Raw genomic sequence first — 57,671 nt, 5'->3', positions numbered from 1 at the left:
GCGGCCCCGGTCAGGGTGGAGATGATGCTTGCCGGGGAGGTCTCGTACGCCTCGTTCCACAAGCCGACGATCAGCGCACGCACCTCGGTCGGGTCCACCGCGTCGAGGAAGCGCGCGAAGGCCTGCTCCCACTCCTCCCCCTCGTACTCGGCGGCGATTCGCCACGCCACCGACGACACGGGCGGCAGTTCGGTCTTCGCCTGGGCCTCGGCCCGGGGGAAGTCGAACGCGGGCAGTCCGTGCAGCTCTTGCAGATGGCTGTTGATGGTCATGACGAGCTCCAGACGAGGGTGGCGTTGATCGGCCAGTTGCGAGCAGTTCTACCAAGTCCCACTGACAACGCACCGGGCAGGGCGGTGCCTGAGCGCCGGGGCGGGGCGTTGAAGCTCCTATTGGTGTCAAGCGGTTTGGATCCATGCGCGGTAGGCGTGAGCGAGGTCGTCGTCTCGACTGAGGCCTCGTTCAAGTCTGGAGATGGTGGTGGGCCAGACTCCGAAGTGTTGGGCGACGGCGGTGAGGGTGATGTTTCTGGCTTGCCGTGGAGGCCGCGGGTCGGTGATGCCGGGGACGGTGACGGTAGTGGTGAGGTAGCGGAAGATCTCCCGGGCGATGGCTCGTTTCAGGAGCCGGATGATCTCTTTCTTCGTTCGGCCGGCTGCGGTCTGCCGTGCGGTGTATGTGCGGGTTCTGGCGTCGCTGGACATGCGGACCAAAGCGATGCGGTAGAGGGCGGCGTTGGCGTCCCGGTCGCCGCCTCGTGAGAGGCGGTGCCGGTTGGTTTTGCCGCTGGAGGCGGGGACGGGGGCGGCTCCGCGGAGGGCGGCGAAGGATGCCTCGGTCCGTAGCCGGTCGGGGTTGCCTCCCGCCGTGACCAGCAGTTGGGCCGCGGTGTCGGGGCCGACTCCGTAGGCGGCTCGCAGGCCGGGGTTGTGGGCGGTGGCCTGGCTGTCGAGGGCCTTGGTGAGTGCGTCGTGCTCGGCGGTGAGTTCTTTGACACGTCGGGCGGGGCTCTTGAGTGCGGTGAGGACCGCGGTGTGGACGGCGTCCCCAGCCGGTCGCAGGCGGGCCAGGGCCTCGGTGCGGTCCGTCCCCTTGAGCCGGCCGAACCTGGCGCGGACGGCCTCGGGTGCGGTGACGAGGAGGTTGGTGATCTGGTTGAGGGCGGCTGTGCGGGCCTTGACGGCGGAGCGGGCGGCGTTGTGCAGGGCGCGTATGCCGGCGACGGTGTCGTCCTTGGGAGCGCTGGAGGCTCGTCCGGACAGGGCGGCGCGGGCGGCGGCGTAGGCGTCGATGGGGTCGGACTTGCCGATGCGGCGGCGTTCGGCCCGGTCGGGCCGGTTGACGTCGACGACATCGAGGCCTGCGGCGCGGGCGGCGCGGGTGAAGCCGGCGCCGTAGGAGGAGGTGCCTTCCACGCCGATCGTGCTCACACGGCCGTGGGCGTTCAGAAAGGCCAGGGCCGCGGCGTATCCGGCAGGGGTGGTGGCGAACTCGGCGTCGGCGAGGTGCCCGCCGTTGTCGCTGATGACCGCGATGTGGACGGTGTCGGCGTGAGAGTCGACCCCGCCGAACACGTCCTGGTCCGCGGTGTCTTCCACGACCTCTGATGTCATGCTGATGGTGCCTTTCCTTTCCGGAGGTAGGCACCGGCCGGGTGGCGCGGACAGGACATTGAAGGGGCTTCTGGCCAAGCTCCTATCAGGTCATGTTCCGCCCGGTCGGAGCCATGAGAACGGGCTCCGGCGGCCGGACAGTACAACACAAGGACAGCCCAGCAGGGCGTCAGTCAGACCCCGAGCCACGGCCGCCGGAACCTGAGTACCAGCATCAATGTCAGACCCTGCGGTTAGCGTCGTTTCCAGCTTGAGCGCACTCGGCGCTGGGAGTTGAGGGGAGAGCCATGTACCGGCAGGGCGATGTGCTGATCGTGCCCGTGGCGGCGGAGACCGTGCCGTCGCACATCGAGGAGACGCGGTCCGAGCCGCGCGATGGGCTGGGACGCTTGGTCCTCGCCCTCGGCGAGGTCACGGGTCATGCGCACGCGGTGATGGGACCGGGACGTCTGGTCATGGAGCCGGGCCCGTTCGGCCCGATGGTGCTCCACCTACCGGCGGGCGGCCGAGTGGTCCACGAGGAGCACGCCGAGATCGCCCTCCCGAAGGGCTGGTATCGCGTGGTGCGTCAGCGTGAGTATCTGCCCGGCGCGGTGCGCGTCGTCGCCGACTGACCTCCTTCTCGCTCCACCTCACACCAGAACGGCACCGCGACACCGAGCGGGACAGCACCAGAGAACACCACCGGGCACCGACCGGTCGATTGGGGACGGGGATTCCTATGCAGTACGTGGACAAGTGGCGGGCCGTTGCGGCGGCGACCGGTTCGGCAGACCGGGCGGCTGCCGAAGACGGGGTGCGGCTGGCCTACCGCACCGCGGGGCTCGCCGAGCCCGAGCGGATCATCTGGGCGGAATCGCCCCGCGCGGGCGCACAGACGGTGGGGGCTCTGAAGGGGGCCGGACCGTCGGTGCGGGAACAGGTCCGCACTCGCCCCTGGGCGCAGGAGCGGCGTCGGCTGCATGACGACCTCGGGCCCGCCGGCTGGACCGAACTATGGAATTCCACCGGCGCCCGGCTCTGGGACAACACCCGGGCGCTCGCCGAGCGGATTCGGGCCGGTGTCATCGAGGAACTGACGGGCCGACCCGCCTCCGAGCCCTCCGGCGCTCCAGCGGATGGCCCCGACCAGCAGCGCGTCACAGCCGACTCTCCCGACCGGGAGCGACCCTCCAGGACCGAAGTCCGCCTCATCCTGCTCGACGCGGTGCTCGGCCAGCATGATGCCGCCTGGCTCGCCGCCTTCGACGGCCGCAGCGAGCGACTGGAGGGACTGGCGCGGGTTGCCAGCAACGCGGGCTGGTGGTGGCCCTTCGAGAAGGCGGTGGTGATCTGCGAGCGCCCCGTTGCGCTGCACCGTGATGAAGCAGGCCGGCTCGACCGTGGCGATGGCCCGGCGCTCGCGTTCCCCGATGGTTTCGGGATGTACGCCTGGCGAGGCATGCCCGTGCCCGCCGCGTTCCTGGACGAACTCACCTCGATTGACGCCCAACGCATACGCACCGAGGAGAACGCGGAGTTGCGGCGCGTGATGCTGGAGCACTACGGGTACGACCGGTACCTGGCGGAGTCGGGCGCCAAACCACTGCACCAGGACGAGAGCGGCACCCTCTGGGGCATCTCGTTGAACGACGACGAGGACGTGGTGATGGTGGAGGTGCTCAACTCCACGGCAGAGCCGGACGGCACCTTCCGCACCTATTGGCTACGAGTGCCGCCCACCACCAAAACCGCGAAGGAGGGCGTCGCTTGGACCTTCGGCCTGGACGAAAAGGCGTATGAACCGCTGCGCCAGACCTGAGCCGCTGCTGTGCGTCCCAGCGCTGCCGAGGCGACGTGGGCGGCTTCCCCGATCAGGTGCTCCACTGCGCCCACCGAAGATGCCTGACGCAGGGCGGCGGAGCCATCGTCGCCCACTCCTCGACCACCACGGAGCTTGAGGGGCGTGGTGGTCGCGGCCGTGGAGGTGGGGGCGTTGCGTATCGAGGGTGCGCGGGTGGGGATTCCTAGATCCGTGCCGCCAGGAGTTGATCCCGGCCGATCAGCGCGCTGCTGCCCTCACCGGTACAGGCATGGGCCCCGGCCAGTGCCCCCAACCGGGCGCTCTCCTCCAGATCCTGGCCGCAGAGCCTGCCGTAGAGGAATCCGCAGACATAGGCGTCCCCCGCCCCGCTGGAGTCCACCACCGGCGCGGGCGGAATCGAGGCGGGGATGGGGCGCGGGGTGCTGCTCCCATCGCGGGTGAGGAGATAGGAACCACCCGCGCCCGCCGTGGCGATCACCGCTTGCGCCCGCCCACCGCGCAGGATCTCTCGCATCACCGAGGCTATGCGTTCGCCTGCGCCCGCGGAGCTGAGGAACACCAGATCCGAGCGGAGCGCGAACTCGCGTTGGCGCTCGTCCACGCCGTCCCAGTCCTGTAGATCGGTGGAGACGGGAACGCCCAACTCGGCGATGTCGTCGAAGAGGTACCGGGCGAAGTTCACCGCGGAGAGATGGATATGGCGGGCACGTTGGAGATAGGGGAGGTAGAAGGCGCGGGGCATCCGCAGTTCATCTGGGTCGCGACCGTCGTGGAACGACATCCTGCGACCCGAGGGGTCGACCAAGCTGACGGCCCTGCGTGTCCCGGTGGGGGAGAGAAGGGGGTCAAAGGCGACGCCGCCGTTGATGAGCCTCTCATGGACCTGTCGGCCGGCCCAGTCATCGCCGACGAAGTCGAGGAAGGCGACGTTCATCCCGAGGGCGCGACACCCCAGGGCCACGTTCCCGCCGCTGTGCCCGGGCCATTCGTGGATCGGATTGACGCCGTGGACGTCCGCGAGCGGAACCGGCAGTGAGCCGACCCGGACGACAGTGGCCACGCCGCTGCCTCCGATGACCAGCACATCGTGAGGAGGGGACGGGTAGGCAGGTTGGCTTTGCTGCTCAAACAGGTGCGACACAGTCGCACAGTAGCCGTTGTGATGCCGCTGGGGGCGCGTGTCCAAAATGGTGCGATCCGATGGTTCCGCGCATCAACGCGCCCGCGCTTGTCCCGGCGAGCAGGCCTGATGACCAGCCACTAGGGCTTACGCGTCGGGCGGATGAGGAGGGCCGTCCGCTGGTTCTCCGCGCGGCGGAGCGAGCCGGGGCCTGCCGGGGCGGCCGGCCAACCGCTTCCCCGCACGGCCAGGACCGGGCCCGCCATGGGTGTACCCGACGGGTTCGACCGAACCGCGGGCTGAGCGGAGGAGGAATCCACGGTCCCGGCTGAGCGGCCTACCACAGGCCAGCTCTCAGGCCACCGCACGCCCTTGGGCCACTTGACGGCAGGGCTGGTGCTGGGTGGTCCTGTCCAACGGTTCATCGGTCGCCGACCGCTCCTGGCTAGCGGACGGCTGCCGTGAGTTCCTTGCGGTCCAGACCGAGTTCACGTGCCAGCGCGTCGTCGGTCCACTCAAGCATCGCGGCGCGGGAGAGCGATCCTGAGTAGGAAGTCATCTGTACGGCGAGTCCGTCCAGGAACGCCGTGAGCCGCCAGGCCGCGGCGGCGGGGTCCACACACGGAAACTCACCAGCCGCCGCACCTTCCGCGATGACCTCGGTCAAAGCGGCCTTCCACTGCTGATCGAGATCGCAGGCCACCTCCCGTAGCGCCGGCTCCCGCAGGGAGACCGCCCAGCCCTCGATCCATAGCCGCCACCCCTTGGCGGAGCCCGTGGGGGCGTACCAGCGGACGGCCGTACGGAGCCTGCGAACCGCGGAGGTGCGTCGGCTCAACAGCTTGCGCAGATGGGCGAGATCGCCGTCCGCGGCATGGTTGAACGCCGCGGCCACCAATTGCTCCTTGCTGGAGAAGTGGTACAGGACGAGGGCGTTGCTCACTCCGAGCGCCGCAGCGACATCGGCGATCCGTAGGGCTGCTACCCCGCGCAGCTGGATCTGCTCGACAGCGGCACCGAGGAGTTCCTCACGTCGCTCTGTCACGCTCAACCGGACTCTGGCCACAGCATCACCCTACACAGCCGATCTTGGGCAGTGATATGGCATGCCCACATCAGTCAACTCGGTGCTGGAGCGGCCCGCGGGACCCGTTGCCCCGCGCCAGGAGTCCAGGCGATCAGGGGTAGCGCTCGGCGATGATCGGGAGCTGATCCGCCGCCCACGCGTGTGCCGCGGCACGTGGGGTCGTCCCATCCTGCTCCGCACGTTCGAGGATCCCGCTCACCAGCGCGCGCATCGACCGCCGGGTGTGCGCGAACGCCTGATCCGCGCTGGCCTCGATATCCCCGAAGAGAGTCCACCACCACCAGGCGTTGGTGGCTGAGTTGACGACCACATCCGGCAGCACGGTCACCCCGCGACGCGTGAGCAACTCCTCCGCGGCGGGGAGCACCGGCAGGTTCGCCGCCTCCACGATCCAGCGCGCCGTGATCTGGTCCTGATTTCCCGGATCGATGGCGTAGGAGATGGCGGCCGGGACCAGCACATCGGTCTCGACCGACAACCAGGCGTCCCCCGGTAGCTCCAGATCACCCGCGCCCAGCATGGAACGGTCGACCGTCCCATGAGCGTCCCGCGCCGCCAGTAGCGACTCAACGGACAGGCCGTCAGGGTTGGCGATGGTTCCCTTCACATCGGCCACGGCGACGACCTTCAGTCCGGCGCGGTCGAGGAATCGAGCGGTCCCACCGCCCATGGTGCCAAGTCCCTGGAGGCAGACCCGGGTCCCCTCGTAGGCGACTCCGGCGCGATCCAGCGCGGTGAGTATGGACTCCGCGACCCCGCAGCCGCCGACCAGCTCATCGAGGCCGATCCCATCGACATCGATGGCGAAGGCGTCCCGAAGCCGTGCCCTGGCCGCGACCTCGTCGTCGAGCAGCCGGTAGACCGCCTGGACGGTGGAGACGAGTCCCGCGTCGGTGGCGGCCCGGTCCACCGTGTCCTGAGTGAGGCCGAGATCCTCTCCCGTCGTCCAGAAGGACTCGATGTAAGGGCGCATCGCTTCCAGATAGCGCACGAGGACCCCATAGGCCTCCGGATCCCGCGGGTCGCAGTCGATGCCGCCCTTGGCGCCACCCAGCGGTACGTACTTCCCCTCCGGGTTGTAGTGCAACGCCTCCTTCAGGGTCATCCCGTGAGCCAGCTGAGCGACCTCGTCGACCGTGCAACCCGCACGCATCCGAAGGCCCCCGCTGGAGACCCCGCGCACCAGTCGATCGATGACCAGAAAGCCCCGTCGGCCGGTGATCGGATCGGACCAGGTGAGGGAGAGCAGCGGAGCGGGCATGGGGCACCTCTCGGAACGGTGATCGCGGTGAGGCAGCCGCACGACCAGGATCAACTAACTGAATGGCCAGTCAGTATCGAGAGCTCTTCACACGCTTGTCAACGCGATGGTCAGCGGTTTTGCCGCCACCCCCACCGATAGCGGGCCTCGCCCATCGCTGGGAGAGGAGTAGGCCGGTCACCGCCATGGGTAGAGGGCACACACTGCCGACCGGTCCCGTGACCCTTGCCGCGCTCAAGCCCAAGCGGTGCCGCCCAGCAGAACAGAGGGAACCCCACGGGCGCCGGGGGAACACGAGCCCCGGAGCGTACGTTCCCTGATCGTGACCTTGATGAGAGCCAGCAAGCGGTGGGAAGGCGCACCCGGTGTCAGGTTCGCCCCGCCCCAGGACGGACCCAGGACTCCGCCCGCGGGGGCGCTCCTCTCCCATGCGGCCGATCTCCACTCCCCACTGTCGTACCCCGCGCACATAATGAGAAGACCCCGACACCTGGAGGTGCCGTGACCGGAGCCGGTTCCCCTCACTCGCTGAGATCACGGCTGCGCGCACTGCGACCCGCCGCATTCGGAGCCGACCCGGCTGGAGCGAGGCTGGAGCGCATTCAGCGCTCGCCGCACTTCGCTGATGGTGTGTTCCAAAACCCCGTGGGCGCCAGGACCAGGCCGTCTGGTGCCTCCATGGCAGAGTTCGCCAAGATCTACTTTCAGAAAGAGGCGCGGGCCCGTAGAGCCCCCACCGCCCGCATCCCGCTCCACCCCACCACCCTCAGTGATCTGGCCCGCCCCCCCGCCTCAGGGCTTCGAGTCACCTGGATGGGCCATTCCACCGCCCTTGTGGAGATCGATGGTCGGCGGGTCCTCTTCGACCCGGTCTGGGGTGAGCGGTGCTCTCCGTTCTCCTTCGCCGGGCCCAAGCGACTGCACCCCGTTCCCGCGCCCCTGGCCGCCCTCGGGCCCGTGGACGTCGTCGTCATTTCGCATGACCACTACGACCATCTGGACATGCCCACGATCAAGGCGCTGGTGGCCACCGACACGGTCTTCGCCGTACCACTGGGCGTCGGTGCGCATCTGGAGCGCTGGGGAGTGCCGGCGAATCGCCTGCGTGAGCTGGACTGGAACGAGAGCGCGGAGGTGGTCGGCCTTCGGTTCACCGCCACCCCCGCCCGTCACTTCTGCGGTCGCGGCCTACGCAATCAGCAGCAGACCCTCTGGGCGTCCTGGGTCGTCACCGGCTCCGAGCATCGGATCTACCACAGCGGAGATACCGGCTACTTCCCCGGCTTCAAGGACATCGGTACCGCTCATGGCCCCTTTGACATCACCATGATCCAAATTGGCGCCTACTCCGAGTACTGGCCCGATATCCATATGACCCCGGCCGAGGGCATGCGCGCCCATCTCGATCTCCAGGGTGGCGCGCCCGAGGGAGTGATGCTGCCGATTCACTGGGGCACGTTCAATCTCGCGCCCCACGCCTGGGCCGATCCCGGTGAAGGCACGGTGGCGGCGGCGGCCGCATCCCACGCATCCATCGCGTTGCCCCGCCCCGGTGAGCCCTTTGAGCCGAGAGCCGGATCGATTCCGGGCTCGGCCTGGTGGCGCGCTGTGGCCGAGGTGCCCGCCGACGGTTGGGCTCCTGAGCCGACCGCCCCTCTTGGGGCCGGCCCCAAGAGGGGCGTATCGCCCGAAGCGGGGGCGGCCAGTGCTGCCATCGGCGGTGATCAGCAAGGCGGAGGGACGGGTGCCGGCAATCCTGAGGTCGCCCCGACCAGTTGACCTCCGGATCCCACGGATCATGAGCTGACGTATCGGGTGAAGGATCCGCCCCCGGCATCCTTCGACCGACTTGTTGTCCTCGCTCGTTGTTCGTGGGGGTGGGGCGGAGCAGTCGGGCGACGGGTGAGCGGTCGGTAGGCGACGATCGCCCGGATCCAGTGGGTCCCGCACCCGAGAGGCTGCCGCCAGACCGCTTCGATCTCACTGCCCGACTGAGGGCCGACGGCTGGATGGACCGGGGCAGGCGCTCCCCGGTCCATCCAGCACCCCGTTTCATGGCGGTGCGACCGCCCGTGGCGGGATCTGGGGACAGGCCTGAGCACGAATGCCCGGTATCCGCCGGCTCTGCCATGCCTCCAGAAGGCGCACCCACCCGGCTACCCCTGTAACTGACCACGTCATGGCCGTATCGGTACGGCCCGCTTTCCCCTGCCGAACCCACCAGGCCGGATGCCGCACTTCGCACGCTCCCATCACGACGCAATGCATCGCTCGGGCGCTGCGGCCAAACCGGCGCACACCCCCGAAGAGTCAGCCGATCGGCCATGCCCATGAGCCCAGCGGAAACACTTCCGTCACCAACCGACTCTCACACCACATGATTGCGATCACTCCCCAATACCCTCTTCTCGCCACAGTGGTCACCTAGCTCAGTACAGGTGCGCAGTGGTTTCGCCTCTTGACTCCCAACTGCCCCGCTGGTCACGGGAGGCATGTCATAGGCGCTGCCCCTCATGGCGCCGAGCGCCGTTGATGGCCGCGCAGGCACGGGCGTACCGCGTCTGTCGCATTCTGGTCCGAGCACCCCTGGCAGCTCTTCAGCCGCCGAGCTTCCGACCTGGTGTTTCGCACCCAAGTGCGATCCCTCATACCAGAGCGGTACGAATGGCGGGCAACTTTGCCAACTGCCCGTCACATGTGCGCAGACGGCGACTACCGTGTGTGGCCAGTGATCAACGCCGGGCTAACGCCCGTTCAGCCGCGAACCAGTTGAAAACCGTCCGACCTACCCATGGCCGAATCCCTAACGCAGCACACCGAACCCTGGGACCCCCACGTACCAAGGACGCCGATGTCTCCCCTACGCGAACCCACCACGCGGTCGGACCGCCGTGAGAGCGGGCGTCACGGTCGGTCGGGCACTCGCTCCGCCTCGGCGGCGCGCAGACCACGACCCATGCCGCCGTCGCCGGAAGCCCGCATCCGCCCGCGATTGCTCCGTACAGCGGTACTGCCCGCACTCGTTGCGGCACTGAGCGGCGCGACCGCCGTGACCTACACCGTGCACAGCGCCACGCCCGAGCCCACCCCCGCCCTCTGGATCGTGCTGACCGGCACCGCCGCGCTCGCCATAGCGGCCGTCGCCGTGGCGGCACTCGGAGCGGACCGCATGGCCGCGTCGATACTCGACCGATGTGCCCACCTCCGCCGCTCCATCGAGCGTGGTCAGGACGACCTACGCCAGGTCGTTGAGCGGCTGCGGCGTGGCGAAGGTCCGCCCAACCCCCGCAAGCCGCTGCCGAGGAACCCGCGCGGGGATGAGTTCGACCTGGTCACCCGGGAGTTGAATCGCTCCCACGAGGTCGCGGTGGCGGCCGTAGTCCAGGCGTCACAGCTTTCCAGCAGCGTCGGCAACGAACAGAAGGTCGAGGTCTTCGTCAATCTGGCGCGGCGGCTCCAGTCGTTGGTCCACCGTGAGATCCAACTCCTCGATGAGCTGGAGAACGAGGTCGAGGATCCCGAGCTGCTCAAGGGCCTCTTCCACGTCGACCACCTCGCCACCCGCATCCGCCGCCACGCGGAGAACCTCGCCGTCCTGGGGGGCGCGATCTCCCGACGCCAGTGGTCCCACCCGGTCACCATGACCGAGGTGCTCCGCTCGGCCATCGCCGAGGTCGAGCACTACCCCCGGGTCAAACTCGTCCCGCCGATCGATGGCACCATGCGGGGCCACGCGGTCGCCGATGTCATCCACCTCCTGGCCGAACTGGTGGAGAACGCCACGGTGTTCTCGGCCCCGCACACCCAGGTGCTGCTGCGCGCCCAGCACGTCACGGCGGGGCTCGCCGTCGAGGTCGAGGACCGCGGCCTCGGTATGCCCGCCGGCGAGCAAGACAAGATGAACGCGCTGCTCGCCGACCCCGATCAGGTGAATGTCGCCCACCTCCTCCAGGACGGACGCATCGGCCTCTTCGTCGTCTCGGCACTCGCTCGTCGGCACGGCATCGCCGTCCGTCTCCAGTCCAATATCTACGGTGGTATCCAGGCCACCCTGGTGCTTCCGCAGGGGCTGCTCGGCACCGAGCCGGGCGGTCTCCACCAGGCCGACCCGGTCTCGGGCAGGACACGCCGGCGCCGGAAACCGCCCACCATCACGACCCAGGCCACCTCACCGCCGTCGATTCCGCAGCGAACCCAACAGCAGATCCCGTCCAGGCCGCCGCTGCTGTCGTCCGCCCAGCTCAGACCGCCGACGCAACAAATCCCATCACAACAGCCGCCGCCTGCCGGGGCCGCACCTCCGCAGCCTCCGCAGCAGCCCACCCACACCAGGCAACCCGAGCCACGGAGCCAACCCCCCGCACACACCACACCCGAAGTCCTCGCCCCACTGCCGGTACGGGCGGAGCACATCGACCGGCCAAACCCCGCTGCCGCCCGACCTGGCGCCAACTACACCGCCAGAAACGGCAGCGCGCCGATCATCGACCGCTCGGCGGATCTCACCCCCGCCCCCACCGGAGTGGTACGCGGCACCATGGGCCGTCCCCAACTTCCCCGTCGACGGAGCCAGGAGCACATAGCGCCACAGCTCAAGATGGGTCCACCGGCTCGCAAAGACGATGAAGGCGCGATGCACGACCCCGGGCTGATGGCGGCCTTCCAACGGGGCATCGGACTCGCCGAGGCCCAGGCCCGCACCGTGGACCCCGACGCCGGAACCACCGCACCACCCACCACAACGCAACGCCACGACAACACCTCCAAGGAGTAGATGCACCATGGCGAGCGATGCGCCGAACGGTCATACCTCGGACCTCGACTGGCTGCTCAGCGGTCTGGTCCAGCGTGTGCCGTACACCCGCAATGCAGTTCTGCTCTCCTCCGACGGCCTGGTGAAGTCCGTACACGGTCTAGAACCCGACAGCGCCGACCACATGGCCGCACTTGCCTCGGGCCTCTACTCCCTCGGTCGCAGCGCCGGTGCGCGCTTCGGTGACGGCGGCGAGGTCCGACAGGTGGTGGTGGAACTCGATTCGACCCTGCTCTTCGTCTCCACCGCCGGCTCCGGCACCTGCCTCGCGGTCCTCGCCGGCCGAGAGGCCGACGCCGCCGTACTCGGCTACGAGATGGCGATGCTGGTGAAGAGCGTACGGCCCTATCTCACCACCCCGGCCAGACAATCGACCGGGGCGCCGAGCATCGCGGGGCAGTGACTGTGCCGGTACCCAAAGACGGACCCCTACTCGACGATGCCGCCGGCCGGCTCATCCGTCCGTACACGGTCAGCGGTGGCCGTACCCGTCCCACGGCAGCGCTGGACCTGCTCTCCTTGGTGATGGCCACCGGGACCGTGCCGAAGGGGAGGAACCTCGGGCCGGAGCACGTACTCGCGCTCGGCCTGTGCGACGGTCCCACGTCCGTCGCTGAAATCGCGGCGCATCTGAGACTTCCCGCAGTCGTCACCAAGGTCCTGCTCTCCGACCTTGTGGACTGCGGCGCGGTCACCACACGAGCGCCCCGCTGCCTTGACACACCGACCGACCGTTCTTTGCTGGAGGCAGTGCTCGATGGCCTACGACGACGGCTCTGAAGTCGACAGCTCGGAAACCCACGGCTCTCGGACCAAAGGTCCTTCCGCCGTGGGTTCCCGGAGCCGTGGACCGCTCATCCACGGCTCCCCGGTCGGGCAGCGCGCGAGCAATGACACAGAGCCACTGGATCGCACCGCGTCCGATGCCCTCTTTCCCACCGCGCTCAAGATCCTGGTGGCAGGTGGCTTCGGAGTCGGCAAAACGACCTTTGTGGGGGCGGTCAGCGAGATCGATCCCCTGAGCACCGAGGAACTGCTGACCCAGGTCAGCGAGGCCACGGACCCACTGGAAGGGGTCGAATCGAAGACCACCACCACCGTTGCCATGGACTTCGGCCGCATCACCCTCGACGACCGCCATGTGCTCTACCTCTTCGGAACACCCGGCCAGGAACGCTTCTGGTTCATGTGGGACGAGCTGTCCGAAGGGGCCCTCGGCGCGGTCATCCTCGCCGACACCCGTCGGCTGCAGGACTCCTTCTCCGCGGTGGACTTCTTCGAGGGGCGCGGTATCGGCTTCGTGGTCGCCGTCAACGAGTTCGACGGGGCCTATCGATATGACGCAGAGGAAGTCAGGTCCGCCATCGATCTCAAACCGCAGGTGCCGGTCGTGATGTGCGACGCGCGCATCGCCAGCTCGGGGATCGGCACCCTGGTCACCCTTGTCCAACATCTCCTCACCACCACCGCAGTTCCCGCCCCGGCGCCGAGCTATGGAGCACCTACATGACATACGACCCAACCGGTCATCTGTTGCTGACCCCCATCGACAGGGAAGCGCCCGCACGCGTCAAGCGGCTGCGCCAGCTCGGCTTCGGGGATCGCCCGGATCCCGCCTTCGATGAGTTTGCACACCATCTGGCCAAGGTGACCGGTGCTCCGTACTCGATGGTCAACTTCATCGACGAGAACCGGCAGTTCTTCGCCGGTCTCCACACCCCGACGGGCGACCACGACAACAACGACCTGATGGCGGCCGTGACCGCGGTGGGCGGTGAGGTCAGCCGTTTCATGGACCGCGATCACGGCTACTGCCCCCATGTGGTCGTCCGACGCAAGGCGTTGGTGCTGGAGGACGTCTGCGACTACCCCCGATTCGCCGGAAATCCGGTCGTTGACGAGATCGGCATCCGCTCCTACCTCGGTGCGCCGCTGATCGACCGCACGGGCATGGCGTTGGGCACGATCTGCGTGGTCGACACCGAGCCGCGGCCCTGGGGGAGGGCCGGACTGGAAACCATCAAGTCGCTGGCCGCGGAGCTGATCGAACAGATCCACCGCCGTGAGGACGGTGGTATCTGACTGCCGCTGCCCCCGTTGGCAGGCGACAGGCGACAGGCGACAGGCGACAGGCGACAGGCGACAGGGGACGGATACGACTTTGGAGGCGGGGCGCTCGCCGAGTGACAGGGGAGCGCGAAGCCGTACTCCCGCACTCCCGTGACAGCTGGGCCCTGCACCCATGGGAACGCTGCCGTATCCGTGTGTCCCCCCAACGGGCAGTCCCTCCTGACCGCCCACACCGCAGGATCGATGGTCTGTTGGGTGGGCGCCCCCCTCCGAGGCCCCACCGTGACCCGATCCCTGATTCCCCCATTGCTCGTTCATCGACAGGGGTGAATCCACCACCACATGTCGACATTCCCAACCCAGGGCCCCATCCCCGGGCTGGCGGCCTTTGCTCTGATCAGACCGCCGGTTCCAGCTTCACTGCCTCGGAGAGACGCTGCGACCACTGCCCCTTCACCGTCCCGAGCGCCACCTCAGCCAACCGCAGCAGTTGGATGTCAGAGGTGCCAGCGGGCGCGAACATATGGAGCGCGTCGCGCAGATACCGCTCGATCGGACGGTCGGTGAAGAGTCCGGCCGCGGCGTGGATCTCCATGGCGTTGCGTGCCGAGTCGATGGTCGACTCCACATTGATCAGCTTGGCGTTCATCAGCTCCGCGTCACAGGGCAGACCCTGATCCAGCAGATGGACGGCGTGATACGCGGCGAGCCGCGCGGTCATCAGCCGTGACTGGAGCTTACCCAGCTTCATTTTGATGGATGGAAGATCGTGGAGGGGGTTTCCATAGCGGTACCGCTCTGCGCAGAACCGGGTCGTCTCGTCGAGGATTGCCTGATGGATGCCGAGGGAGACGGCGGTGAGGTTCGCGCGTCCGTAGAGGACGCTGGAGGAGTACGCGACGGAGAGCCCGTCGCCCTCCGCTCCCAGCCGGTTGCGGGCGGGTACCCGGCAGTCCCGGAAGAAGAGTTCGCCGAAGCTGAAGCCGTGCAGCCCCAGCGTGGGCCGTTGCTCTCCGATGATGCACCCGGCGCGGTCAGACTCCACCAGGAACGCGGTCAGCCCGCGTGACCCCGGTCCGGTCCTGACCACCACACCGTGGAGATCGCCGATATGGCTGTTGCCTACGTACACCTTTCGGCCATTGAGGATGTATTCATCGCCATCTCGTACGGCGGTGGCAGTCATTCCGAGGACATGGCCGCCTGAGTCGGGTTCGGTGACGGCTATGGTCGGCAGGCAGTGGCCGGAGGCGATCCCGGGTAGCCAGTCCCGCTTCTGTTCGGCGCTGCCGAAGTGCACGATCTTGGCCACGCCCAGCTGCGACGCCTGAACCATCGCGCCCATGGCCCCGCTCACCCGGGACAGCTCCTCGATGATGATCGTCTTGGCTAGATGGCCCGCTCCCATGCCGCCGTAGTCACGGCTGATCGTGGCGCCCAGCCAGCCCTGCCTGGCTATCAGCCGCGACAGCTCACCGTGAGCGGTCCGTGCTGCCTCCAGCACGGGAATGCGGGGCCGGACCTCCTTCTCTGCGAAGTACCTGACATCGTTGCGAAGTCGATGGTGCAGCTGACTGGCGAAGTACTCGTCCATCGCGAGCCTTCCTTTGCGATACGCCTACTCGGGCGATTGTTCGAGTAGGTGGTGCCTGGATGCCGGTCTCGACCGTGCTGACCGGCCATCTCTGTTCTGCCGTACGGCATTCCCTGCGTGGTTCCCTCTGCTACATACCCACGGCAACGGATTCTTGGGGCTTTGGCACGGAAAGGCACCAGCCTGTCTCAGGCGTGCACAGTGGCGACATTCGGCACCTTCTGAAGAACCGATACGGCATAGACCTGGACGCAAATGAACGCACCTGAACAGGGCAATTGAGCCACACGGCCGCCGCTGCCAGCGCGTAGGTGCACTATCCGGCGCGTGAAGTGAGGGGGGTGGTACGAGGCGTACTTCTCTTAGCCCTCGTGCGCGTGCGCCGCCGGTCATTCGGTCTTGGCGGTGACCTTATGGGGCTTTATGTGCACTATGCCGGGGAGTGCCGGGGGTCCTCCCACCATGTTCCACAGCGTGCGGGCGTCGCCTCGTGCGCTCTTATGCCCCCTGTGCTCCTGGCCATCCACCGACCGCCCCGTCACATGTGTCTCCTGAGACAGCTGAGTCCCCCTCCGTGGCGCTGGATGAGTGGCTCTGAATGGCCAAGAAAGCGTTTTCCTGACCCGCTTGTCAGCAAGGTGAATCGGCTGGCGGAGCGATTGTCAGTGACGCGTCGTACGGTCGTTGCATGGCCACCGCTGACGATGTACGCAGAGTCGCTCTCTCGCTGCCGCAGGCGATCGAAAGGCTTGCCTGGGGCATGCCGACCTTTCGGCTGGAGGGCGGCGGACGGATCTTTGCCTCTCTCGACGATGACGACCGGGTGATGGGCGTGAAGTGCCCCAAGGAGGACCGCGAGGAGCTGATCGCGGCCGAGCCCGAGAAGTTCTTTCTGCGATCGGGGCATGACGACAACTACGCCTGGGTCCGGGTGCGGCTCCCGGCGCTGGACGGGGATGACGAGCTCTACGCGATCTTGCTCGACTCCTGGCGCCAGGCGGCGCCCCGCAGATTGCTGGCCGCACATCCCGAGCTCACGCAGCCCCCACCCGCGTGACGAGCCGCAGTTCGGCGGGCCGACCCCGCTCCATCCCGCCCGGATTCGCCGGCAGGCCGCTGGCTGCGGTGAGCCCCTGCCCGTCGTCCCAGGGACTCCGGGAGCTTCCGACACGGCGTAGGTCCCCGGGGTGAAAGCGGTTCGTGACCATCGCCCAGAGTGCGGTATTGTTCTCATGCGCGTTCAACCAGGGGAAACCCCAGGTCAGACGGGCATCGGGACGTGGCGCAGCTTGGTAGCGCACTTGACTGGGGGTCAAGGGGTCGCAGGTTCAAATCCTGTCGTCCCGACTTGTGTTTTCGCAGGTCGTGAGCGGTATCGGAGAAATCCGGTACCGCCTTTCCGTATGTCTTGGGGACCATTTGGGGACCACACGGTCTAGCGGCGCCTTCCGGGGACGGACTGGACGGCCAGGCTGAGGGGCGCGCGGACGGGGTTGAGGTGGGCGGTGAGGGCGGCACCGGCGTTCGCGATCTGGGACATGTCGGGGTGGAGGTAGCGCTGGGTGGTGAGGAGTGAGCCGTGTCCGGCGATCTTGCGGAGGACGTGGGCGGGGACTCCTGCGTCGGCGAACCAGGTGAGTCCGGTGTGGCGCAGGTCGTGCCGTCGTAGGTGTTCGAGGCCGAGTGAGAGGACGGCCTCGTCCCAGTGGGTGGCGTCGCGCAGGACGGCGGTGGAGATACGTCCACTACGGGGCCCGGTGAAGAGCCGGGCGTCGGGGTTGGGGCCGGCGGCGAGGATGCGTTCGGCGATGAGGGGCCGGATCTCCTCCACGATGGGGACGTGGCGGGCGCGTTTGCCCTTGGTGTTCTTGTCGATGAGTCCGCCGGGTGCGGGGGTGGTCTGGCGGCGGACGGTCCAGATCCAGTTCACCGTGTCGATGTCGGCGACGCGAACGTCGGAGACTTCACCGATGCGGGCGGCGGTCGCTGCGGGGAAGACGACGACCTCACCCCACCCCTGGTAGTGGCCGTGGGAGCGCTCCACGAGGGCGTGGGCGAGGTGGAGCAGGGTGTGCCAGTCGCGCAGGGCGAGGGCACGGGGGTTGTCGAGTTCGTCCTCGGCCTGCTTGTACTCGCGCTGCCAGCCGGTGACCCGGGCCGGGTTGACCGTGATCAGCCCGTCCCGGACCGCCTGCTCCATGACACGCACGAGGACCGCGAGGCTGTTCTTGACGGTCGAGCGGCTCTGTTCGTCGGCGATCCAGCCGTGCACGGTGCGGTCGACAGCACCGTTGCTGATCATTCGGACGGGAAAGTGGCCGAGTGCGGGGACCACCCGGCGGCGCCAGCCCGCGAGATACGGATCCAGCGTCTTCAACTCCAGACCGCGCAGGGCCAGGTCCATGGTGGTGGTGCCGTACTCGGCCAGCGACATGGTGGCCACGTTCGGCGCGATCCCGGCCTCTGCGGCCTTGAGGATGCCGGAGATCCACTCCTCGGCCTCGTCCAGCGTGTCCTTGCCTTCGGAGAGGGACTTGCGGCGTTTGGTGGCGGGGTCGAACCAGCGCACACGTGCACGGTAGGGCGAAGCGCGGTTGGGGCGGTGCTCGATGTCGCTGGCCACCCGAACACCGAGAGGAACGGCCTCGGTGTCTCACCTGACCGGGCGTGACGCGGCGTTCGGTGAGCCAGGTTTCCACGTCGCGGGCGCTGTAGAGGACGACGCGCCCGCTCACGGGGACGTACGGGGGGCCTTGGAGGGGATGTGCGGTGCGCCAGCGTCGGAGAGTGGAGGGATCGACGCGGAGGAGGCGGGCGAGTTCCCTGGTGAGTACCAGGTACCGGACAGTGGCGCGTCCGGCTCGGTGTGAGGGGAGGTGTCGGACGGCGTTGCACAGGAGGGCGTGAAGTCCTGAGAAGAGGGTTGCGTGGGTGGCAGTGAGCGGGTGGATGAAGGGGGTGTGTGCGGGTAGTTCACCCTTCGAATCTCCGCAAGATCCCCGGTTTCGGGAACCGGCGATCACCTGCTATATAGCCACCCGCAGACGTCAGGAGGGCCAACATTAGGCAGATGCGGGGCAGATGGTCATCCCGGTGGCAATGCCCTCGGCACCCGCGAGGTGGTGAAGCCTCGTTCACGACGGAGCGACAGTCCGCCCGCAATCGGTGCCGGACCCCAGCAGGACGCCGAGTCACCACACGGTGCGGGAAGTTGCCAACAGGTTTTTAGTCCATTGGTGGTACACAAAATGCGGTCCTCTGACCAGCAGGAATTCTGGGTCCGACCGCTGCTGAGCGGGCCTTGGCCCGCCTACGGTCTGGATCTTGGTTGGATGGGGAGGCAACGGCTGAGAGGAGAGCATCGGCTTAGTCAGGTGGGCGCGTAGCAGGGCCGCACGCTCGACATGGTGTGTCATCGGGAAGATGTCGGCATGGGTGTCGTTGAAGATAGGTGCAGGTCAGGGGGCATTTGGTGTGCGCGATTGCGGCGAATTCCGGGCCCCGAGCGTCATATGAGCGTCAAGAGAAAGAGGGCTCAGGCGAGCGCCGGGGTTCGGTGTTGGTCGTCGGCCGAGCGGGGGCGTTCACTCCGCGTGAAGGGCGCACGCAGCCTTCAGTCCCGCAGTGCCGTGGGCGTAGCGCCCTTTCTTCCGTGGTGGTGCGGCAACGAGCGATGCACCGATTCGGATCGTCCCGATCGGATGTCGCGGAAGAGACCAGCCAGCTCTGTGGCCTGCTGTGTTTGCTGGGGTCAGGCCGCTGACCTGCATAAATTTCCTTTCCGTTCTTTCACGGTCGTGCCCGTTGATGCAGCGGAAAGTCCCAGAAAAGTCCCAGGGAGATCCCACTGCCCGCAGTTGCTCTTTCGGCTGGGAGTCGGTGTGCTGAGGGCATGGATGGTCCGTGCGGGAGCTGACATTGAGCGGGAGACGACATCCCTGGCCCAGGGGCTGACCATCGCGGGACGGCCGGAGCTCGGTGACCCTACCTCCCGCTCCTCCTGGGACGACGTCCGCACCGAACTCCAAGCGGCCTACCCCTGGGAGAGTCCGGGTCCTGGGTAACTGGCAGGGCCGGCTCTGGCGCTTTAGATCTGATGACCGCCGTGACCTCATGGGCTCGACCGTGCCGCCTTCACCGAGGTCCCCATCGACCGCACCATCCGGGTTCTGCCCGTCGGCCGAGGGCCCGAGGCCGAGAGGGAAGTCCTCGGCCAGGAGACCGGCACCCTCGAACCGGAAAGCGTCGAACCCGACGGCGCCGGGCCGGAAGCCCTTGACCAGGAACCCACCGACGACGACACCGACAACGCTCGTGGCACCGTTCCGGGGTGAGCAGAACCTTCCGGTTTACTGCCCGTGCTCATGCGACGGCACTCCCGGTCAATTGACCGGGCGCGTTCACACCGTGGCCGAAGGTGGTCGAGGGCGGCGGGATCCGGGCCGTAACGGGCGCGGCGGGATCCGGGCCGTAACGGGCGCGGCGGGTGGCGACGCCCGGCGGGCCGGACGTTGCAGAGTGCCTTGCGGGTCACAGGTGGCTGAAGGCGGCGGTCACGGGATTTCGCCCCCATGAATGCTGGCATCAGCCCCCATTTTCCCTGCGGCGTGTCCGGTCACGGCCACGGGGGAGCGATGCCGCTCCCGTGTTTGATCGTTACAACCCTCGTCTGAAGGGTGCGCCTCCATGTGTGTGGGGAGGGAGTACTCACCTGCGACGGGCGCTCGGGTGAGCGTAGGGATTTCGGGAGGATTGGCATCCTCATAGGAGAGCACTCCGTATGAATTTAGGTCGATGCATCGGGAATCGATAGAGCAGGCGCTTAGAAGACTTCCGCTCTGCCCCAATGTACAACCCTGTGACCTGCGACTTTGCAGGCTCCTGAAGGTGTGTCCCGCTTCCTGGGGGACACATGGGGGAAACTGTAGAACCCTGGGGGAAGGGGGACGGAACCTTCCCCTGGTAGTGCGCAGCGAGTCTCCCACGCGAAACCTTCCAGCCTCGAGGCGTCTGGTGGAAATAGCTCCGCCCTCGCCTGGCGTTGTCGAGCGGTGAGTCGATGAAGGTATCTGGGCTGAGGCTGTTCAACACGGGAGGCGGCGTGACGGAGACTATGCCTCGCTTGGCGGAGGTTAAGGCGGATGTGCAGGGCTGTTCGAGGCGCGCGGGAAGTACTGCGCCCGGGATCACTCGGAACGTCTAGGTCCGGTTCACCCCCGCCTGCGCGTGAAGCTCCGGAGTGTTCGCCCCTGGACCCCTGAGGCCGAAGGTCCACCCTCGCCTGCGCGGGAAGCTCCGTCCGTGAAGACACCCCGAGCCGTGCGCCGATGGTCCACCCCGCCTGCGCGGGAAGCTCTCGAGGATCATGTTCAGCACCATCATCAGGCGCGGGAAGCTCTGGAGGTCCAAGACATCCGGATGTCCGCAGAGCGGTCCACCCCCGCCTGCGGGGGAAGCTCGGACCGGTTCGAACGCTCGTCCACGATTCCGCCGGTCCACCCCCGCCTGCGCGGGAAGCTCCCTGGTTGGGGCCTTCGGGGCCGGCTTGGCCACGGTCCACCCCCGCCCACTGGAGCACGGGTTCGCCCCCAGTGCACAGTGCAGAGCTGGCGAGACGCCGGCGGAGGCAGCGTTGCGGGCGGCCGAAGAGCACGGCCACCACACCCGTCTGCTGCCCCGGCCGGTACGAATCGGAACTGGAGGCGGTTCCGGCACCGAGGCGTGGGAGGTGAGCACGCTGTTCGCGGGCAGCAGCTCACCAGCCGGGAGCGCTCGCCGCGAGGCTGTCCATGTCGGTGTCGTGGACCGGCCTTTCGCCCGGACCGGACGCGGTGGGCGCGAGGGGCGCTGGCTGTCCGCGGGTGAGCTGGAGGCCTCTGGCATGCCCGAGCGCCTCTGCTTCACCCTGGGAGTCGTGTTCGGCACCGTGCAGCAGGCTGTGAGACTGCCGGCTCCACCGTCTGAGAACGACTCCCTCCGCCGGGAACTCCTGGAGCGTCAGGCTCAGGACCAGACGGGTCCGAATCACCCCCGAAGGCGACCGGTCAGAGGAGCTGTACGAGCGGTGGCGGGCCGTGGACCAGGACAACACCGGCTGGCTGCGGGACGTGATCGCCCGGTACGGCTGGCCCGGCCACGCGCTCGTCGGCAAGGAGGGTGCCGGTGCGGCGTGGCTCTTGGCACAGCACTCCGACCGGGAGCCAGACTTTCAGGCGGAGTGCCTCGATCTCCTGGCTCGGGCGGTGACGGCGGGGGACGCCGATGTCCGGCACGGCGCCCTGCTGGAAGACCGGGTCCGCGTCCACCGAGGCGAACCCCAAGTCTTCGGAACCCAGCTCTTCGGGCAGGACGACGGCAGCCTGGCGCCCTTTCCGATGATCGATCCCGCAGGCGTCGGAGCGCGCCGGGACGCCTGGGGTTTCGAGCCGCTGGACGACTACATCCGGTCCGTCTCCGGACTCCGGTGACCTCGATCGACTCCGGCCGTCGCCACAGTGCTTCATCGCACGCGGGTGCCGTCCGGGTCTGCCGGACTCGGACCTGTCCCGGGCGGGTGCCCCTGGGCCGATGGCTACTCGGCGCGCTGCCGCAGGCGGGTGATCAGCTTCCCGGCGAGACGCTGGGCCGTGTCCCCGGTGGGCTCGCCCGGCTTCTCCTCGTACAGGCACCACACATAGCGGCCGTGGCTCATGACGAAGTCGTCCTCCGGCCCCCTCCTCCAGGCCCGGTTCGCACCCCGGAAAGCGACGTTCTCGCCAGTGAGACGGTCCAGGGTCTCCTGCACGTCCAGACGGGCCGCCTCATAGACGAGGCCACCGGGTCCGTAGGTCAACTCGGCCTCGTGGCCTGCCCCGAGGTCGATCGCCAGATGGTTCCAGGTCATGGGCGATGACTATAGGGCCCGGTGCAGGTCATCTGGTGCGATGACGGCGTTGTCCGGCCGTGTGAAGGTCACAGCAGTTTCTGAAGCGCACGGTTGACCGAGGGGTTGCGGCCCTTTCGGTAGGAGGGGACCGAGGCGTAGCCGGCGGAGTGATAGAGCGCGAGAGCGGCGGTGTTGCTGATGCCGGATTCCAGCAGCATGCGGCTGGCGCCGTTGCGCCGGGCGTCGTGTTCGAGTCTGGTGAGGAGGAGCTGTCCGAGGGAGAGTCCCCGGGCGTCCGGTTGTACGTACATGCGTTTGATCTCGGCTGTACGGCTGTCGATCAGGTGCCATCCGCCGCAGGCGACGGGCTCTGACGCGGGGTCGATGTGGGCGAGGAGGAAGAGCCCTCCGGGGCGGTGCGAATTCTGTGGCCGGGGTGTCGGCGGGGTCGTCGGCGTAGCCGTAGAGGGATACCTGTTCGGCGTGGAGCTGCCGCATGAGCCGGTGCGCTTCGCAGTGGTCGTAGGGGACGACCGAGAGGTGCGGGTCGGGGTCGGTCATGTGGTTGATACTGCCCGTTCCAGGGCCTGGATCGCAGCGGCGCGGTCGGCTGAGCGGAGGTGCCGCCGGGCGTGCCGGCCGAGCTGGGTGAGCAGGAGCCGGCAGCGGACCGACTAGACGTGGGGGAGCCGGTCGGCGACGGCGGTGAGGGACTGTGCGGTGGCGTGGGGTCCTTGCTGAGGAGGCGGGCCCGGGCGAGGTGGATGCCGTGGAGGAGGGCGGAGCGCCGGTAGCCGGAGGTCTGGTGGGCGAGGGGGGAGAGGAGTTCGGTGGCTTCGGCTCACGATCACCCGACCGCCGTCGCCCTTCACCCCACCGCCCCCGGCCGGCAGACACCACCTTGCCGCAGTGCGGCGCGCCCACCACTGCCCGGTATCACTCATCCGGCGGCCCGCGGCTCCGTCCCCGGATCGCGGAATGGGCCGCGCCCCGACCCGGCTGTCGATACGCTCAATACCACCGCCCGGAACGTCTGTTGTGAGGGAACCGCTGTGACCGAGTCCGCCCGCTCCTGGCCGCGCCTGCTCGCGGCCCTCCTCGCCGGACGCGACCTGACCGTAGGCGACACCCGCTGGGCGATGCGGCAGGTCATGGACGACGCGGCCGCCCCGGCCGAGCTCGCTGGCTTCCTCACCGCCCTGCGCGCCAAGGGCGAAAGCGCTCCGGAGCTCACCGGTCTGCTGGACGCCCCGCCGCGGCCATGACCGCGCAGCCCGATGTCCGACCACAGACCCCAGGTCCGAGGCGTCAGCCAAGACACCCGCGAGCTGACGGAGTCCGCCGCCCGGTCCTCCGGCCGGGAGATGTCCACCGGCAATGGGCGAACCTTCCCCCACTTGAACAGCTTGGTGAAGGCCGCCGCCTTCCGGTCCCACTTCGTTCCGCCGATCTGCTCAGGGTTCGCCGGCGCCTCGCACCGCCAGTCCCGGAAATCACTCAGGTCCTGCTGTGTTGCCTGCCTCCACTCGACATTTCGGGATGACAGGAAATCGAGCAACAGCCGTATATCCGTCGAGTAATTTCGCTTCGACTCACGTTCCATATTTCGGAATGTGTTCGGCAGGGCGAAATCTAGAAGATCCGCATCGACCATTCCGTCCGGCCGCACGAATACCGGATCACCCGGCTTGAGACCGATCTGAGCCACCGCCTCCGGCAGATCCCGTACCCCCAGGACACCCTCAGCTGGCAGCGTTCCCCACCGGCCTGGATCCGGCACCCGCACCACTTGCCACGTACTCAACTGCTGTCACTCCCGACGCTTGAACTCGCTCAATCATCAGGGAAGTGGTGAACAGTGGCGCCATGTGGTTCGAGTGGCCACTGCGGTCCCAGTGACCACGTGCGCACGGTGAGATCCCGTGGGGTCAACCACGTCCGCCCCGGGCGGCTCGTTCCGCCGGGGAAATGGGGAGGCTCATGAGTGGGGAATGGATAACCGGCGGTGCTTCGAATCCTGTTGCGGAGTGCGGGGTCTCCGATCGGGGGATCGGTCTCGCCGGGTGGGGGTCTGTTGATCACTCCCGCCCGGCGAGACCGGGGAAAGAGGTTCAGCTCACCCGGCCGTGGCCCAGTATCCGGGTGGCGACTTCCAGGGGATCGGCCCAGATGTCCTCGGATACCGGATCGCCGTCGGCCCGTCGGCGCATCTCCTGGACGAGGTCCCACAACTTCGCGGGGTCCTCGTCGGTGCTGGTGCGGGTCAGCAGGCCGATCCGCTCCAATGTGTCCATGCGCTCGGTGAATCCGATGCGTGTCTCCCGGTCGGGGTCGGGGGTGACGGAGGCGATGACCGGTACGCCGTTGGCAACGAGTTCGCAGCTGGTGAAGCCCAAAGCGTCGGCCAGCACGACATCGGCGGCCCGGTAGTACAGTTCGGGCCGGTCACTCCGCCCGACCCACTGGATATTGGGGGCGGTCGGGACCCGCCCCCGGGTGGGCGGGGGGTCTGACAGGAGGAGCAGTTGGTCCCCGATCGCGGCGTGTCCGCTCCATGCTTGGAGTGCCTGCAACTGGATCCGCAGTGCGGCGATGCGGTCCGGGCGGCCACCCGCCGCCACGGTCAGGACGAGCGCGTCCTCGTCGATGCCGAGGGCCTTCCGCGCATCTGCCCGCTGTGGGCCGAAGGAGTCCACCAGGGGTCCGCAGTACCAGACCGGCGCGGTGGTGGCCGGGGAGAGCGGGTGCGCCTCGGGAAAGTCGGGGACCACTACTTCCCCTGCGTTGTCCAGTCCCGCGTCGAACTCGGGCCGGCCGAGCTCGGCGAAGAACCAGTCGGTGATCAGCACATTGGGAATGTCGAGTACATGGCGGCAGAAGCCGGGCACGGTGAGGAACTCGTCACTCACCACCAGGTCCGCGTCGGCATGCTCGTACAGGAATCGCCAGATGCGCCAACTCGCCGCCTCACCCATGTCGTCGGCGTCGTCGAAACCGAGGTCGACGGCCTCGACACCGCGGGAGCGGTAGTAGTCCGCTCCGCTCCCCGCCGAAGCCAGCCTGATCTGTATCCCGGGGTTCACCTGGCGCATGGCGGCCATGATCCTCAGGTCTCTGGCGGCGTGGCCGTAGCCGTGACCGCGTGAGACGAAATTGACTCTCATCGGTAGGTTCCTCTTCAGCTGCTGAGCGACTGGCGGTCGGGGAATTGTCCGCCACGGCCACCGGACGGCGTGACGCCCTCGATGAACGCCTCACGGGCGAAGGTCTCCAGGACGGGTGACAGTTTCAAGAGCCGTTCCGGCAGCAGGTACTGGTCGAAGATCCCGGGGCCGATGGTGGCCAGGGCGATCTGCCCCAGTCTCCGGTCGAGCACCTCGACCGGGTCCACGGCGTGGTCGTCGAGGAGCCGGCGGAGTTCGGCGCCCCCCAGCCACGCGGTGATCCACAGGCTGATGACGATGTCGGGTCGCAGAGCCGGCTCGGCGCGGTGCAGGCCCGCCGCCCGGCGGGCCGCGGTGCGTTGCAGTGCGGGCACATCCACGTCTCGCCGCCGCAGGAGGTCGAGCAGGCCGCGCTGAGACCAGCCCCAGGCGCTGCCGGGGTCCCGTTCCAGGTAGTACGGCCTGCCGTACGAGCGTGAGAAGCAGGGCAGCAGGTCCACACTGGCATCCACGACCGGCGAAGTGTCGGTGTGGGGCCCGGTGGAGTAACACGCGGCCAGCCGCAGCCCCATCGGGGTATTGCCGGTGAGACTCACCTCGGTCGCGTGCTGGACCAGGTTGGGAACGGTCACGTACACGGGAACCCCGATCCGGCGCAGCACGCCGGCGATCATGACGTCGTCCTGTGGAACCTCCGGCCTCGTCCTCGCGAGTTCACGGGCTGCCTCCGCCGGCAGAACGAGTCCGATACAGGGTGTGTACGGGTCGCACACCTCGGCGAAGGGCTGTCCGAGCCAGGCCGCCAGGTGGACGGCGGACGACGTGGCCGAAGCCCATTCCGTGTAGAGGCTGATCGCGGCGGCTGGCCGCTCCCCGACCGCGCGCAGCACACGTTCCCGCAGGTCCGGAACGGGGACGGCGTCGTCCTGAAGGACCAGGTGGTGGGTGGCCTCGGGGGCCACCGTCCCCCACGCGAACACCGCGGTCCTCGCCGAACAGGAGCCGGGGCCGTAGGGGTCGGGATCCTCGACGACCTGGAGGCTCAACTCCGGATGGCTGTCCCTGAGTGCGAGGGCTCTCGCCCTGCGGGCGGGATGGGTCATGATCGCCGCGGAGAGTCGGATGGAGGAGTTCACGGCGCCTTACCCGCCTCGGACAGGTCCTCGTCGCGCATACGCAGGAGGTCGGAGTACCGGCCGGGCGCGGTACGGAGTTCGCCGTGGGTGCCCTCCTCGGCGACGAGGCCTTCCGCGAGGACCACGACGCGGTCGGTGTCCTTGGCTCCGGACAGCCGGTGACTGATGACGATCATGGTCCGGTTGCCGCGGAGTTCCTCCAGCGCCGCCTGCACCGTTCGTGCCGTCGCCCAGTCCAGCGCGCTCGTCACCTCATCGAGTACGACGACGGGGGCGTCCGACAGCAGGGCGCGGGCGAGCCCGAGCCGCTGGCGTTCGCCACCGGAGAGCTGGTAGCCCCTTTCGCCGACCGAGGTGTCCAGTCCCTCGGGGAAGGAAGAGACGAGATCGTCGAGAGCCAGCCGGAACAGCACTTCACGCAGTTCTGCCTCGGTGGCGCCGGGCCGGGCGAGGAGGAGGTTCTCCCGGAAGGTGGCGTTGAAAATGCCGGGCTCCTGGGGCACCAGCAGGACCGTCTCGGACGGCTTCTCCTCGCCGCCGGACACCCGGACCGTACCGGCGCCGGGCTCCAGCAGTCCCGCCACCAGGTAGCCCAGCGTGCTCTTCCCGGAGCCGGTGGACCCCACGATCATGGTGGTGGAACCGGCGGGGAAGTCCAGGTCGATCCCGCGCAGTGTGCTCCTGCCGCTCTCCGGATAGCGGTAGGAGACCTCACGCAGGGTGATGCCGGCCGCTGGTACCCGGGTTCCGGTGTCCGGCCCGCGCGGCGCCGGCAGGGCCGCCGTCGGCCCGAGGTCGATGTACTCGAAGATCCGGTCGAAGTGTGCGAGGGAGCGCCGTACGGACGTGCTCAGGCCGAGCAGTGCCCGGATCGGCTGCGCAAGCTGGAGCTGAAGTACGACCAGCACGATCGCGGTGCCGATCGACAGGCTGGTGAAGCCGCCTCCGGCCATCCAGTAGACGACCGGGGGGATCACCGCGAAGGAGACGCCGATGATCGACTCCGCGCTGGTCGCCATGGACCGCTCACGGATCGTCAGATCGGTGATGGCCGCCGACGATGCCCGGAACCGGTCCCGCTGGCCGTCCCAGCAGCGCATCGTACGTCCCATGAGGACACCGGGCAGGGAGAGGTGCTCGCCGGCCAGGCGCATCATCTCCGAGGTGTGCTCCTGCGCCTCGACAGCCAGCAGCCGCTGTCGTTCGGCGTAGCGCTGGTTCATGATGACCAGCCCTAGCGTGAGACCGATCGCCACCACGGCGATGGGCCAGCTCAGGATGAGCATGGCCGTTCCGATGGTGACGACCATCGTCAGGGACCCGAGCGCGTGCTGGGCGGTGAAGGTGATCACATCGGAGATGCCGCCGATGTCACTGGCCAGCCTCGTCTGCACCTCGGATCCCGACCGTCCGGCGTGGAAGGTGATCGGCATCGACTGCACCCGCTGGTACACATCGACCCGCAGACCGTGGACCACCCCGAGACCGATCGAGTTCGTCAGCCTGCTCTGCAGGTAGAAGAAGCCGCTCTGGGCGATGCCCACGGCGAGCATGCCCAGACACATCCACATCAGCAGCGCCCGGTCGCGCTGGGGCACGGCCTCGTCGACGATGACGCGGAGGAACAGCGGCCCGGCGATCCCGAGCCCCGTGGACAGTACGACGGTCAGCAGGGACAGCGCGAAGCCGGCCTTGTGCGCGGCGAACCGCCGCAGTACGCGCCGGCCAAGAGCGCGTACCTGTATCCGTTCGCTGTCACTCACGGTCCGGACCCCTGCCCGGGGCTTCGGCCGGGTGCCCGAGCACAAGGGTGAACAGATGCCTCGCCGGTGTGCCGGAGTGCCGGCGCACGATGCGGGTCACCTCGGGTGATGAACGGCCGTGCACACTGCCGCCGAGACCAGCGGCGACCGCCGCCAGCCACGCGTTGTATCCGAACGCCGATGCCCGAAGGAGCGCCTGGGTGTAGTTGGCGCCGGTGCCGTCGGTGATGCCCGCGCAGATCAGCACCGCTACCGGGGCCGGAACGTAGCGCATGGCGAGTGGGGCGAGCACGGCACAGTCTCCGTGGTCGGTGAACTCCTCCACGAGGTGTTCCCCCACCCTGGACTCCTTTGAGGTGTACTGGCGCAGCCGCACTCCCGAGGTACCCGTCAGACCGCTGACCAGCCATGCCTGCGGAGTGGTTTCGGCCGTACCGCGCGGCCACATCTGCCGGTCGGTTGACGTTGCCAGGCTCAGGATGGTGGCGAGGTCGGTGTCGACAACCGGGTCCTTCCGGAACTGGCGGACCGATCGACGGGCTGTCAGCACATCGTGGAGCGCCGTGCCCTGGGAGATCGGGGAGGTGTCCCCGGCGGGCGGCCGGCCGGGAGAGGTGCGCTCGTCGGGGCTGTCGGCGGGGGCGAGGGCACGCTTCGTCCGCGGCCACAGCTCGGTCTCATTGATCAGTGGCATGGCGCGCTCCGGGGGTCCACAGTCCGGCCGTAGCCATGACCTGTTCGTCTTCCTTGAGTTCCAGCAGTTTCGGCAGCGTCGGCTGCCAGTGGTCGTTCAGGGTGACGTGCGCTCCTTGATCGGTGGCCACCGCGTGCAGTTGTGCGAGGGCGCACCCCGCGTCGAGGTGCCCCAGCCGCATCCCGAAATTGCCGTACTTGAGCTTCAGCCTCCAGAGCGCGCCGACGAGGACCACAACGACGTCTGGGCTGTCCGTGGTTCCGGTCGCGTCGAGCATGGACTGCCACATGTCGGGCCCATGGGTCCGGCGGGTGGTGAGGAGCCGGTGTCCGATGTCGTCGTACTTCAGCAGGGTGTGCGCGGGCAGACCGGAGACGGTGTCCGCGCACATCAGATACAGCTCGACCGATCCGAGGCCTCCCCCAGACGCCGCCCACCTGCGGTGTGAGCCGTCCCCGCGCAGCCCCGCCACCATCGCCGCCAGGTCGGCGACGAATGCCGCATCGGGTACGCCCGCCGCCTCGGCCGCGGTCAGTTCGTCACCGGTCGGGGCGCCTGCCGGGGTCGTCGGTACCGGGGGCAGGGGTATCACCGGTGCGGTGGCGAACGACTCGCGTCCCTTGCTCAGTGCCGTCAGGCGCTTCTCCTGCGCCGCGGTGACCGGCGGTTGAGGCCGGTCGGCGAGGGGATGCGCGGCGACGGTGTCCTCGTACGCCTCAAGTACGGCCGCAAGCTTCCCCGAGCAGCGGGACGTTGTGGCACACGTAGCACAGCCGGCCTCGGCGGTGACCGTGTACCGCACCTCGGCGGAGTCCGGCAGGGTCCAGCGGACGAGAGCCTGGTTCGTGCGCATGCTGTCGATGTCGGCCAGGTAGGCCAGCACTTCGCCCGCCACCAGTCCGGCGGCGACCATCCCTGTCGCGGCGCCGGCCGGGGACGGCTGTTCGTTTCCGAACTCCGCGAGGTAGCCGCTGGTGAAGCACCGCCAGCACAGCGTCGTCCGTGGATGCATCAGCGGACCGAGATCGACCTGCGCTTGGTGGGCCGCGTAGTGCAGTACCGCGATATCGAGGCGCGCGCAGTCGTCGGCGAAGCTGTCCGTGCCGTCGTCGTGGCGGGGCGGGCCGTGCAGCACCACGAGGCTGCCCGCCGCTTCCCGCAGGCTGTCGAGCACCTCTTTCCCGGCCCCGGCCGGTGTGGACGCGCTGTGGACTGTTCCGACGCCGCTCATCGCCAGGTCGTCGCGGATGGCTTCGGCGTGCTCCGGTGGGGCGACGATCAGCACCGCGCATCGAGACAGGCGTTCCAGGACCTCGGAGGCGTCGCGGAAGGAAGCCGAAGTACCGGCGGTCAGTTCCAGGTAGTCGACGACGCCGGCTGCCAGCGGCCTCGTCGATGAGACCTCACCGGAGAGGACGAGCCCCTGCTTCACCAGCAGTGCCACGGCCTGGGCCACCGCCTCGTACGGCAGGTCCGTCTCTGCGGCGAGGTCGCCGACCGTGCGGCGTCCGTCCATCGCCGTCGCGACCGGGAGCAGGAGCCGAAGGGCGTCGCCTCCGCCGATCCTCTTGCGGATCTGGCCGGCCGAGAAGACGACCTGACCGTCGGCGGCGGAGACCGCCACCCCACCGCGCAACCTGGGTCGGAGCCCGTCGGCGGGGAAACTAGTTGTGCTGGTCATGAGTGACGCCTCCCACGGTGTGGAACAGGTGGTCGAGCTGTCGCGAGAGGAGCATGCGTTCGGTCGCGTCGCCGCAGTGCGGGCAGCCGTGGCAGCCGATCACCTGGTCCGAGCGCATCGCTGCCGTGCGGAGATCCACGGTGACCACCCGCCCGCGAACCGGCTCGGCCAGCGCCAGGCTCAGCAGTCCCACAGCGATGCGGGCCTGATGTGGCAGGACCCCGGCTGCTGTCGCGCTGCCGAGTCCCTCCTCCTCCGCTGACGCGGGGGCCGGCGCGTGCGAACAGTCCCCTCCGTGCCGGTGTTCATGTCCGTGTCCGTGTTTCTGGAGGGGCGCCGGCTTGTTGGCGTGCTGGTCCTCACGTGCGTGGAGACAGTCCAAGCAGGGGCCGCCCGCCGGATCGAAGTACGGTCCCACTCTGATGACGGGGTGGTCGTACTCCATCAGTAGCCACGGCTTTCCCGCATCGGCGGCCAACTGCCGGAATCGGCGGGCCAACTGCCGGGCGGGACGGTCCAGTACCAGCACGGCGGCATCAGCGTCGGCGAGCATATCGCCGGTGATCTCCGGACCGACCCGGGTGACGTCCAGGCCCGAGGATTTCGGCAGCAGTTCGGACACCCGGGCACCGAACGCGCCGGTACCGAAGACGGACAGACGGCTCAGGCGAACGGTTGCGGACACGGGTTCAACTCCTCAACAGGCAGAACGCGATAGCCCATTGCCGCGGGTGCGGAGTAGAGCCGAGGATGTGCGTGGTATTGGGCCAACGGCACCAGGGACATCGGCTGTAGGTCCGGGATGACCACGGTCACCGAGTGCAGTCCGACCGAAGCGAGCTCCGTCGTCGTCCGCTCCACGGCGATCACCGGCATGTCCAGTTCGGCGAACCTCCCGACAGCGCGGGTCAGCCCCTCAGCGGCATCGGCGGCATACCGGCCGCGGTCCTGGAACGGAGGCCGGTCGGGGCGGTCATCGATGAGGAAGGCGAAGTGCCCGGCATTCTCCGGCTTGCCCATGTACTTCGCGCCGTCCGAGATATCGGTGTAGTCGGCGAAGGACTCGGGCTCATTCCACTCCATGTGCAGGGAATCGCGGAAACAGGTGACTTCCAGCAACGCCTTGTACGCGGCATCCTGCATCGTGAGTCCGGTACCGCACCCGACCATGGTGCGTATCGTCCGGTCATGCGGAGCGGTCTGTAGGCAGTACACCGTGGGTATGCCGATGTCGCTGGTGGCATCGAGTAGAACGGTTTCGAGGAAGTGATCGTGTGCCCACTCGATCAGGGTGAGTTCACGCTCATCCAGAAAACCGAGGGGAATGTGCGGCAGCGGGAGCTTCTGGAGCCACAGGATGGCGATCATGTCACGCTCGACGACCTCGCCCAGGCCGCCGAAGACAGCACTCGCGGGATCGGTGTGCACGGCGCTGCCCGTCGAGATGCCTGCCACGAAACGCTCGGCTGGCGAACGGTGAGCCGACCGGTAGGCCGCCATGGAGAGCGGCAACCAGGTGGATTCTCCGTCCCGGAGATCCACCCCCTGCACCCATCTGATCGGCGCGGCCGGATCGAACGGGACGAGCGGGCACCGCGGATGCGCATACTCCGCGTCGGACAGCCGCGGGATGCGCGACCAGTCGAGCACCCTGCCATCGAGATCGTGCGCGGCGGCGGTCACAACGCCGTCGGTACCGAACTGCGCCCCCGAGTAGCGCTCGCATCCCTCGGCGATCGCGAGCAGGCGTGCCCTGTCCTTGTCTCCCAGCGCGTGCCCTCCTGCCACCATCCGGTTGTCCTGATGTGACTCAAGGCCCGGGAACGCACTGCCGAGATCGACCCCGTAGGAGCTCAGCCCCGACAGACCGCGATAGCGGGAAAGGGAGACGACGTCCCCGACCACGCCGTAGCGCGAGAGCAGCGGATCAAGCTGTTTCATGTTCACGTCATTCAGGTCAGGGCAAAGAACAGCGGTTCCTTGTCCGGGCGGCACCCGCCGGCAGACGCCACTGCCGGCGGGCCGATTCGCTACCTACTGCCTCGACCGGCGGTGTTCACCGGGAGCGGCACTAGCGACATGCGGATTCACAGGGGGAACACCTCCAGCCGCCGGTGTTGCAGTTCAGGCCGCAACCGCCGCCGCCGACGCAACCGGGGCTACCGCCGCAGAGGCTCTGGCAAGCGCCGCAGTCCGTGAGGATGCGCGAGGGGTCCGCAGGACCCGCGATCAGATCGCGGACCAGGTCCTCCCAGGACGCCTCGGCGTCGTCGACCACGAGGTCGACCTCCACTCGTGACGTGAGATCGGTGTCAATCATCTCTGTTCCCCTCTTAGGCGAAAACAAGCCATTCCGGGCACTTAGATGGCTTAAGACCATCGCTGTGTCGGAGTCAGGCTCAACGTAAGGCCGTTGATCACCTCGAATACTCAAGGAAGTGTGAAGAAACCAAGGAGGCGAATGCGGTAGCTGCGGCAACTAACCAAATTTCTGCGTTTTTTGACGAACCATCAGTTTTCACCAGTGAGCTATTCCGACGCCGGTCAACTGGGTGGTGGGCGGGCGCGCGAACACGCAGCCCCAGACGCTCACATTGCTGCTGGGCCATCTGACCGGCACTTTTAGGGCATCCTGCGTCGCCGGGCTGCCCGGCGACTCTCAGCAGCGGATCTACCCCCCGGGTGGGCGGGCGGTACACACCCCAAGCCCCAACCAATCACCGAGCACGAGGATTGCCGGAGTACGGATCGGGCGGGTTGCCGGGCATGAGTGCTCGTCGACGGCCAGACCCGGGTCGCGGTGGTGGGCGACTTCCAGGGAGATCGCTAACCTCCACCGCCCCCGCCACTACCACCAAGGTCTCCAGCGCGCCTCCTCCACGTCGGCCCTGACCAGCGTCCGTTACGACTCGAACTCCCGGACCTTCTCAAGGACCGCGAGCGAGGGCGGCGCCGACGCCATACGGCGCGTCAGTGGCGAGGTCGGCGGACCTCATCGCGACGCGGTGCGCCTGGATGTGGGCGGGGTGCCCGTACCCGCCGTTTGCGTGGTAGGTCACAACGACCTGTGGACGCATCTCGCGGATCACCTCGATCAGATGCCCGGCCGCCTCGTCGAGGTCGGCCCGCCAGAAGCAGTGCGGGCGCTCGTTCTGTACGGAACCCATCCTGTCCGAGTCCCGATAGCGGCCGGCCGCGCCGAGGATGCGGCGGTCGCTGACCCCAACTCCCTTATCAGCGATTCCAGCTCTTTCATCGGTGCTGACCGAGACGGCCCTCCCGGTCGGCAGCGAGATGCGCCAACTCGACGGGGATAGAGGGGCCTCCCTCGCCGAGCGGGCGGGTCACCAGAGTGACAGCGGCTCCTTCGGCCGCGTACTCCGCCATGGGCTCACCGTTGTTGATGGATTCATCGTCAGGGTGGGCGGGCACGAAGAGGGCACGGCGGGAGGTGAGACGGCGGGAGGTGAGTCTGCCGAATCGGCCATGCCATAGGGGTACGGTGCATCGCACCTAAAACCTTCGGTATTTCCAGCCTGTTGATACGGGAAGTACCACGGATGCGCGGATCCGGGCGAGCGGGTCTTTTCGCTTTCCACTAGCATCCTCCACATGAAACAGCGAACCGATCCCCAGTCCTTCGACCAATTCGCCCTCGAATATGACAGGTTCGTAAGCCTGCTTCCCGGGAAGAACACATCCTGGCTGACTGAGCTGGGTTTGAAGGGTGAGCGTGCAATCGACGTGGGATGCGGCTCGGGGCATGCTGTCGAGGCGTTGGCGGACGACTTCGAAGAGGTTGTGGGAGTCGACTTGAGCGCTCTACTGATCGACATCGCACGGAATAAGAGGTCCCGGCCAAACGTCCGTTATATGGTGAGCGACCTGTGTGAGCTGCCCACTGAAACCAAGTTCGATTTAGTCTACAGCCATACGATGATGCATCACATCAAGCACTACGAAGCCGGTTTGGAGCGGTTGCGCGACCTGGTCCGGCCGGGCGGTGTCGTGGCGCTCATCGACAACGTGAGCGACAGGTATCCGACGCCCCCGCGCGAGGCATACACCGTCCCCGCCGTCCGGGACTTTCCCAGGGAGGTACGCCGAGTCGGCCTTCGCGATGCCTGGTTCCTGCTCCGGTTCTGGCACAGCACGCCCTGGCTGGACCATCTGCTGAGTGACCGATATCTGTCGCGGGCCCAGTTCCGTGAGCTCTATGGGAGCGTGTTCCCCGGGGCGCACTTCGACGACCTCGGCTTCGCGCTCGCCATGTCGTGGACAGCGCCCACGACTTGAGCGAAGGGCGGCCCGGCCACGGCGAGGACGGGCCCCGGCGCACTTGAAGCTCAGTATCCGGAACATCCAGCCGGGGTTTCGCCCGTGCGCTTTCGGAATCACTGTGGTGGAGGCTGTGCAGCAGAACGGGATGAGGCGGCAAGCTGGTGCGCTCGAACTCAATTGGGGGGACCGAGCTGCTGTAACTTCCCAAGAACTCCAGGATTGCCGATGCCGCATCGTCGTCGGCGGCCCAGAATTCCTGAACCACCACCTCTGCTCTGTCTCTGTTCCACGCACTGAACAAGAGGAAACCGGCCGGCTCTGCGCCCCGCCCGCAGAATTGCTAGGAGGTCGACCCGTACTTTTCCCGCTGCCATGCAGTCCATCGTTCAGGCCCTAACAGCGAGCCATTCCACTGGTGGGCGAGATCGTGCCGGAGCCGCTCGGCTTCCGGGCCCAGACCGTGGCTGATGTCGAAGTCGTGACGCCGGAAGCTGCGCCTGAGCTCGTCCGTGGCCACGGACCAGGTGAATATCTGCGCGGGCGCCTCCCAACACGCCTTGCGGGCGGTCGTATCCGTTGGAGTTCGTCCACAGCGTCGCGAGCACCGCACCTCGCTCCCGCAGGGCGCGGATGCGGCCGGCTAAGAGGTCCTAACAAAGGCGTTGGACGTGTCGGTGAGTGATGAGGCAGGTGGCGAGGCCGAGGAAGGCTTCGTGGATGTCGTCGCGTCGTTCCCATCGAATCCGGAGCCGACGGAAGCCGTGGAGCCACGCGATCGTCCGCTCGACAACCCACCGGTGGATTCCGAGTCCTGACCCGTGCGGGACGCCGCGGCGGGCGATCACGGGTTTGACGCCGGTCGCCCAGACGAGCCGGCGGTACTTGTCGTGGTCGTAGCCGCGGTCGGCCAGGAGCGTGTCGGGGCGTCTGCGGGGACGCCCCACCAGGCCGGTGACCGGCGGGATCTTCCGCAGCAGCGGCATCAACTGGGTTACATCGTTTCGGTTCCCGCCGGTCAGCGACACCGCGAGAGGAATGCCCTGCCCGTCGACGATCAGGTGGTGCTTGCTGCCCGGACGTGCACGGTCGACCGGGCTGGGCCCGCTTTTGGGCCCCGTCGAGCGGCCCTGACGTGGGAGGAGTCGATCACCGCCCGCGACCAGTCCAGCTTCTTCGCGACCCGCAGCTTCCGCAGCAACACCAAGTGCAGCTGGTCCCAGACGCCGGCATCGTTCCAGGCAGCCAAGCGCCGCCAGCAGGTCATGCCGGATCCGAAGCCCAGCTCCTGCGGTAGGTACTCCCACTGGATCCCGGTATGCAGCACGAAAAGGATCCCGCAGAGCGCCTGCCGGTCCGGCACCCGCGGGCGACCCTCCACCTGCTTGGGCGCCTGCTCGGGCAACAACGGCTCGATCAGCAACCACAGTTCATCTGACACGATCCATGGCCGCGACTGACGTTTCCCCACGGCCATACCAACGACTACCCGGACCGAAAGTCACATGATCAAGAGCTTCTGTTAGGACCTTTACTAAGGGTGTCCCACCCGGCGCTGTGAGGGTCTTCTCCACGGACGGATGTGTTGATGTTCCGGTCGGGAGCACGGGGTGTGGTGTGCCGCCGTGGGCGACGTTGATCATGGCGCCGCCGAGTTGTTCGGTGGTGTGACGTGGTGGGGTGCCGCTCCTCTGAGGAGGGGATAGAGAGGGTGGCGCGATCCGCCGCTCGGCATGGCGACCCTGGTGTGAGCGGCTCGCGGGGCGAGCGTTGGTCTTGTCCGGTCGTAGGAGAGTGCATGGACTGGACTCACGGGGAGCACTGCAACGAAACGCGTGGGGTGAGGGGGCGCGTCCTCAGTCGACGCCTCGGCGCGTCACCACCGTGGACTGTTCCTCCGCGTGCGATCAGACCGGAACATGCCTATCGTGGTGGAGGGGTTTCGCGCGCATCGTCGGTGTGTTCGGGGACCGCCCCGGGGTGTTGCTGACCTCTTCCAGCCCGTTCGCACGGAGGCTTGATGCTCTGTGCCCGGGATGCCCCTCAATGGCACAGCCAGCGGAGTTGCGTGGCGTCCTGCGTGCCGCAGACCGTGGTGTGGATCGCGTGGATGACATGTGGGCAGGGGCCGTGTGCAGGCGCCCGGTTTCCGGCGGTTCCGTGATCACTCTGGAGAACGCCATGGCGGAGATCGCGTATGTGAAGATCCATCCTGCGATCGGTATCGCGCGGGTCGGGAACAGCAGCAGCAAGTTCTTCTACGGGCCGGAGAGCCCGGACGAACCGCCCAAGGCGCCGGGCTTCTCGAAAGACGGTTCCGCCACGGTGAAGAGGCAGGCAGCACGGTTCCGCGTCTACAGCTACGACCAGAACGGCAACGTTCTCGGCGAAGTCAAACACGGGTCGGACAGCGCAACGGTCACCTGGACCGCCCGCCTGGCGAACAAGAAGGCCTCCTGGTACAAGTTCTCCCTCGCTCTGGATATCCCAGACGCCCAGAGCCTTCCGGAGGCGCAGTTCGCGCGACGCAATGCAGGCATCACAGCCAGGAGCAAACTCAAGAACACCCCGCCCCCGCAGTCGGTCTCCGGACTTAACCAGAGCGGCAAGACGTTCGACACGGGGACGATCAACGGGATCGCGGTGTACCTGGGCGAACTGCGGACTGACGAGGCGGGCCGGCTCGTCGTTCTGGGAGGCAAGGGGCACTGCGCCTCCTTCACCAGTCCCAAGACCGCACTCACAACGTTCGGCAACAATGAGGGCTGGTACGACGACATCTCGGACGGTCCGGTAACCGCCAAGGTCAAGATCGGCGACAAGACCTTCGAGGCGAAGCCGGCCTGGGTGGTGGTCGCGCCACCGAACTACGCACCGGACGTCAAGGGCATCGTGACGCTCTACGACCTGCTGTACGACCTCTTTGTACGGAAGGGCGACCTGCCTTTCCCCACCAGGGTGACGTTCGACGAACACATCAAACCGCTGCTGTTGCGGCTCACCGGACACCAGTGGGTCAACGAAGGTTTCGCAGCCGAGTTCGGATGGCGTGCCCCGAACGACTTCTCCTCACCGCAGGTCCTCGCCACGCTCGGCAGCAGCAAACGTCAGTACCGGGGCCTGCGGCAGCGCGTCTACTACTACATGCGCAACTACCAGCGGGACGGCATGTCGCCGCTGCCCTGGCCCTGGCTCTACGGAGACGCCATGGCCAGCCGGCCGAAGTCCCCCCTGCAGCACGGCGTGCTCACCCAGACGCAGGAGAAGATGCTCGAACTGTGGGTGGACGGAAAGTTCGACGACACCAGGCTCAGCACGCCCCAGCCGGAACTCAGCGAGGCACCCCTCGCCCTGCAACCCGGGCTGCTTGACCGCGCGGCGCTGGAGTACTGCCTCGCCGACGCCTTCCATCCGGGCTGCGAGGTCACCTGGCCCATCCGCCACCGCACGCTGTACCAGGAACCCTTCCGCATCCTGCACCGCACCGACGTCAATGACCAAGACCGCGATCCCTTCCTCACGCCCGCCAAGGCGCTGGCCATGGATGGTCCGCTGTACGCCCAAGGCCCTGGCGACCTCACCCGCTGGATGGGCATTCCCTGGCAGACCGACACCGCCAGTTGCCGTTCGGGCTACGAACTGGTCGCCAACATCGGTCCTCGCTACAGCCCCTACCTGCCGTCCTTCTGGCCCGCCCGGGTACCCAATCAGGTGCTGAAGGAGGAGGACTTCAACATCGTCAACGACACGACCGCCACCGATGACCAGCGAGAGCAGGCTTTCGCCCGGCGTGCGGTCTGGCACCGCTTCCTGAACCCGGACAAACTCAAGGGCCTGCAGAACATGGTCGACTGGTGGGCCAGGTTCGGCATCGTCGAAACCCACCCGTACACGGCCGGGGACGGCAAGTTCCCCGATCGCGTCCTGGCAGAATCCACGCCCGACTTCACTCTCCCCAAGGTCAACGACCGCCGTAACCTGGTCAACGTCCACGTCCCCGAGGCTGGCCCCGCCGCGACCGGTGAAGCGCAGCGCACCGACGCGAACCGGCAGGCCGTCGAAGAGGTCGTTCAGAAGACGGAATTCGATCCCGCGGAGATCTCGGCCGGTTACATCGCCAATGTTGACCCCCTCCGGGACAGCGAATGACGATCGCAGCGGCGACCACCGGGCGCCGCTGGGGCTACTACGACGCCGTGGTTGCCGGCGGTGGGCCGGCCGGCGCCGCCGCCGCCATCACGCTGGCCCGGGCCGGACGCAGCGTCCTGCTCGCCGATGCACACACCGGGCCGCCGAAAACGAGTGAATCCCTCGTACCGGCCGCCCGACTGCTGCTCAACGACCTCGGTATCGACTCCCGCCTCCTTGACCGTGACCATCGCCCCTGCCACGGCACCCTCTCCATCTGGGGATCGCCCTACCCTCAGCAAGTCCACTTCATCAACGACCCGCACGGCCACGGCTGGCACCTCGACCGGCCCTCCTTCGACCGCCTGCTGCGCACAAGCGCCCTCGCCTGTGGTGCGCAAGTCGCAGAAGACTCCACCGTGGGACGACCGACACGCGAACCCGGCGGCAGCTGGGAGGTCACAGTGACCACCCGCAACACCCGCCACACCGTGCAATGTCGCTGGCTGATCGACGCCACCGGCCGGCGCGCCCGCATCGCCACACTCTGCGGAGCCCAGCGACGCCGATACGACCGGCTCGTCGCCGTCCACCTCCGGCTCGCCCACGACCCGCAGGACAACGAGAACCGCTCCCTCATCGAATCCGCGCCCGACGGATGGTGGTACACCGCCCCCTGCCACCCCACCGGCCGGCTCGTCGCCTACTTCACCGACACCGATCTCACCCCACCCGCCCTCACCACCCCAACGGCATTCCTCGACCGACTCGCCACCACCCCGCACATCGCCGCGCGCACCGAGGGCCGCCAAGCCCGCCCGGACGACGTGCCACGCCGATGCGCCGCCCACACCGCCCGGCTGGAACCAGCGGCGGGCGAGGGATGGATCGCCGCCGGTGACGCCGCGACCGCCTACGACCCGGTCTCCTCCCAGGGCATCCTCACCGCCCTCTACACCGGCAAGTGCGCCGGTGAGACCGTGGACGCCCACCTCAGCGGCACACACGACGCGACCGGCCACTACACAGCGCAGTTGGACGAGACCTTCGACAGCTACCTGCTCGGCCACCGCACCGTCCACTCCTGGGAGAAACGCTGGCCCACGCATACCTTTTGGCAGCGCCGGCACCATCCACCCCTACTGGCCAGCGCAACGACCGCGCACCCCTGACCGGCACTCCTCCCATGAACCCGCACTCGTCGGCAGACTGGCGGCTTCACGGAAGACACGATGATTTCCGCCTTCCCGCACCACGCCTCTCCCAGCGGCAAGCATCGGTTCATCCTGCTCGGGAGAACCAACGTGGTCGCCTACCCGCCTCGCCCTGTTCCTCGTGCCCGCTCGTGCGTTCCAGATGCTGCTCGCGATCGAGTTCACGGATCAGGCCGCGCGAACGGCCTGCCTCGACGACTCATGACCCAGACTCCCGCTGGCACCACGTGCTACCACTCCCTGGTCGTCGACGGCTCCTTCCCGCTCACGACATCCCATCGGCGGTCACCCGCCATCCGCGCGAGGCCAGCCATCGGGCGTCACCACCCTCACCGCAACTCAGATCCGGGGCAGTGCCCGGCACCAGGGCGCTGATCTCCCGCCCAAGCAGTGGGTTCGGGTTGCCGCTCCAGACTCGTTCGCTGACGCCGTGGCGCTCTTCTCAGGACTGGGTCGGTCCTGGTGCCTCAGCGTCGCCTGGTCTTGGAGACCATGGTCTTCCACACGCTGTTCCAGGACACTGAAACCACAGTGAAACCGTACTGAATGCGACCTGCTGCAACCTCTGCGGCATGACGACAACGACACCGCACTCACTCGCCATCACGGCCAGGGGGATGCGCAAGGCCTACGGGGAGAAGACGGTCCTCGACGGCATCAACCTGGCGGTGCCGACCGGCACGGTCTTCGCGCTGCTCGGGCCGAACGGTGCCGGCAAGACCACCGCCGTGAAGATCCTCTCCACCCTCATCACCGCCGATGGCGGAGAGGCCAAGGTCGGCGGCCACGACCTGGCCACCGACCCGCAGGCCGTCCGGGCAACGATCGGCGTCACCGGACAGTTCTCCGCCGTCGACGGCCTGATCACCGGCGAGGAGAACATGCTCCTCATGGCGGATCTGCACCATCTCTCCCGGCGCGAGGGACGCCGTACCACCGCGGAACTCCTGGAGCGCTTCGACCTCACCGACGCCGCGAAGAAGCCCGCCGCCACCTACTCCGGCGGCATGAAACGCCGCCTCGACCTCGCCATGACCCTGGTCGGCAACCCGCGGATCATCTTCCTCGACGAACCGACCTCCGGCCTCGACCCACGCAGCCGCCACAACATGTGGGACATCATCCGCGATCTCGTCACCAGCGGTGTCACCGTCTTCCTCACCACCCAGTACCTCGAAGAAGCCGACCAACTAGCTGACCGCATCGCCGTGCTCAATGACGGCAAGATCGCCGCCGAGGGCACCGCCGACGAACTCAAACGACTCATCCCCGGCGGCCACATCCGACTCCGCTTCACCGACCCCGCCGCCTACCAGGCCGCCCACCTCGCCCTCAGCGAGGTCACCAGGGACGACGAAGCCCTCTCCCTCCAGATCCCCAGCGACGGCAGCCAACGCGAACTGCGCTCCCTCCTCGACTGGCTGGACGCGGCCGACATCGAGGCCGACGAACTCACCGTGCACACCCCCGACCTCGACGACGTGTTCTTCGCCCTCACCAGCAACACCAACATCCCCACCCAGTCCAAGGAGAACGCCCGATGAGCTCCCTCACCCACGCCGTACGCGACTCGAACACCATGCTGCGCCGCAACCTCCTGCACGCCCGGCGCTACCCCTCGCTCACGCTGAACATCCTGCTCACGCCGATCGTCCTGCTGCTGCTCTTTGTCTATGTCTTCGGCGAAGTGATGAGCGCGGGAATCGGTGGCAGCGGAGCCGATCGCTCCGACTACATCGCCTACCTGGTGCCGGGCATCCTGCTGATGACGATTGGCGCCACCCCGGCTGGGACTGCGGTGTCCGTCTCCATGGACATGACCGAGGGCATCATCGCCCGCTTCCGCACGATGGCGATCCACCGCGGCTCCGTGCTCGTCGGGCACGTCGTCGGAAGCGTGTTGCAATCGGTCATCAGCGTGGTCCTCGTCGGTGCCGTCGCCGTGGCCATCGGCTTTCGGTCCAGCAATGCCACGGCCCTGGAGTGGATCGCGGCATTTGGCCTCCTCGTACTGGTCGCCCTGGCGCTCACCTGGATCGCGGTGGGGATGGGCATGGCCAGCCCGAATCCCGAAGCTGCCAGCAACAACGCGCTGCCACTGATGATCCTTCCGCTTATCTCCAGCGCCTTCGTCCCCATCAACGCCATGCCGGGCTGGTTCCAGCCGATCGCCGAGTACCAACCGTTCACCCCTGCCATCGAAACCCTGCGTGGCCTGCTGCTCGGCAGCGAGATCGGCACCAACGGGTGGACCACGATCGTCTGGTGCCTGGCGCTTTCCGCTCTCGGCTACCGCTGGTCGACGGCGCAGTTCAACCGCGATCCGCGATGAGCGCGCGGGCTGCCTCCCACAGCTCGTCCCGCTCCAGGGCGGTGTACTCCGACACCGCGTCGGTGTACGCCGCGCCGACAGCGTGCCCGGCGCCCTCGACGGCCAGCCGGGCGTGGGCCGCCGACATCGTCGGTTGGAACTCGCGTAGCACCCGAAGCCGTTCGGCCAGCGCGATCATCCGTACGGCACCGGCGTCGCCGGACGCGAGCCCCGCCCTACCAAGGGCGTGCAGCACCGTTCCGAACACGGGGAGCTCCATGGGCGAGCGGGGCGGACCGGAGAGCAGGGTTCGCAGCCCCTGACGCAACCGGTCCAGCGGTTGAGCGACCAACTCAAGCCTGCCGGCGTGCGCGTGCGCCGTCACCGCCGCCGACTGGATCTGAAGCGCCCACGGGTCGAGCCAGGGGTCGCCGCTCTGCATCGAGCCGGCCTTGGGAATCCGCTCCACGGCGCTGCGCCACAGGCCGAGCCCGACCTTCACCAGTCCGCGGGCGAGTGCGATCTCGGCGCGCCCGCCGAGGTCCGGGCTGTAGAAGGTGTCCTGGTGCGGGATGGTGTCGCGCTCCGCCTGCTGCTGCCAGTACTCGGCCTCGTCGGGGTCGTCACGCTGTAGGCAGGCGAGGGCGAGGCCCCAGCGGATGCCGATGTAGTCGTGCTCGTCGCCAAGCTGCGGCAGCACCTCAAGCGCTTCCTTCAGGTGCTCGTACGCCGCCTCGCCCTGCCCCGTCCGCAAGCACAGTTCGCTCAGCCGGGAATGACCCATGAGCAGCAGGGACGGGTTGTCCACCGGAGCCAGTGCGGCGATCATCCGGCGGGCCGAGGCGAGCGCGCGATCGATGTCGTGCTCGTACTCCCAGAGGTAGCTGGCGATGCACTCGGCGATGCCGGCGACGAGCGGCTGCTGATCGTCGCAGAGGTTGCGCAGCACGTCGTAGTCGGGAGGCAGCATCTCGGGAACCGCGCTCAGTACCACCGCAACGGCCCGCAGCAGCGTGTCCGGCGGGGCCGGGGGCAGCCGCCGGAGGGTGACGAGTTGGCGTACGGCGCGCAGGCCGTAGCCCATCAACAGACCTGCCATGCACAACGTTGCTGCGGCACGGGCGACTTCGACGTACTCGGGCTCTGGGTAGTAGTGCGACAGCGCCGAGCCGGTGTCTTCGGCCAGGGCGGAGAGGCGCGGAAAGTTGGAGTCGGTGGACCACAGAGCGGCGAGGACGGCGGTGAGGGCGGCGATGCTGGGGCCATCGGTACGAGCCAGGGCGTGCCGCAGGGCCAGCACGAGGTTGTCCTGCTCGGTCCTCGTCCGCTCCCAGGCGGCCAGCCGATCCGAGCAGAAGAGCACGTCGTGGTGGGCGACCCCGAAGTCCCTCGCCCAGGCAAGGAACCGGTCGATGGCCTCCTCATTCTCGCCCGCCTCCACACACCGGGCCGCGCTGAACTCCCGTACGGTCTCCAGCATCCAGAACCGCACACCGGCCGGGGTGTCGGCGACGGTGAGCAGTGACTGGTCGGCCAACTGCTCCAGGAGGAACAACGCATCGTCGCCAAGGACCTGCTCAGCCGCTTCGCCCGAGAAGCCGCCGGGGAAGACGGACAGCAAGCGCAGCGCCGCCCGTGCGTCATCCGCGAGGAGGTTCCAGCTCCACTCCACGACCGCGTGCAGTGTGCGGTGCCGCTCTGGCGCGCCCCTCACCCCGCCGCGCAACAGCGCGAACCGGTCGCCGAGGCGCCGGGCGATCTCCGGTACCGAAAGCACCCGCACCCGTGCAGCGGCCAGCTCCACGGCGAGCGGCAGCCCGTCGAGGTGGCGGCCCAGCTCGGCCACCGCCTCCGGGGGCAGTTGCACGCCGGGCCGGGCGGCCCTGGCCCGCTGGGTGAACAGTTCGACCGAGGTGTCGAGCCCGAGCTCCGGCAGCGGGTACACGGCCTCCGATGTCAGGCCAAGAGGGGCCCGGCTGGTGGTGAGGACCCGCAGATCCTTCGCTCCGGAGATCAGGGCCTGCACGAGGTCGGCTGCACCCTGGATGACCTGCTCGCAGTTGTCGAGCACCAGCAGTGCGGGCCCGGAGCCGAGTACGCCGAGGATGCCAAAGACCGGGTGGGCCGGGGCAAGGCCGCTGAGGGTGCCGGGTCGCCCCTCGCCCGCACCGAGTGCGGAGGCCACCTCCGCGGCCACGTCCGCGTCCGCTGTGACCCCGGCGAGCGGCACGAAATACACCACGAGCTGCTCGGCCCGGCGGCTGACGGCATGAGCGAGCCGGGTCTTGCCGAGGCCCCCTGGGCCGAGGATGGTGACAGTGCGGGAGGCACGCAGTAGTCGCTCCACCGCCGCAATGTCGTCGTCCCGACCCAGTAGCTGATTCGGCTCATGCGGCACGCCGTGCTTGACCACGGGCGCCTCGCCCCGCAGCAGTTCCCGCTGTACGGCCTTGAGTCCGGCGCCCGGCTCCGTGCCGAGCTCGTCGCGCAGCTCACGCCGGTACGCCTCATACCGCATCAGCGCTGCCGACGGCCCCACCGTCGCCGCCTGGCCGCGCAGCAATTCGGCCAGCGCCTCTTCGTCGCGCGGATGCTCGGCCACGGCCACCGCCAGCGGCCTGGCCGCCTCCGCGTGCCGTCCGAGGCGGGCGAGCGCGAGCGCCTGCGCACGTACGAGGGTCCCGTGGAAGGGTGCCCGCTCGGTACGCAACGCGGCTACGGGGTCGTTGGTGTCGCCGGCCGTGTCCGGGGTGCCCTCCCACAGTGCGAGTCCGGCCTCGGCCGCCGCCAGTGATCCCGCGTGGTCGCCGGCCCTTGCTCGGTCCGCGCTCGTGGCGGCGTGCAGCAGCAGGGCGGAGCTGTCGATTTGTTCTTCGGCGAGTGCGAGCCGGTATCCGGTCGGCGTGCTGACGACGACGTCGGCGCCCAGTTGCGCCCGGGCCCTGGACACGAGGACCTGTACTGCCTTTTCTGGCCGCTGTGGCAACTCATCCGGCCACAGCCCCGCCACGAGCCGCTCGGTGCTACAGCCGGCCCGCACGTCGCGTGCGAGCAACGCGAGGAGACAGCGGAGCCGGGGTGCGGTGACCTCCAGTTGGCGATAGGCGACGCGAGGCAGCAGAGTCAGATCGGTGGTCACTCGTGCACACTAGCCAAGGCTGCCGACCGTGCGGAGGTCAGTGAGACAGACGATCGTGTCGAGGGGGCACGGCGACGCACTGCGCACTCACCCGCTCAACAACACATTCTGCGATGGCGAGTTCGCCCCGCTTGGCCCCGCTCCTCTGCCCCAGCAGTCCCCGGCAGAGTCCCCCGTGACGTTGATTGCTTGTGCGGGGCGGCTGGCGCCCAGAACGTGGTGTTCGGCCTCAACAGTAGGGGGCGCGAGAACTGCGACTCTGCCCGGAGCCATGAGCCGCACCATCAGCTACGCCCCAACCGGCCCGACAACCAGCGTCGCGTGCCCCTGAGGTGTCGCCGTTCGGCCATCTTGCCCATGTCGTAGTAGCGGCCGGGAAGGGTGGCCAGTGTCATTGCCGAGTTCGTCGGCGAAGGCGGTCCGGTCGTGCTGCGGAGGTGAGCCGGCCCTCGGCGTTGTGGGACGGGGCGCGAGCATATGGATCAGGCGGGTCGTGGTGACCGGCGGGAGCGGGGCGACGCTGCGGCGGGTGCGGCACTCGTTCGTCAACCGGGCCAATTGCGCACAGCCTTGCGCAAGTCGGTCAGTGCTTTCACCGTCACCGCGACGTGCTCGATGTGCTTCACACCGCCGCCCAAGAATCGGCGGCAATGCGCTGTGGGCGCCTCCACTCCGGACAGCGAGTAGATGACCTTGAGGTGGAGGCCTCATGTCTCCGTAGGTGGCTTCGGGGGGCTCTAAGGAGCAACTCCAGACCGTGCCCGGGTCTCTTTTTCAGCGGACCGCAACATCAAGCGATAGAAGCCCTGTGTGGCGATCTAAGGGCCTCTTGTGTGTCAAGTGTAGGGGGGATGGTTGAAATAGTTACACGACCATCAGGGTTGCGCTTAAGGAGCTTCAAGTCGTATCTGTAATGCTCATATTGAGTGTGGTAAACCTGGTTCTCGGTTCTATGGTGAACCTTGCAGAACAGGGACTGGCCGGTCGGCGGGGCCCTGTTCCGACCTCCGTCCGACGCCATGCTGCTCCCGCCCCACTGGGTGGGAGCAGGGTCTTCGACTACCGCAACTGGCTCACCTGGGAAATCTCGGTAACCCACGACAAATTCAAAGAAGACCCCACGAGCACCACCGAAGTCTTCCGCGCCATCACCGCCCGCAACAGCACGCTCCTACCAGCGGTCCGCAGCGGATCACCGCGCGCAGTCTCACCTACACCTACCCCGGCGCCACCACCCCCGCCGTCAACGACGTCGACCTCGACATCCAGCGCGGCGAAGTCATCACCCACCGCCTCGCCAGCACTCGCGCCGCCGAACGCATCCTCGTACTCCGCCAAGGACGCGTCATCCAATCCGGTACGTACACCGAGCTCCTCAACGCAGACGGCGGGCTCTACCAGGAACTACACCAACTGCAGGAAGGACGGGAGTGCTGAAAACCGGAGGTCTAGGTTCCGCACCCGAGTGCGCAACGGGCCCATGAAATGGGCAATGGATGGGCAATTTCGCGATTCCGTGGTCACTCCGTTCCACCGGAGGCCCACCTCAGTCCCCATCTTGGCGGGACACCGAGATGAGATGGCGCAGCAGGGCAGCAGAGAGAGAATCAGGAGCGTCTGTGCGGCCTGCTCGCCATGGCGACGAACCGAACCCGCGCATACGGCAGTGGCACCATGCGGCCGGCGAAGCGATAACACGACTTGTGCACCTTGCGGGTGGTCGTGAATCGAATCGCTTCTGGACTACCGCCGAATGGGGGATCCCTCCCTTGGGACGCCGGCACGCTGGGAGCCGGCGCACACAGGGAGAGGACTCTTCTCATGCTCGCACACACCCGCCTGAGCAGGATCGGCCTAGCGGTCAGCACGGCAGTCGTGCTGACCCTTAGCCTGTCCCCCAACGCGCAGGCCGCCACGGGGACGATTCGGTACTTCGATGTCAACAGTCAAGAGTTCCGGATCTCCAACCCACCGGACAACGTCTGTATCACCCTCCAGGCCCGAGCATCATCGATCACCAACGAGACGAACAAGACGGTGCGCCTCTACCGCAACGGGGGCTGCGACATCTTCGTCTTGGACCTCGCCCCTGGTAGCACGCGGTCCCGTATCGGAGGCCCCCTATCCGTGAGGGTCATCGGCTGAGAACGCGGCAAAAGAGCCTGGAGGACGATGGCCTTTGCTTGCGTCCTCCAGGACAAGGGGGAGATGACCGCCCACCCGGCGAACGTTCAGCCCATCACCCCACCTACAGCGGGCTCGGGCCCGGCCCCTTGCCGCGCTAAGGAACCCCTCCGGTCTCCTCCGAACAGGTTCATCGGGTGCTGCGGGCACTACACCGCTATGCCCTGATCACCTGCAGCACGCGGCTGAGCCGCGTGCGGTGCGGATTCATGCCCTCACCGCCCGCGCAGTCCGGGAGAGCATTGCCGATACCCAACTCGCCGCCATCGCGAAGACTTCCGCTGATCCCTTGGTGGAGCTCTGCCCCAACCCCGATCAGCTCCATGCTGGCCTCGCCGCCACACTCCGAACCAACACCGACCTACTTGCCGAGCACTCCGGTGACCACCTCTGGCACCGGGAAGGCCACAGGGTCTTGTTCCGGGCTGGGGTAAGCCTTCTGGATGCGGGTCTGATGACCACCGCGTCTGACTACTGGCGACACATGATGGACCGCAGCGAGTGCCTCCTCGGGGTCGACCACCTCACGACCCTCGCCGTCCGCAGCAACCTCGCCACCTCTCTACTGGCAGGTAGAACGGCTTGAGGAAGCCGTCCACCTCGAAGAGCAGGTCCTTGCCGATACCGAGCGCATCCTCGGGCGGGAGCACCCGAACACCCTCGCCGTCCGCAACAATCTCATCACCTGCTACCGGCAAGTAGGACGTATCGAAGACGCCACCCGCCTCCAAGAGTGGTGACTGCCCGGATTTGACCCAGCGTTGTGTGTTGAGACAGGAGCCGTGCTCCGTGTCGCGGCTAACGATCAGCGGGCTCACTCCGAGGTTCCCAACCAGCCGACGGTACTTGTCGTGGTTGTAGCCGCAGTCACCGAGCACCATGTCAGGGCAGCGTCGGGGCCTGCCGCGCTTAACTCGCACGGGCGGTTTCGCCTGGAGAAGGGGTATGAGTTGGGTGACATCGCTGCGGTTGCCCGCCGGTCAGGGTGGTGGAGAGCGGGACGCCAGTGGTGTCGGTGATCAAGTGGCGCTTGCTGCCCGGTCTGCCCCGGTCGACCAGGACGTCGTCCGGCCTTTGCTCCCCCTTTGAGGCCCGGATATGGAAGCCGTCGACCGCAGCCTGGGAGAAAACCAGGGTGTTCGCGCCGCGAAGCTTCGAGAGGAGGACCTCATCCAACCGGGGCCAGTGGCCTTCACTCTGCCTCTACGCTGAGGGTTAGGCTTGCATCCCGGCGACCTCGTTCACGCTGCGCGGAATCTGCCGTCGGCAGAGGAGCCAGGGGCATTCGCGGGCCCCGCGCTAGCGTCGGATCATGGAACTCACCCAGGTCGCCCATGCCATCTGGCAGTTGGCCTTCCCCGTCGGGCACGTCTACTTCGTGCGTCTGCCGGACGGTTACGGTCTGATCGACACTGCCATGCCGGGGTCCGCCCCCGCGATCCTCGATGCTCTGACGCAGCTCGGCGGCCACTCACAGGACCTGCGGCAGATCGTGCTCACTCACTCTCACATCGACCATATGGGCTCAGCTGCGGATCTCGTCGCCGCCACCGGGGCTCGCGTCTTGGCGGGCGCTGTGGACGCCCCGTATATCCGCGGCACGGCACCCGAACCCCAACCGGTGTGCACGGCCTCGGAACGCGTGCTTCATGAGCAGATCGTGGCGGGCTTCTCCGAAGCGTACGTCCGGCCCCTGCACCATGTGCCGGTGGATGTGGAACTGCACGACGCAGACACCATTGATGACTGGGGCGAGCCCGTCCGTATCTTGCACGTGCCGGGACACACCCCGGGGAGCATCGCGCTACACCTCCCCTCCAGCGGTGTGCTGTTCCCGGGTGACATCGTCGCCACCGTGGAGGGCCGGGCAATCCTCGGCCCTTTCAACGTGAACAGGGAGCAGGCTATTGCCTCCTTCAGGCGGCTGGCCTCGCTGGAGGTCGAAGCACTATGCGTCCCGCACGGCGAGCCGGTGTTCCGGGGCGCGAGCGAAATGCTGCGGGCGGCAACTCCGGAGAATGACTGGGTGTGAGCTCAACACAAGTCAATCCATCACACAGGCAATTGGAGGAGTGACGCCCCGACACCGCAAGAGTGCGAACGTCGATCACCTCCGAAGCAACCGCGGCCGTTGTTTGTTGGGGTCGCGGGGACCGGCGCGGGGGTCGCCAGGGAGTACGGCCTGCCGTCCGTTCTCTTGGCACTTGAGGAGGATGTCGGCGAAGCTGAGGGTGTTTCCTCCCGCGCCGACGGTGATCACGTCCGTGCCCGGGCCCACCGCCTCAACCTGGGGCGGCACCGGCGGGAAGGGGTAGTCGGGGCCTTCGGAGAAGGGCGGCGCGTTACGGCCGATCGGCTGCTGGGCCCGGAAGGTGACGTCCTCGATCGTGGCTGCGTCGCAGCTGACATTGGTCAGTTCGATGAGCGAGCTGAGGTCCCGGTCGATGACCTGGGGGTAGGACTGGTCGGTGCGCTGGCAGCCGTTCCTCGGGTACTCGAAACCGTCACCGGCGGCGTCAATGCACGGCCGGCCTGCCGCTGATCAGCCAGAGCTCTTCGAGGCAGGTGAGGAGATCGCCCTAGTGCTCGGTTCCTCAAACGGTGTACACATAGCGGCGTCGTAGTCGGCGGGTAGGTGGTGGTGGCCTGCCCCATATCCATGGCCGTGCGCGCTGGTTGAGTTGGGTGGTGGCGAGGGCGGTGGCCTGATCGATCTCTGGTGGGCCTGCGAAGGACTTGCCGGCGAGGGCGGCTTTGCGGAAGATGCGCCACCAGCCTTCCTGGAGGTTGAGCCAGCAGGCGCCGACGGGGATGAAGACGTGACGGATGCGGGGGTGGTCCTCGAGCCAGGTTCGGGTGGACAGGCTGTTGTGGGAGGACAGATTGTCCGTGATCACGTAGATGACACCCGCCGGGTTCGCCTGCTCGAGCTTCTGCAGGAACTGCTGGTAGAAGACGCTGTTACGGGAGGGCGCGGTCATGGTGACCTGATGCCCGTCCCTGACACGCAGCCCGCCGTAGACCCAGGTCTTCTCTGGTCCGCGGCCGTAGTCGAGTTCTGCTTTGATGCGGTGTCCGTCCGGTGACCAGCTCGGCGCCGGCGGGAAGGTGCGCGGGATCACCGGCCCGAGCTCGTCGGCACAGATGACCGTCGAGCCGACGGGCGGGCAGGTGTACAGGCCGATGATCCGCGTCCTTTTCCCTCGAAGCCCGGATCCTTCGACCGGGTCCAGGACCTGGTGCGGCGCCAGCGGACACCCTCGGCGAGCAGGATCCGTCTGACCTGGGACCGGCTCACCCTGATTCCCTCCTGACGGGCGACCGCGGCGAGGGCGTCAAGTGTCCACTCCGGCGGCCCCGACTCATCCGACGCTTCCAGGTCCCCACCCGGCTGCACCATCAGCCGCCCCGGAGGCGGCGACTTCACCAGACCGATGACCTTTGACCGTTCCCTCTCGGTGATCCGCCGTCTACGGCCCTGGCCCCCGAGGTCCTCCAGGCCCTCCAGACCAGACTGGTTGAACCGGGGCAGCCACCGCCGCACGGTCTTCTCACCACAGCACAGCTCGTACGCGATCCTCGGCACGGTCTCCCCGGCCCAGCTCAGCTCGACCATCCGCGCCCGCATCGCCAGGTCCCTCGGAGCCTTCCTCGATCTCGCCAGCCGCAGGACCATGCCCCGCTCGCCTGTCCTGCCGTCCTGCCGTGCACGTAAGACCATCGCCCGACACCCGCCCCGACCACCGATCCGACACCCGGATACATACCCACCGTTTGAGGAACCGAGCACTAGACCCCGCTGCTCCGGGAGGCCCCCGCTGCCTATTCTGCGCTGTCGCCGAAACACGCAAGGGCGGCGCCCCGCCTCCGCAGATCCAAGGCCGAAAGCGCCGACTTCCCCCACGGCACCACCGCCCCTGAACTCCCATCGTTAAGAGAAGGTGATCCACCTGCCCTCCACCTACGAGCATCTGACCACAGCGGAAGAGCTCCTCCACCAGGCCCGCCAACTGCTCAACGAGGGCCGCAATCATGCGGCCGCCGGCCACACCCAACTCGCGTCGGCCTATCTGGGAGCCGCTGCCGCCCGCGGACGGATCATCCCTGAGCCGCCACCCCTACCGGCAGCGCGCCTGGGACCACTACCGGAATGGTGCGGCACCTGCGACGGCCCCGATCTCGGACTGCGATGGATCCAAGTCACACTGCCCGGAGACGAAGTCCGCATGGCCAAGTGCCCCAACTGCCACCCAGCCGCGCCGCACTACACCCCAGCCACCACAAACGAGGAACCCCTCACCACTTCCCACTCCGGCGAGAACGCTCCCGCGAGCGCACCGTCCTGAAACCGCACCAAAAACCAGCGAGGGCAACCCACCGCGCGCGTCGACACAGGGCTACCCCACACACTTCGGATAGGCGCGGCGGTCAGTCTCGGTTCTGAACGTTCCCTCATCTTCATTCACCTACTACTCAGTATCAGCTGGTCCGTAAGACCGGAAAGCCGAAGCCGGTTGTTCAATGATCAGAACGGTAAGACCAAGTAGTACCAGGCTGATACGAGGTGTAGACGGTGGTTGGATGGCCAGTGTTCCACGCTCTGACGTTGGCGGGCCGCCCGGCCGAGGTAGTGGGCAGTTGGCTGATGTGGGAGTGAGACGCGATGGGGGAGAGGCAGGGCAGCTGTGGCTGACCGGAGTTCGATTGAGTGGACAGAAGCGACATGGAACCCGACCACGGGATGCGACCAGGTGAGGTGACCCCCGGAGTGTGGACACAGGGGTTCATGCTGTGAGTTGGAGTTTAGCTGTCTTGTGGTGCTGCTGTTCGAACTCGATCGGGGAGAGGTAGTCGAGCGCGCTGTGGCGTCGGCGGGTGTTGTAGTAGGTGAGCCACCGGAAGATTTCCTGTCTCGCCTGTTGCATCGTCGAGAACAGCTTCCCGTGCATCGTCTCTCGCTTCAGGCCCTGCCAGAAACTCTCCGCGAGGGCATTGTCGTAGCTCGAGCCGACCCTTCCCATGCTCCTGCGGATGCCGTACCGGTCGCAGACCTGGGCGAACGCGGCGGACGTGTATTGCGATCCGCGGGCCGCGACCGCGGCCTAGTACTGCAACGGTCTTTGTCGTGGCGGTGTGTCGTCTTTGGGTGGTGTGTTGCCGCGTCGTTTGTAGTGGCTGATGCGGGCCTGGAACTGGCGTCGGCGTCGCCAGTGTGACCAGTGCAGGACGTGGTCGACGCTTGGGCGGACGTCGTAGCGGCGGACCTGGTAGTCGTCCAGACCGCACTCCTGCTGCGCGGTCTGGAAGCATTCCTCGACTGCCCACCGGGTGCCGGCGACGCGGATCAGTTCGTCGAGTGTGGTCTCGGCCGGGCAGCAGGCGATGTAGATAGGAGATCTCTTCCGGCCTGCGGATGCTGCGGCGGGCGATCACCCAGTGCCGGCGGTCCTCGCGGTGCCAGGGCCGGACCTCCACCCTGGCCCAGTCGTAGACGCGTGGCCCGTGGGCACCGTTCCCGCAGGAGCGGTGCCTCCACTTCTGCCGGGGCAGCCCGGGGAACAGATCGCGGACCGGGTGGTCCATGGCCCAGCGGGTGACGACGGTGTCGTGCCGGGTGGTGGCCATGACGTGGAAGACATCCCCTCGCTCCAGCTCGGACCGCCAGCCTTTGGAGAAGCCGTAGGCGGCGTCCGCGGTCACCCACCGGAACGGGATCTTCTCGGCGATCGCCCGGCGGACCATGGCCTTGGCCGTCACCACCTTCGTCTCGAAGGCGACTGTGTCGCCGATTCCGGCGGCCCGGCAGCGTTCGCGGTCATGGGCTGATGCCGGTTGTGGCAGTGGGGTGATCGCCCGGCTGCTACGGCGGTGGAGCGGGCCGGACGCGGAGTACGCATGGTGGAACCGACCGACATCCGGTCCCTGTGCCCCGGCGGGAAGGACCCGTTCCGATGCCCCAGCCGCTGATATCCCTGGGCGCGAAGCGTCACCGCGCCGACCGTCGGCGCAGCGCCCGCGTGACGCGGGCCGCCGTTCTGTGCGGGCTGGCCGCCGCCTTGCTGGTGGGGGCTGGCGCGTCTCCTGCTGTATCGGCCGTCGGCGGGCGTCTGGGGGCGGTGGAGTGCAGTACGCAGGCGGGGCCGTATCAGGCGGTGGTCGAGCGTCACCTCGGGCTTGCTGCGGACGGGGTCCAGACGCCTGCCGACTGTGCCGCCGTGCAGCGGCTACAGGAGAGGAACGGCCTTGTTCCGGCCTCGGGGTACGCCGGGGTGGAGACCTGGAGGATGGTCCAGTACGAGGAGGCGCGTGCCGATCCCGCCAGCCTTACCGGCTGCCCCCGTGACGTCACGCTCGTCGTCTGTATCGATCTCGCTCGGCAGGTGCTTTGGGTGTGGGACGGCAGGCGGGTGGTCTTCGGGCCCGTGCCTGTACGGACCGGGTCGGGCGAGTTCCCCACTCGTACCGGACGGCAGCGGATCTACGAGCGGGTCGAGGAACAGTGGTCCGATCTCTACGACGCGCCGATGCCGTTCAGCCAGTTCTTCAACGGCGGCCAGGCCCTGCACGCCAGCTATCGAACGATCTGGGAGGAGCCCGGTTCCCACGGATGTGTCAATCTCCGCTATGACGATGCCGAACGCCTGTGGAATGGCTTGCGGCTCGGTGACACGGTCTATGCCTGGGGGACCCGTACGGCCTGACCTACGTTGTACCGCCTGACACCTGACGACTCCCTCCGGGAATGCCGGGGGAGCCGTCAGCGTGCGGGCTGCAGTCTGTCTTCAATCATTCTGGGTGAGGTCGTGGACCGAGCCGCTGCCTAGGCGGCTCGCTGCATCTCCGGTGGTGTGGCGGTCAGGGCGACTTCCACGCTCTCCCGCGTGCCCCAACCGTTGTCCTTGAGGGTCGCGAGCGAGTACAGCCGTACCCAGAGCAGGAGGGTCAGGTGCAGCAGCGCGTACAGGGGTGCGAGGAGGAAGGTGCCCAGGCGCTCCGCCCAGGGCATGCCGTTGGGGTGGTCGGCTTCCAGGTAGCGCACCGAGCGGGCGTAGCCCACGAGCATGGCGTAGACGAGATACAGGAGCAGGATGTGGGCGTTCGCGTGGATGGGGGTGAGCACGAGCGCGATCAGGAGCAGGGTGGTGAAGCTGATCCAGGAGGTGAGTTCGAGCAGGGAGAGCCAGAAGGCCGGCCTGCCCGCGGGGGCGGTCTTGACGGCCCAGAGGGACTCGCGGACGAACGACTTGTTCCAGCGGATCTGCTGGCGCAGATAGTGGCCCAGGGTTTCGGGGACCAGTGTCCGGGCGAGGGCGGTGGGCTGGAGGAGGACGCGGCCGGTCTGGAGACAGTAGTTGGTCATCCGGCGGTCGTCGCCGAAGGTCGCCGCGCGGCCCAGGAAGCGCTGGGTGAGGAAGTCGTCGAGGTTGGCCCGGATGACCTCGGCGCGGTAGAAGGCGAGCGAGCCGCAGCAGCACAGCACCGAGCCGAGCAGGGAGTAGGCGGCCCGTTCGTAGAGGAACGCGTTGGCGTAGCGCAGGTCGATCAGCCGGGTGAGCAGGTTGGTGCGGGCGTTGAGCGCGCCGACCAGCCCGGTGACCGCGTTGACGTCCGGGGAGACGAAGGGGAGGGTGCCCTCGTCGACCGCGGCCTCGTCGAGGACGGTGTCGGAGTCGACGCCGAGGAAGATGTCCGCCTCGGGGTGGGCGCGGAAGCCCGCGGCCAGGGCGTGGCGCTTGCCCCGGTTGGCGGGGAAGGCGATGACCTGGTAGCCGATCCCGGCGCGGGCGAACGCCTCGGTGACGGCCGCCGAGCGGGCGTGGTCGAGGGCGCGCGGGTCGGCGGAGTGGTCGTCGACGACCACCAGGTTCTGGGGCGGCCTGGTCTGGCGCAGCAGGGAGTCCAGGCAGCGGGCGAAGGTCATGGGGTCTTCGTTGTAGACCGTGATCACCGCGGTGACGCTCAGCGCCCGTGCCCGCGCCCGTTCTTCGGGCGTGGGGGTCTTGGGCCGGTGGAGGAGGGATGCGGTGAGCTTGGTGGCCAGCAGGGTGAAGACCGCGATGCCGTAGATGCTCAGATCGGTGCCGTCGAGGTAGAGGACCAGTCCGAGAGCGGCGGCCATCGCGGCCGCCGAGGGAAACCACTTCATGTCTCAGCCCCTGCCGTCTGCGCGGTGGGCGTGAACCCGGGTGACGACCAGGCCTGAACCGACGCTGACGAGCAGCAGAGCGACCAGCCACCAGGGCAGTACCACGGAGCCGATGACGAGCGCTCCTGAGCCCGTCGCGGCGAGATGATTGTCGTACACGAGATCCTCCGCGGGTCTCTATGAGAGGGGCGGGGATGGCCCCTCGGAGGTCGGGCGGCCGGCCCTGCGGACCACGGAAGAGGTTCCTGCGCGGATCATGACCGGTCGGCGAGCGGGCATATCCTGACATGAGAATGTGGTTATATGTGAGAAATGCAGAGTTCGCCATTCCTGGTGCACCAGGTGGGGGACCGCCAGGCGGGTGCGGCGGGCGCAGGCCGCCGCGACACACGGCGATACACGAACTGACGAGACGTCAGGAACTAGTGTCGGGTGCCGTGCGACTCGTCCTTCTCACCGTGGTGGTCGGCCTGGCCATCGTGGCCGGCCTCATCGAGCTGCTGCGCCGACGGCAACTCCGCGAGAAATACGCGGTCCTGTGGCTCGTCACAGCCGTGTTCGTGGTGGTGCTGTCCGTCTTCCCCAGCGCCCCCGATCTCATCGCCCACCTTCTCGGCATCAGAAACGGCATCAGCCTGGTGCTGTTCCTCAGTGTGGTCTTCCTGCTGGCCGTCTGTATGCATCTGACATGGGAGGCCAGCCGACAGGACGAGAGGACGCGCATCCTCTCCGAGGAGATCGCACTCATCAGGCTGGAGCAGGACGCCCTGGCGCGGCCGCCCGGCCCCGTGCGGCGGGATCCCGTCCTGCTGGTCCCGAGCCCCGACGGACGCCATGGCAACGACGACTGAACGGCGCGTCCTCGTCGTCGTACCGGCCCTCAACGAGGCCGACTGCATCCCCGCCGTCATCGCCGAGGTGCGTACAGCTCTCCCGTCCGCGGACGTCCTCGTCGTCGACGACGGCTCGACCGACAGGACCGCGGCCCGCGCCCGCGAGGCCGGGGCGCGCGTCGCCTCCCTCCCGTACAACCTCGGTGTCGGCGGGGCCATGCGGCTCGGATACCGCTACGCGTCGGCGCGCGACTACGACAGCGTCGTCCAGATCGACGCCGACGGCCAGCACGACCCCTGCTATGTATCGGCCCTGCTCGACCGTCTCGACACGGGCGCCGACCTGGTGATCGGCGCCCGCTTCGCCGGTGAGGGCGACTACGCCGTCAGCGGGCCCAGACGCTGGATGATGCTCCTCCTCAGTACGGTGCTGTCCCGGCTGGCCGGGACGCGGCTGACCGACGTCACCTCGGGGATGCGGGCCGCGTCCCGGCCGGTGGTGGAACTGTTCGCGGCCCAGTACCCGGTGGAGTACCTCGGCGACACGGTCGAAACGCTGGCCATGGCGGCCCGGCGCGGCTTCGCGGTACGCCAGGTGCCCGTGGCCATGCGGGCGCGGGCGGGCGGGCGGCCCAGCCAGCGGCCCTTCCGAGCCTGTCTCTACCTCGCGCGGGCGCTCCTGGTCGTACTCCTCGCCCTGATCCGGCGCTAGTGCTCTGACCGTGTTGGTCTACCGGGTTCTTGCCCCCGCTGGGGCCAGGGCCGGTTGGATG

Annotated in this window: 45 protein-coding genes, 1 tRNA gene and 8 pseudogenes (1 of these 54 running past the window's edge); 24 read left to right on the top strand and 30 right to left on the bottom strand. The window is 67.7% G+C overall.

Annotation, left to right across the window (positions count from 1 at the left end):
• Both NBG84_RS00270 and NBG84_RS00265 read right to left on the bottom strand, forming a co-directional pair.
• Positions 1–272, bottom strand: partial view of an STM4015 family protein gene (locus NBG84_RS00270; protein WP_250917128.1) — the 5' end (the start) only. 682 nt of this gene lie to the left of the window's left edge; only the first 272 of its 954 coding nucleotides appear in the window; it begins with the start codon at positions 270–272; its stop codon lies off the left edge, out of view.
• Between the two features lie 309 nt (positions 273–581).
• Positions 582–1,613: pseudogene (locus tag NBG84_RS00265) on the bottom strand (IS110 family RNA-guided transposase); the annotation flags it as partial.
• Between the two features lie 287 nt (positions 1,614–1,900).
• On the opposite strand from NBG84_RS00265, the gene NBG84_RS00260 reads away from it, so the two are divergent.
• On the top strand, positions 1,901–2,227 hold the full coding sequence (locus tag NBG84_RS00260) for a hypothetical protein (RefSeq protein ID WP_250917126.1): 327 nt from the start codon (positions 1,901–1,903) through the stop codon (positions 2,225–2,227).
• 107 nt (positions 2,228–2,334) lie between these two features.
• On the top strand, positions 2,335–3,414 hold the full coding sequence (locus tag NBG84_RS00255) for a DUF6745 domain-containing protein (protein WP_250917125.1): 1,080 nt from the start codon (positions 2,335–2,337) through the stop codon (positions 3,412–3,414).
• 205 nt (positions 3,415–3,619) lie between these two features.
• On the opposite strand, the gene NBG84_RS00250 is transcribed toward NBG84_RS00255, so the two are convergent.
• From NBG84_RS00250 to NBG84_RS00240, 3 genes are all read right to left on the bottom strand, one after another.
• Complete coding sequence (locus NBG84_RS00250) at positions 3,620–4,477, bottom strand: carbohydrate kinase family protein (protein ID WP_250917124.1); 858 nt, start codon at positions 4,475–4,477, stop codon at positions 3,620–3,622.
• 505 nt (positions 4,478–4,982) lie between these two features.
• Positions 4,983–5,603 (bottom strand): TetR/AcrR family transcriptional regulator, encoded by a 621-nt coding sequence (locus NBG84_RS00245; protein ID WP_250917123.1) that lies wholly within the window; start codon positions 5,601–5,603, stop codon positions 4,983–4,985.
• A gap of 112 nt (positions 5,604–5,715) precedes the next feature.
• Entirely contained in the window at positions 5,716–6,885 is a 1,170-nt protein-coding gene (locus NBG84_RS00240) for a Glu/Leu/Phe/Val dehydrogenase dimerization domain-containing protein (protein ID WP_250917122.1), read from the bottom strand.
• A gap of 501 nt (positions 6,886–7,386) precedes the next feature.
• Between NBG84_RS00240 and NBG84_RS00235 the strand changes: the two genes are divergently transcribed.
• The 6 genes from NBG84_RS00235 to NBG84_RS00210 all read left to right on the top strand — a co-directional run bounded on the left by NBG84_RS00235 (position 7,387) and on the right by NBG84_RS00210 (position 13,780).
• Complete coding sequence (locus NBG84_RS00235) at positions 7,387–8,664, top strand: MBL fold metallo-hydrolase (RefSeq protein WP_250917121.1); 1,278 nt, start codon at positions 7,387–7,389, stop codon at positions 8,662–8,664.
• A 1,072-nt stretch (positions 8,665–9,736) separates the two neighbouring features.
• Positions 9,737–11,659, top strand: a complete 1,923-nt coding sequence (locus tag NBG84_RS00230; RefSeq protein WP_250917120.1) for a sensor histidine kinase — start codon at positions 9,737–9,739, stop codon at positions 11,657–11,659.
• Positions 11,660–11,666: 7 nt separating this feature from the next.
• A complete protein-coding gene (locus NBG84_RS00225; protein ID WP_250917119.1) occupies positions 11,667–12,101 on the top strand; it encodes a roadblock/LC7 domain-containing protein in 435 nt (144 codons plus the stop codon).
• Between the two features lie 2 nt (positions 12,102–12,103).
• A complete protein-coding gene (locus NBG84_RS00220; protein WP_250917118.1) occupies positions 12,104–12,478 on the top strand; it encodes a DUF742 domain-containing protein in 375 nt (124 codons plus the stop codon).
• Positions 12,456–13,208 carry a GTP-binding protein gene (locus tag NBG84_RS00215; protein WP_250917117.1) on the top strand — a complete coding sequence of 251 codons (753 nt, stop codon included), beginning with the start codon at positions 12,456–12,458 and terminating at the stop codon, positions 13,206–13,208. Before NBG84_RS00220 ends, NBG84_RS00215 begins: the two co-directional genes overlap by 23 nt.
• Positions 13,205–13,780 carry a GAF domain-containing protein gene (locus tag NBG84_RS00210; RefSeq protein WP_250917116.1) on the top strand — a complete coding sequence of 192 codons (576 nt, stop codon included), beginning with the start codon at positions 13,205–13,207 and terminating at the stop codon, positions 13,778–13,780. Before NBG84_RS00215 ends, NBG84_RS00210 begins: the two co-directional genes overlap by 4 nt.
• A gap of 385 nt (positions 13,781–14,165) precedes the next feature.
• On the opposite strand, the gene NBG84_RS00205 is transcribed toward NBG84_RS00210, so the two are convergent.
• Positions 14,166–15,362 carry an acyl-CoA dehydrogenase family protein gene (locus NBG84_RS00205; protein WP_250917115.1) on the bottom strand — a complete coding sequence of 399 codons (1,197 nt, stop codon included), beginning with the start codon at positions 15,360–15,362 and terminating at the stop codon, positions 14,166–14,168.
• Between the two features lie 688 nt (positions 15,363–16,050).
• Between NBG84_RS00205 and NBG84_RS00200 the strand changes: the two genes are divergently transcribed.
• Both NBG84_RS00200 and NBG84_RS00195 read left to right on the top strand, forming a co-directional pair.
• Positions 16,051–16,419 (top strand): MmcQ/YjbR family DNA-binding protein, encoded by a 369-nt coding sequence (locus NBG84_RS00200; protein WP_250917114.1) that lies wholly within the window; start codon positions 16,051–16,053, stop codon positions 16,417–16,419.
• Between the two features lie 216 nt (positions 16,420–16,635).
• A tRNA-Pro gene (locus tag NBG84_RS00195) sits at positions 16,636–16,709 on the top strand.
• An 88-nt stretch (positions 16,710–16,797) separates the two neighbouring features.
• On the opposite strand, the gene NBG84_RS00190 is transcribed toward NBG84_RS00195, so the two are convergent.
• Together NBG84_RS00190 and NBG84_RS41335 are read right to left on the bottom strand one after the other, a co-directional pair.
• Positions 16,798–17,985 (bottom strand): tyrosine-type recombinase/integrase, encoded by a 1,188-nt coding sequence (locus tag NBG84_RS00190; RefSeq protein ID WP_308311986.1) that lies wholly within the window; start codon positions 17,983–17,985, stop codon positions 16,798–16,800.
• A gap of 109 nt (positions 17,986–18,094) precedes the next feature.
• Positions 18,095–18,385: pseudogene (locus tag NBG84_RS41335) on the bottom strand (hypothetical protein); the annotation flags it as partial.
• Positions 18,386–21,322: 2,937 nt separating this feature from the next.
• Between NBG84_RS41335 and NBG84_RS00180 the strand changes: the two are divergent.
• Positions 21,323–21,829 (top strand): DUF6624 domain-containing protein, encoded by a 507-nt coding sequence (locus NBG84_RS00180; protein WP_308311988.1) that lies wholly within the window; start codon positions 21,323–21,325, stop codon positions 21,827–21,829.
• A 104-nt stretch (positions 21,830–21,933) separates the two neighbouring features.
• Here NBG84_RS00180 and NBG84_RS00175 read toward each other — a convergent pair whose 3' ends face one another.
• Together NBG84_RS00175 and NBG84_RS00170 are read right to left on the bottom strand one after the other, a co-directional pair.
• A complete protein-coding gene (locus NBG84_RS00175; protein WP_250917111.1) occupies positions 21,934–22,245 on the bottom strand; it encodes a hypothetical protein in 312 nt (103 codons plus the stop codon).
• A 68-nt stretch (positions 22,246–22,313) separates the two neighbouring features.
• On the bottom strand, positions 22,314–22,613 hold the full coding sequence (locus NBG84_RS00170; protein ID WP_250917304.1) for a GNAT family N-acetyltransferase: 300 nt from the start codon (positions 22,611–22,613) through the stop codon (positions 22,314–22,316).
• Positions 22,614–23,279: 666 nt separating this feature from the next.
• On the opposite strand from NBG84_RS00170, the gene NBG84_RS40950 reads away from it, so the two are divergent.
• A complete protein-coding gene (locus tag NBG84_RS40950; protein ID WP_308311984.1) occupies positions 23,280–23,492 on the top strand; it encodes a hypothetical protein in 213 nt (70 codons plus the stop codon).
• 140 nt (positions 23,493–23,632) lie between these two features.
• Here the strand turns inward: NBG84_RS40950 and NBG84_RS40945 are convergent.
• The 10 genes and pseudogenes from NBG84_RS40945 to NBG84_RS00115 all read right to left on the bottom strand — a co-directional run.
• Positions 23,633–23,830: pseudogene (locus tag NBG84_RS40945) on the bottom strand (site-specific integrase); the annotation flags it as partial.
• Between the two features lie 508 nt (positions 23,831–24,338).
• A complete protein-coding gene (locus tag NBG84_RS00155) occupies positions 24,339–25,391 on the bottom strand; it encodes a glycosyl transferase (protein ID WP_250917110.1) in 1,053 nt (350 codons plus the stop codon).
• A 14-nt stretch (positions 25,392–25,405) separates the two neighbouring features.
• Positions 25,406–26,527 carry a hypothetical protein gene (locus tag NBG84_RS00150; protein WP_250917109.1) on the bottom strand — a complete coding sequence of 374 codons (1,122 nt, stop codon included), beginning with the start codon at positions 26,525–26,527 and terminating at the stop codon, positions 25,406–25,408.
• A complete protein-coding gene (locus NBG84_RS00145) occupies positions 26,524–28,290 on the bottom strand; it encodes an ABC transporter ATP-binding protein (RefSeq protein ID WP_250917108.1) in 1,767 nt (588 codons plus the stop codon). The genes NBG84_RS00150 and NBG84_RS00145 overlap by 4 nt, the downstream gene beginning before the upstream one ends.
• Positions 28,283–28,984, bottom strand: a complete 702-nt coding sequence (locus tag NBG84_RS00140) for a nitroreductase family protein (protein WP_250917107.1) — start codon at positions 28,982–28,984, stop codon at positions 28,283–28,285. The genes NBG84_RS00145 and NBG84_RS00140 overlap by 8 nt, the downstream gene beginning before the upstream one ends.
• Positions 28,968–30,665: a hypothetical protein gene (locus NBG84_RS00135; protein WP_250917106.1), complete on the bottom strand. Its 1,698-nt coding sequence runs from the start codon at positions 30,663–30,665 to the stop codon at positions 28,968–28,970. The genes NBG84_RS00140 and NBG84_RS00135 overlap by 17 nt, the downstream gene beginning before the upstream one ends.
• Positions 30,649–31,350 carry a TOMM precursor leader peptide-binding protein gene (locus NBG84_RS00130; protein ID WP_250917105.1) on the bottom strand — a complete coding sequence of 234 codons (702 nt, stop codon included), beginning with the start codon at positions 31,348–31,350 and terminating at the stop codon, positions 30,649–30,651. The genes NBG84_RS00135 and NBG84_RS00130 overlap by 17 nt, the downstream gene beginning before the upstream one ends.
• The gene (locus NBG84_RS00125; protein WP_250917104.1) at positions 31,329–32,606 is read right to left on the bottom strand and encodes a YcaO-like family protein; all 1,278 of its coding nucleotides are present in this window, start codon (positions 32,604–32,606) and stop codon (positions 31,329–31,331) included. Before NBG84_RS00125 ends, NBG84_RS00130 begins: the two co-directional genes overlap by 22 nt.
• Before the next feature lie 130 nt (positions 32,607–32,736).
• Positions 32,737–32,985, bottom strand: coding sequence for a hypothetical protein (locus NBG84_RS00120; protein WP_250917103.1), 249 nt, complete (start codon positions 32,983–32,985; stop codon positions 32,737–32,739).
• Between the two features lie 631 nt (positions 32,986–33,616).
• Positions 33,617–34,052, bottom strand: a pseudogene (locus NBG84_RS00115) (PIG-L deacetylase family protein); the annotation flags it as partial.
• Between the two features lie 225 nt (positions 34,053–34,277).
• Between NBG84_RS00115 and NBG84_RS00110 the strand changes: the two are divergent.
• The gene (locus NBG84_RS00110; protein WP_250917102.1) at positions 34,278–34,961 is read left to right on the top strand and encodes a class I SAM-dependent methyltransferase; all 684 of its coding nucleotides are present in this window, start codon (positions 34,278–34,280) and stop codon (positions 34,959–34,961) included.
• A gap of 109 nt (positions 34,962–35,070) precedes the next feature.
• On the opposite strand, the pseudogene NBG84_RS41415 reads toward NBG84_RS00110, so the two are convergent.
• Together NBG84_RS41415 and NBG84_RS00105 are read right to left on the bottom strand one after the other, a co-directional pair.
• Positions 35,071–35,259: pseudogene (locus tag NBG84_RS41415) on the bottom strand (GNAT family N-acetyltransferase); the annotation flags it as partial.
• A 337-nt stretch (positions 35,260–35,596) separates the two neighbouring features.
• Positions 35,597–36,420 (bottom strand): IS5 family transposase gene (locus NBG84_RS00105; protein ID WP_425608547.1). Its coding sequence is split into 2 segments (ribosomal slippage): positions 35,597–36,082 and positions 36,085–36,420, totalling 822 coding nucleotides; the frame shifts between segments, so codons are not numbered across the junction.
• Positions 36,421–36,989: 569 nt separating this feature from the next.
• Here NBG84_RS00105 and NBG84_RS00100 point away from each other — a divergent pair.
• The 4 genes from NBG84_RS00100 to NBG84_RS00080 all read left to right on the top strand — a co-directional run bounded on the left by NBG84_RS00100 (position 36,990) and on the right by NBG84_RS00080 (position 42,617).
• Positions 36,990–39,092, top strand: coding sequence for a LodA/GoxA family CTQ-dependent oxidase (locus NBG84_RS00100; protein WP_250917100.1), 2,103 nt, complete (start codon positions 36,990–36,992; stop codon positions 39,090–39,092).
• Positions 39,089–40,243 (top strand): FAD-dependent monooxygenase, encoded by a 1,155-nt coding sequence (locus NBG84_RS00095; protein ID WP_250917099.1) that lies wholly within the window; start codon positions 39,089–39,091, stop codon positions 40,241–40,243. The genes NBG84_RS00100 and NBG84_RS00095 overlap by 4 nt, the downstream gene beginning before the upstream one ends.
• Positions 40,244–40,857: 614 nt before the next feature.
• On the top strand, positions 40,858–41,829 hold the full coding sequence (locus NBG84_RS00085; protein WP_250917098.1) for an ATP-binding cassette domain-containing protein: 972 nt from the start codon (positions 40,858–40,860) through the stop codon (positions 41,827–41,829).
• Positions 41,826–42,617, top strand: a complete 792-nt coding sequence (locus NBG84_RS00080; protein WP_250917097.1) for an ABC transporter permease — start codon at positions 41,826–41,828, stop codon at positions 42,615–42,617. Before NBG84_RS00085 ends, NBG84_RS00080 begins: the two co-directional genes overlap by 4 nt.
• Here the strand turns inward: NBG84_RS00080 and NBG84_RS00075 are convergent.
• Both NBG84_RS00075 and NBG84_RS00070 read right to left on the bottom strand, forming a co-directional pair.
• On the bottom strand, positions 42,598–45,735 hold the full coding sequence (locus tag NBG84_RS00075) for an ATP-binding protein (protein WP_250917096.1): 3,138 nt from the start codon (positions 45,733–45,735) through the stop codon (positions 42,598–42,600). The two genes, NBG84_RS00080 and NBG84_RS00075, sit on opposite strands and share 20 nt — an antisense overlap.
• A gap of 1,059 nt (positions 45,736–46,794) precedes the next feature.
• Positions 46,795–47,073 carry a hypothetical protein gene (locus tag NBG84_RS00070; protein WP_250917095.1) on the bottom strand — a complete coding sequence of 93 codons (279 nt, stop codon included), beginning with the start codon at positions 47,071–47,073 and terminating at the stop codon, positions 46,795–46,797.
• Between the two features lie 483 nt (positions 47,074–47,556).
• On the opposite strand from NBG84_RS00070, the gene NBG84_RS00065 reads away from it, so the two are divergent.
• The 3 genes and pseudogenes from NBG84_RS00065 to NBG84_RS00055 all read left to right on the top strand — a co-directional run bounded on the left by NBG84_RS00065 (position 47,557) and on the right by NBG84_RS00055 (position 49,951).
• Positions 47,557–47,880: a hypothetical protein gene (locus NBG84_RS00065; protein WP_250917094.1), complete on the top strand. Its 324-nt coding sequence runs from the start codon at positions 47,557–47,559 to the stop codon at positions 47,878–47,880.
• A gap of 644 nt (positions 47,881–48,524) precedes the next feature.
• Positions 48,525–48,659, top strand: a pseudogene (locus tag NBG84_RS41410) (hypothetical protein); the annotation flags it as partial.
• A gap of 572 nt (positions 48,660–49,231) precedes the next feature.
• Positions 49,232–49,951 (top strand): MBL fold metallo-hydrolase, encoded by a 720-nt coding sequence (locus NBG84_RS00055; protein ID WP_250917092.1) that lies wholly within the window; start codon positions 49,232–49,234, stop codon positions 49,949–49,951.
• A 562-nt stretch (positions 49,952–50,513) separates the two neighbouring features.
• Here NBG84_RS00055 and NBG84_RS00050 read toward each other — a convergent pair.
• Positions 50,514–51,041 (bottom strand): transposase, encoded by a 528-nt coding sequence (locus NBG84_RS00050; protein ID WP_250917091.1) that lies wholly within the window; start codon positions 51,039–51,041, stop codon positions 50,514–50,516.
• Positions 51,038–51,640, bottom strand: coding sequence for a helix-turn-helix domain-containing protein (locus tag NBG84_RS00045; protein WP_250917090.1), 603 nt, complete (start codon positions 51,638–51,640; stop codon positions 51,038–51,040). Before NBG84_RS00045 ends, NBG84_RS00050 begins: the two co-directional genes overlap by 4 nt.
• A 220-nt stretch (positions 51,641–51,860) precedes the next feature.
• On the opposite strand from NBG84_RS00045, the gene NBG84_RS00040 reads away from it, so the two are divergent.
• The gene (locus NBG84_RS00040) at positions 51,861–52,265 is read left to right on the top strand and encodes a hypothetical protein (protein ID WP_250917089.1); all 405 of its coding nucleotides are present in this window, start codon (positions 51,861–51,863) and stop codon (positions 52,263–52,265) included.
• 438 nt (positions 52,266–52,703) lie between these two features.
• Here the strand turns inward: NBG84_RS00040 and NBG84_RS00035 are convergent.
• Positions 52,704–53,006 (bottom strand): annotated as a pseudogene (locus tag NBG84_RS00035) (integrase core domain-containing protein); the annotation flags it as partial.
• Positions 53,007–53,171: 165 nt separating this feature from the next.
• Positions 53,172–53,736: pseudogene (locus NBG84_RS00030) on the bottom strand (IS701 family transposase); the annotation flags it as partial.
• 134 nt (positions 53,737–53,870) lie between these two features.
• On the opposite strand from NBG84_RS00030, the gene NBG84_RS00025 reads away from it, so the two are divergent.
• A complete protein-coding gene (locus NBG84_RS00025; protein WP_250917088.1) occupies positions 53,871–54,620 on the top strand; it encodes a L,D-transpeptidase family protein in 750 nt (249 codons plus the stop codon).
• Positions 54,621–54,739: 119 nt separating this feature from the next.
• Here the strand turns inward: NBG84_RS00025 and NBG84_RS00020 are convergent, their stop codons facing one another.
• Complete coding sequence (locus NBG84_RS00020; RefSeq protein ID WP_250917087.1) at positions 54,740–56,065, bottom strand: glycosyltransferase; 1,326 nt, start codon at positions 56,063–56,065, stop codon at positions 54,740–54,742.
• A gap of 3 nt (positions 56,066–56,068) precedes the next feature.
• Positions 56,069–56,224, bottom strand: a complete 156-nt coding sequence (locus tag NBG84_RS00015; RefSeq protein ID WP_250917086.1) for a hypothetical protein — start codon at positions 56,222–56,224, stop codon at positions 56,069–56,071.
• Positions 56,225–56,502: 278 nt separating this feature from the next.
• On the opposite strand from NBG84_RS00015, the gene NBG84_RS00010 reads away from it, so the two are divergent.
• Together NBG84_RS00010 and NBG84_RS00005 are read left to right on the top strand one after the other, a co-directional pair.
• Positions 56,503–56,916, top strand: a complete 414-nt coding sequence (locus tag NBG84_RS00010; protein ID WP_250917085.1) for a DUF2304 domain-containing protein — start codon at positions 56,503–56,505, stop codon at positions 56,914–56,916.
• The gene (locus tag NBG84_RS00005) at positions 56,900–57,610 is read left to right on the top strand and encodes a glycosyltransferase family 2 protein (protein ID WP_250917084.1); all 711 of its coding nucleotides are present in this window, start codon (positions 56,900–56,902) and stop codon (positions 57,608–57,610) included. The genes NBG84_RS00010 and NBG84_RS00005 overlap by 17 nt, the downstream gene beginning before the upstream one ends.
• Positions 57,611–57,671 lie beyond the last annotated feature (61 nt).

The sequence above is a fragment of the Streptomyces albipurpureus genome (assembly GCF_023701525.1).
Classification (GTDB): domain Bacteria; phylum Actinomycetota; class Actinomycetes; order Streptomycetales; family Streptomycetaceae; genus Streptomyces; species Streptomyces albipurpureus.
Note: the sequence above shows the minus strand (reverse complement) of the source record. Positions and strands in the feature narration are given on the sequence as shown.

Excerpts from the sequence above, each read along its gene's own strand:
- NBG84_RS00260 (WP_250917126.1), top strand. The coding sequence starts at position 1,901 with ATGTACCGGCAGGGCGATGTGCTGATCGTGCCCGTGGCGGCGGAGACC.
- NBG84_RS00255 (WP_250917125.1), top strand. The coding sequence starts at position 2,335 with ATGCAGTACGTGGACAAGTGGCGGGCCGTTGCGGCGGCGACCGGTTCG.
- NBG84_RS00240 (WP_250917122.1), bottom strand. The coding sequence starts at position 6,885 with ATGCCCGCTCCGCTGCTCTCCCTCACCTGGTCCGATCCGATCACCGGC.
- NBG84_RS00230 (WP_250917120.1), top strand. The coding sequence starts at position 9,737 with ATGTCTCCCCTACGCGAACCCACCACGCGGTCGGACCGCCGTGAGAGC.
- NBG84_RS00225 (WP_250917119.1), top strand. The coding sequence starts at position 11,667 with ATGGCGAGCGATGCGCCGAACGGTCATACCTCGGACCTCGACTGGCTG.
- NBG84_RS00215 (WP_250917117.1), top strand. The coding sequence starts at position 12,456 with ATGGCCTACGACGACGGCTCTGAAGTCGACAGCTCGGAAACCCACGGC.
- NBG84_RS00210 (WP_250917116.1), top strand. The coding sequence starts at position 13,205 with ATGACATACGACCCAACCGGTCATCTGTTGCTGACCCCCATCGACAGG.
- NBG84_RS00205 (WP_250917115.1), bottom strand. The coding sequence starts at position 15,362 with ATGGACGAGTACTTCGCCAGTCAGCTGCACCATCGACTTCGCAACGAT.
- NBG84_RS00200 (WP_250917114.1), top strand. The coding sequence starts at position 16,051 with ATGGCCACCGCTGACGATGTACGCAGAGTCGCTCTCTCGCTGCCGCAG.
- NBG84_RS00175 (WP_250917111.1), bottom strand. The coding sequence starts at position 22,245 with ATGACCTGGAACCATCTGGCGATCGACCTCGGGGCAGGCCACGAGGCC.
- NBG84_RS00155 (WP_250917110.1), bottom strand. The coding sequence starts at position 25,391 with ATGAGAGTCAATTTCGTCTCACGCGGTCACGGCTACGGCCACGCCGCC.
- NBG84_RS00140 (WP_250917107.1), bottom strand. The coding sequence starts at position 28,984 with ATGCCACTGATCAATGAGACCGAGCTGTGGCCGCGGACGAAGCGTGCC.
- NBG84_RS00135 (WP_250917106.1), bottom strand. The coding sequence starts at position 30,665 with ATGACCAGCACAACTAGTTTCCCCGCCGACGGGCTCCGACCCAGGTTG.
- NBG84_RS00125 (WP_250917104.1), bottom strand. The coding sequence starts at position 32,606 with ATGAAACAGCTTGATCCGCTGCTCTCGCGCTACGGCGTGGTCGGGGAC.
- NBG84_RS00120 (WP_250917103.1), bottom strand. The coding sequence starts at position 32,985 with ATGATTGACACCGATCTCACGTCACGAGTGGAGGTCGACCTCGTGGTC.
- NBG84_RS00110 (WP_250917102.1), top strand. The coding sequence starts at position 34,278 with ATGAAACAGCGAACCGATCCCCAGTCCTTCGACCAATTCGCCCTCGAA.
- NBG84_RS00100 (WP_250917100.1), top strand. The coding sequence starts at position 36,990 with ATGGCACAGCCAGCGGAGTTGCGTGGCGTCCTGCGTGCCGCAGACCGT.
- NBG84_RS00095 (WP_250917099.1), top strand. The coding sequence starts at position 39,089 with ATGACGATCGCAGCGGCGACCACCGGGCGCCGCTGGGGCTACTACGAC.
- NBG84_RS00085 (WP_250917098.1), top strand. The coding sequence starts at position 40,858 with ATGACGACAACGACACCGCACTCACTCGCCATCACGGCCAGGGGGATG.
- NBG84_RS00080 (WP_250917097.1), top strand. The coding sequence starts at position 41,826 with ATGAGCTCCCTCACCCACGCCGTACGCGACTCGAACACCATGCTGCGC.
- NBG84_RS00065 (WP_250917094.1), top strand. The coding sequence starts at position 47,557 with ATGCTCGCACACACCCGCCTGAGCAGGATCGGCCTAGCGGTCAGCACG.
- NBG84_RS00055 (WP_250917092.1), top strand. The coding sequence starts at position 49,232 with ATGGAACTCACCCAGGTCGCCCATGCCATCTGGCAGTTGGCCTTCCCC.
- NBG84_RS00045 (WP_250917090.1), bottom strand. The coding sequence starts at position 51,640 with ATGGTCTTACGTGCACGGCAGGACGGCAGGACAGGCGAGCGGGGCATG.
- NBG84_RS00025 (WP_250917088.1), top strand. The coding sequence starts at position 53,871 with ATGCCCCAGCCGCTGATATCCCTGGGCGCGAAGCGTCACCGCGCCGAC.
- NBG84_RS00020 (WP_250917087.1), bottom strand. The coding sequence starts at position 56,065 with ATGAAGTGGTTTCCCTCGGCGGCCGCGATGGCCGCCGCTCTCGGACTG.
- NBG84_RS00005 (WP_250917084.1), top strand. The coding sequence starts at position 56,900 with ATGGCAACGACGACTGAACGGCGCGTCCTCGTCGTCGTACCGGCCCTC.